The organism is Brevibacterium sp. AGC70 (genome assembly GCF_057334195.1).
In genome coordinates this window covers 46,485-93,782 of record NZ_JBHFIH010000003.1, presented here as the reverse complement: position 1 = coordinate 93,782, position 47,298 = coordinate 46,485, and the positions used below count along the sequence as shown (strand labels likewise).

Here is a 47,298-nt window from a genome sequence, read left to right as displayed (position 1 = left end):
GGTCTGCCCCGTCGAGGATTACTCAAGGCGCGTTCTGTCGTGTGTGGGCGAGTCGGTAGGAATGCGTGCCGGTCGAGATGATCGTCCCGTAGGGTTAACTGCTTTTCAAAGGCTGCGTTGTACTCGACTTTCGTGCGATCATTCGGCGAGGGACATTACAGAGGTTCGGGGAAGAATAACTGACTATGAAATCGATCATTGCGAAGATCCTGTTCTGGGCCCTGGTAGCTCTGTCTGTTCTGTCAGTAGGGTTTAGCATCGCCGCGACCGTGACTTACCTCAGTACGGAAGACAGGTGGATTTTGCAATCGATGGTGGTTTTTGTCTCGTGGGTCTTTTGTGCAGCTCTAGTCGGATCGACCTTTATCTGGTGTGCAGTCATCTACTCGAGGCGCAGGCGCAGCTAGTTTGTGGCCGAATTCGGCTACGCCTCACCGCTTGACGCCTGCCGTCCGACGCACTGAGCTCGGACACACAACGGCCCCGGCTTCACCTCACGGTGGGGTCGGGGCTCTTCGTTATTGCTACTTGATCCGGAACGGATCAGAGTCGCGTTGCCGGTAGTCGCGAACGAACCCCGCAACCGCCGTGTATGAGCGCCTGAGAAGCGCAGCCCGCTCTCCGATCGACAGGTCTGTGAGCGTGTACACGACCACAGCATCTTCCGCGTCCATGGCTTCCACCGGTTCGGCGCCAACGAGCGACCGTGCTTGCCGGCAGCCGGCCGCACGCCCCTTTCCCTAAACCACTTACCCAATGTGGACTCGTTGACGCCCACCGAGGCGGCAATGTCAGCGATCGACCCTTCCGCCTCGCGCCGTGCCGTGACTTTGTGGCGCACACGTTACTTGGTTTCTCGCGTCGTGTACTGCTGTGTCTCGTTCGGGCCAAGGCCGCGCTTGGACCTCGCATAGCAGCGGTTGCACAGGCCACGCGCCACTGGGGAACGGTCACACCACACGACAGCGCATGCGCTCACGATAGTCCATTGGTGAGGGCCTTGTGCGCCGATTCGAGTCCGTCGATCGCGTCGATCATGGCTGTCTTGAGTGACTGTGCATATTCGCTGGCGATGCCGAGGATCTGGTCAATTTCGTAGGTGCCGCGTAGGGCGTCGATGCCGAGCACCTCCACGATGTGCATGAATTCCTGCAGGCTGAGTTCCCGGTCGTATGCTTCGATGCGGGAGATCTTCCCCTGGTTCCAGTGGCCGGGGTGCAGAGAATTGAGACGGTCCGAGAGTTCGTGCTGGTTGAGCTTGAGGTCTGTGCGTGCTTGGCGTATGGCGTGGCCGATCGGAATGTAGCTATTGCTCACTGTCGTCGCCGGTCCTCTGTGGCACTCGTGAATCTAGTACGGCGCGAGCAAATTGTCGTCCGAAATCCGTCGGGTATATCAGGCCCGGCCTAACAGAGATCCATGCTCCGGCGTATTCTTCGTCCTCGGAATTGCTCAGCCAATCTTTCAATCTCAGATATTCTGGCCGACTGTAAACGTAATCGTAGACGCCTTCGTCTGGCGCCCAAGATTCGTAGGTGACCGCCACAAGGCCAAGCCGCACCCAGTTGTCAACCATGGCTGCATATCCAGCTTCTTCGATAATCTCGTTCGTGGTCTCGTCGCGAAGGCTCGGAACATGACGCTCAAGGAACTGCTGCTCACCCCCTTTTCTGGTCAGCATCAAGCTTGCGATCGATGCGAATTGTTCAAGCTCAAAAATGTCGGGAATCCGTGCTGCTTCTCGCGGCGATAGTTGACGGATAATCGAAGCGAAGCTTGGGTGCGCATCGCTCTGCTGTTCACTGTTCGATGCAGTAGCGAGTAGCTCGAGATACATGTCTTTCAACGCAGGAGAATCCAGGGAGTATGCGAGACCATCCATTGCTTGTATGCCCACATTTGGATCTGGCGAAATCAGGTCACCCTCGTCATCTGATGCCAGCTTTTTGGCCATGTCGCCGGCAAAATTCTCCTCGAAATATTTCCGCTGGCGGTGACTGAGCCAGAACAAGGGTCTCAAGAAGTAGTTATACAGACCTTGTTTCATTTCCTCTCTGGCGGCCAGGTGCTCGCCAGCGTTTTTGAGTGAGCTGCTCCCTTGCATTTCTTTGAGTAGAGCGGCCTGCAATCGGTCAGACTTCTGCTCTGACGCTCGAACAACTCTGTCGGTCGCGCCTTTGGCGGCGTACAGTCCTGCCGCGCCCGCGACAGTTCCTGGATCAATCATGTCCCAAGTGTAGTCACGCGTCGCGGATGATGGTCGTGTGGCGGCCTTCTGTGTTTCCGTACCGTGATGCACCATAACCTCATGACCGAGGACTATGGCACCGCTGCCTGGCGGTACTGGCAGGAGATCCGCAACGCTGCCAGCGCCCGCGGCTCGTAACAGGACCGCCCATCCTTGCCTGTACGTGCCCGCATCGACTGGGAGCGCGACGGAGTGGAGGGAGTCGAAGGCGTGGCGACACGGCAAGGGTTCGACGGCGCGATCTTCGTCGAGCTCAAGGACCGACGTTGCTCGACTCTCGGCGTTTGGTTGCATCCGGACGACGTGTGGTGGCCGAGGAAATGACTTTGACTGTCAGGGAACTTCCCAAATGATCTCGTCGTTTCCAGCCTCTTCTGACTGGCTGTTGAAATAACGAACCTTCGTAATGTTCGAGTCGTCGTCGGCGTCAGTCAATACCCATCCGCGAAGGCAGTCGCCCCAGGCAACGTCGTTCTCGTAATCCAGAGTCGGCGCGATTTCTTCGTGGCGCCACGTCGTGCTCGCCGGCCCGTAACGCCGGTTGTCATCAGAAACCACTGACCAGAAGTCTGTGGTGACGTAGACACCTTCTGGCGTGTTTTCGTTGCCGACACAGACCTCGATATCGATAGCGCCGACCCTGTGGTCGGCAACGTCAGTAACAACGCGGTACTCATGCGCAGTAACGCTGGCGCCTTGCGGGAGATCGATGGAGTCACCGAGTGTATGGGTCGCTTCCGTTGGGGTCTCCGTAGGTGTCGCGGTTTCCGTGCTTGCACTATCTGGGGAGTCAGCAGCTGGTTGCGCGTCGGCTTTAGTTGTATTTGCTGGGGAGGAGCATCCGGTGACGACGAGGATTGCGGCCGCAAGGGTGGCGAGGAGTCTTCTAGGCATGATCGGATCTTATGCTGGACAGCGGCAGTAGTGGCGCTCGAAGATAGTTAAGTTCTCAATTTGTTACCAAGTGTGGAAGTCGGAGGCGGAACGGAATGTGAGGAGGGGTGGCGATGATGCGTATACGATGCGTATTGGCCCGCATTCGGGTATCCGCGTTAGCACTTGCAGGTATGAGCATGCCGCAGTCCCGCCCCAGGTCAGAAGTGCTTCTAAAGTCATTCATTGGCACCCGGTGCCACCTCATGTTCGAATCAAATTAGAATCGTGAGGTCGGGGGATCGAGTCGCCCTCCCGCTACACTGACAGAAGAACCTCCACCTGCCGGGTGGGGGTTCTTCTGATTCACTGCTCACTCGTGCGGCTGCGCAGCGACGTCCTCTGGTGCGAATTCCGCCGCGAACTTCCGAAATGTGCTGCACAAGGCCCAGTAGATGGCCGCGGATACGGGGGCAACCAAGATAACCTGCCACCATGACAGATCTTGTGAGCCCCAGCCGAGAAGTTTGAAGCAGGAGTGGACGCACAGGACGAGGATCATCAGGGTGATCGCTTCTCGCCGGTTGCGCCGGCGTTCGGAGGTTGACTCCTTCATAAAAAACAAGGTTACCTGAATAATTGAATCTTCAGGATGCCAATTTTCGGTGGACCCGCGATCGGGAGCGAGGCTAGGATGACCGTTATTCAACTTGTTGACTAATGGAGCCTGTGATGAAAGACGTCTTTCCATATCTGCACGGACCGCAGGATCTCGGTTGTCGGCCCATGTGCGGTCGGGTCCAGGTGGCGGCGACACTGTGAGTGGTGATCCCGTGCTTCCGCTGCGATACGTTGCGATCGGGGACAGCCTCTCCGAGGGGGTCGGTGACGAACCCTGGCCCGATGGCAGCCCGCGAGGCTGGACCGATCGCCTGGCCGCACTTCTGACAGCGCATTACGGACAACATCGGCCCATTCACTATGCGAATCTGGCCGTGCGCGGTTATAAGACAGCCCAGGTCGTCGACACGCAGATCCAGACGGCTCTTGCGTTGCGGCCCAGCTTCGTGACTCTGACCGCCGGAATGAATGACATCATGCGGCCCCGTGTCGATTTCGGCGCCCTGAAGAGAGCCCTCGCAGGGATCGTCGAGCCACTGATCTCTGCCGGCGCCGAGGTCTTCGTAGTCCCCATCCCCAATCTCGCCGGAGTCTCGCCAGCCGGACGACTGATCAACACCCGTCGCCTGCGACTCAATGCGATCTACCAGCACCTCGTCGATACCCACGGAGTCCTGCCGCTGACCAATACCACCAATTCGGTCTTCGAAGATCCCCGGGCGTGGGACGAAGATCGCCTTCACCTGGCCACACTTGGTCACGAGCGGCTCGCGTGTGCCGCTGCTGCGAGCTTCGGACTCCGGATCGGGTTCGACTTCCTCGGTGCTCCAGAGGGGCCAGCGCCGGTGCGCACAGGCAGCACCGAGGCACAATGGTGGTGGAAGCACGTCAGACCCTGGGTCTATCGGCGGCTGACCGGCAAGTCGTCAGGCGACGGTCGAGTGGCCAAACGCCCTGAGCTGGGGCCGATCGTCACCGACGGGTACTAGGAGGCTGCTGTCCGATCGGCGAGTGTCGCCAGTACGAACTCACACCAGCGGATGTTCTCCCGTTCGAAGGTGATCCCCCGCGCCAAGGTGAGGTACGGGCCGAGGTGGTCGGCCTCGACCAGGTAAGCCTGCTCGCTCCGGCCCTCGAGCAGGTGTCTGCGAGTCTGCTCGTAGCTCTTCAGCTTCGTCTTCGAAGCCGCGAGCTTGTCGTGCACATTGGCCTTGATCGATGCGGCGTCACCGAGTTCCATCGACTCGACCTGTACAAGCAGTTCGTCGCGGATGGCGGTCGGTTTGGGGGTGCGGATCGTGAAGTCGTGCAAAGCGGTACGGCCCTGATCGGTGAGGGAGAACAGTCGTTTGTTCGGTCGTTTCTGCTGGTGAACCGCCCGGGCCTCGATGAGGCCGGCCGCCTCCATTTTGTCCAGCTCGCGGTAGAGCTGCTGTGGCGAGGCGGCCCAGAAGTTCGAGACGGTCACGTCGAACGCCTTAGCCATGTCGTATCCGGAGGCCTCGCCATTCGCGATCGCGGCCAAGATCGCATCCTGAAGTGCCATAGCCGACACCATAGCCCGGCTTCTCGACCGATCACAAAGTTGATTGTTCCGGACGTAGACTGGGGTCTCGCACTTGCCCACCGTAGGGAATCGACGATGATCGACACTCGGCTCAGCGACTGGCTTCTGGATTCCGACCCTGCTCTGCGCTGGCAGGTCGAGCGCGACCTGTTGGGCATCGATGCAGAAGTCTGGAGGGAAACGCGGGCGCAGGTGCCGACCGAAGGATTCGGCCGTGAGCTTCTCGGCCATCAGGACGCTGACGGGCAGTGGGCCGGGGGTGCGTACTTCCCGTCCGACTTCAGGGGCGACGGGCCTCAGCCTTGGACGGCCACGACTTGGGCGCTCAATCAGCTTCGAGACTGGGGAGCTCCCGCCTCGGCGTTGGAGGGAACGGTCGCGAAGCTGGCCTCCATACGGTGGGAGTACGAAGACATGCCCTATTGGGGCGGAGAAGTCGACGTCTGCATCAATGCGATGACGCTGTCGAACGGTCTGTGGCTCGGTGCCGATGTCGACGGGATCGTCGACTGGTTCCTCGACCATCAACTCGAAGATGGAGGCTGGAACTGCGAATGGGTGGAAGGGTCAAGGGTGGCCTCTTACCATTCCACGCTCAATGCCCTGATCGGACTCCTCGACTACCAGGTGCGAACCGGCGATGCTGAGCGGGTCGCGACCGCAAGGGCCCGAGGAGAGGAATACCTGCTGCGTCGTGAGCTCTTCCGCAGGCTCTCGACAGGGGAACCCTTCTACGATCGCGTATTCAGCCTCGCCCATCCTCGGCGAGCCTATTACAACGTCCTCGCTGCGGCCGACTACCTCCGGGCGGCGGACTGCTTCCGGGCGGCGGCAGAAGGTGCCGGTCCCGATCCGCGCATGGCGGAGGCGATCGAGGTCATCAGATCGCAGCGTCAAGACGACGGGACCTGGCTGCAGGGACACCGGCTCGACGGAGACGTCTGGTTCCACATCGACGTGCCCAGAGGCGAACCGTCGAAGTGGGTGACCCTCCAGGCGACCCGAGTTCTGGAATGGTGGGATTCGGCCTAGAAGTCGACTTCGCTCGGGTCGAGGCCGGGGAACTTGACCTCGTACTTGACCATATCGTTCTTGTGATCGACGAGTTTGACCGAGCCGAAGTAGGTCTTCTTCTTCGTTTGAACCTCGCAGCTCGTCAGGCCCCACCAGTCCATGACCTTCATGTCGTCTCTGCACTCGACCGCCTTGACCTTCATCTTGAACTTGTTCTTGAACAGGTCGTCGATGTCGGCTTCAAGTGATGCCTTCGGAACCGTTCCGTCGCCTTCTTTGTTGACCTTGATCCCGTCGTCGCTGGCCCAGGAGGTGGCTTTCGGGGAATCTTTGAAGGGATCCTCATACTTGGTCTTGCTGGGCTCCGGCTTCGCGGCCTCCGACTTTCCGGCCGCTGTGGGCGCTTCCGTCTCAGCAGCCTCGCCCTGCATGGCACCCGGGGCCTTGGTCTCTTCCCCCTGCGCGGTCTCGTCAGCCTTCTTCTCATCACCTCCGCCGCAGCCGCTCAGTGTCAGGGCCAATGCGACACCAGCCGCGGCGATGACTGCTGCTGGTCGCGAAGGTGACTTCTGCATCGGTTTCATCGTGTTGCTCCTCATCGGAATCCATCTGTGCCAGGGATGACTCATCTGACACCACGGGCGTTGTTCGTTCATTGACGATTCTGCCATCACTGCACCGACAGCGAAGGGTTTCGCTGTTCAGTTCCGGAGACACATGTGTCCATCCAGGCACATGACGCCTGACCCCCGCCACCGGCCCTGTCTCGGCTACGATGACCGGATGATCCCCACCACGACAACGGCCGACGGCGCGTCCCTTCCGCTCCTCGGGCAGGGCACCTGGCACATCGGCGACGATCCTGCTCAGCGAACCACCGAGATCGCGGCGCTGCGCGAAGGAATCGAGCTGGGCATGAGCCTCGTCGACACCGCGGAGGTGTACGGTTCCGGACGATCCGAGAATCTCGTCGGAGCGGCGATCGCACCTGTGCGTGATGAGGTGTTCCTCGTCGACAAGGTGCTGCCGACGAATGCCTCGGAAGCCGGTACGGTCGAGGCCTGTGAGCGGTCCCTGGCTGTCCTCGGAACCGACCACATCGACCTCTACCTGCTCCACTGGCCAGGCTCATACCCGGCGGGGGAGACGATTGCCGCCTTCGAGAGCCTCCGCGAACGGGGTCTCATCGGAGCCTGGGGCGTGAGCAACTTCGACCCGGCCGAGATCGCGGAACTGCCCGCGGTGCCGCTGGTCAACCAGGTCCTGCTCAACCCGTCCCGCCGGGGTCCGGAGTTCGACCTCCTGCCCGCCCACCGCGAAAGCCGACCGCGCATCACGACGATGGCATATTCGCCCGTGGAACAGGGGCACCTGCTCGAGGATCCCACCCTCGCCGAGGTGGCCCGCCGTCACGACGCGACCACGGCCCAGATCCTCTTGCCCTGGGTGATCCGGTCCGGTGATGTCATCGCGATACCCAAGGCCGCGAGGCCAGACCATGTGCGGGCCAACGCTGCGGCGGTCGACATCGTTCTGACGAGTGATGACTGCGCTGACATCGATCGTGCGTTCCCCGCCCCGGCATCGCCGATGCCACTGGAAGTGATCTGAATGACCCTGCCATCGATCGGTCTCATCTCTCACGGCACCTCGTCAGCAGAGGGGCGCAGAGTCATCGAGGCGCTCGCCTCTGCCGTCTCCGAGGACCTGCACTGCCGAGGGCTGGTCGCCGAGGTGATGCTCGGCCACGTCGATGTCCAGCACCCTGATGTCGCTGAGGTGCTCTCGGCCCTGCCGCCTGATGCCCCGGTGATCCTCGTGCCGTTGCTGCTCTCCCCGGGCTATCACGTGCATGTCGACCTGGCTGAAGCCGTCCGTGCTGCGGGAGGCGCCGATGGGCGAACGGAGCCGGGCGCTGACCGACCTGAAGCCAGCGGGCGAGCCGAAAGTCGTGACATCCGACTGACGCCGACGCTGGGACCGGACCTTCGGCTTGCCCGGATCCTGGCCGAGCATCTGCCGAACCTCGAAGACGAGGACCAGGTGGTGCTCGCGGCCGCAGGATCCAGTGACGACAGGGCCAACGATGCCTGCCTGGAAATGGCTGAATCTCTGGCTGATGAGCTCTCGAGGCCCGTCGTTGCAGGGTTTCATGCCGGCGGGGGAGACCGCTTGGGCGAGATTGTTGAGCAGAAACGTGGGTCTGGTGCACGCGTAGTGCTCTCGAGCTATCTTCTGGCGCCGGGGTTCTTCCAGGATCTCACTTCGACGCTCATCTCTGACTCCCGCGACATCCTTGCGCCACCGCTGCTCCATGACGGCGTGGAAACCCCGCCATTGCTGGTCGATGTCGTTCGAGACCGGATAATCTCAGCGCTCTGAATCGGGGTCAACTTCCACGACCAGGATCGTCACCGTTCGACTTATGTCGTCATGTGTCACTAAACGACGTGATTGGGGACCCTAATTTGTTGAGCAATCTATATCTCTTGTAGCGTGACTCTTCAAAGGTTCACAGCAGCGTTTGGAGACGATCGTGTCCGCACATGTAGAAGAAATCAAGCAGACTCCGAGATCTGGGGCTTCCGCACGGCCGGCCCGACCGAAGAAGTCAAACGGTCAGTGGAAGATCGACGGTCAGGAACCGTTGAACAAAAATGAAGTCGACAAGGCCGAGGACAATGGCCTCAACGTGCGCACCCGGATCGAAGAGGTGTATTCGAAGGGCGGCTTCGCCTCGATCGATCCGGATGACCTGCACGGGCGTTTCCGTTGGTGGGGGCTATATACACAGCGGAAGCCCGGCATCGATGGCGGGCGCACCGCCAAGCTCGAGCCGCACGAGCTCGAGGACGAGTACTTCATGCTTCGGGTGCGCATCGACGGTGGCAAGCTCACCACCGAGCAGCTGCGCACGATCGCTGGGATCTCGAATGACTTCGGTCGGGGCAGCGCCGACCTCACCGACCGTCAGAACATTCAGCTCCACTGGATCGAGATCGAGAACGTCCCCGAGATCTGGCACCGCCTCGAAGCAGTCGGTCTGCAGACGACCGAAGCCTGCGGCGACGTGCCGCGTGTCATCCTCGGGTCACCGGTGGCCGGAATCGCCGCAGATGAGCTCATCGACCCCACCCCGGCGATCGAGGAGATCTCTCGTCGCTACATCGGCGACCCGAGCCTGTCGAACCTGCCGCGCAAGTACAAGACCGCGATCACCGGTCACCCCAGCCAAGACGTCGTCCACGAGATCAACGACTGCTCATTCGTCGCCGTCGAGCACCCCGAGAAGGGCATCGGCTACGATCTGTGGGTCGGCGGTGCGCTGTCAACGGTACCGCGCTTCGCCGAAAGGTTGGGCACATGGGTCGCCCCAGGTCAGGTCGTTGAGACCTGGCTGGGCGTGACCGAGATCTTCCGCGACTACGGCTACCGCCGGCTGCGCAACAAGGCGCGCATGAAGTTTCTGCTCGCCGATTGGGGTCCGGAGAAATTCCGCGACATCCTCGAGACCGAATACCTCGGATACAAGCTCGCTGACGGTCCTGCCCCCGAGAAGCCCATGACTGCCGGTGATCACGTGGGCGTGCACAAGCAGGCCGACGGGAAGTACTACATCGGCGTCACCCTCATCGCCGGCCGGGCCTCGGGCACCCTGCTGACCCAGATCGCCGATCTGGCGGAGAAGTTCGGATCGACACGCCTGCGCACCACTCCGCACCAGAAGGTCCTGCTCCTCGATATCGAGGAGGCAGACATCGACGAGGTCGTCGCAGGCCTCGACGCCCTCGGCCTGTCCAGTCGGAAGGATCTGTTCCGCCGCTCCACGATGGCCTGCACCGGCATCGAATACTGCAAACTTGCGATCGTCGAGACTAAGCAGACTGCCGCAGACGCCGTTGCAAAGCTCGAAGAACGGCTCGCCGGGATCGACCTGCCGCACCCCATCAGCTTGCACCTCAACGGCTGCCCGAACTCCTGCGCACGCATCCAGACGGCCGACATCGGACTCAAAGGTCAGCTCGTGACCAGCGAGGACGGCGTCCAGTCGCCCGGATTCCAGGTCCACGTCGGTGGAGGTCTGGCATCGAAGGACCGCGACGAAGCAGGTCTGGGCCGCACTGTCCGCGGCCTCAAGGTCACAGTCGACAACCTCAGTGACTACGTCGAAAAGCTCGTTCGCCGTTTCCTCGCCGGTCGCGATGACAATGAGACATTTTCCCACTGGGCCCACCGCGTCGAAGACGAGGAGTTGGTATGAGCACCACGGAAACCCGAACCACAGCAGCGCTGCCCACGCCCACCCGCCACCGCCGCGGCATCGAAGAGCTCAAGTCCCTCGCCGAGGCGGGGGCCAAGGAGCTGGCAGGCGATCCAGACAACGGCGTGGCCGAGGCCAACCCGGCCGACGTCATCCGCTGGGTCTCACGCAATTTCGAGACCTCCACCTGCGCGGTGGCCTGCTCGATGGCCGATGCGGCCCTGCCGCACTATGTCGCCCAGTACCTGCCCGGCGTCGACGTGCTCTTCCTCGACACCGGCTACCACTTCGCCCAGACCTATTCGACCCGCGACGAGGTGGCCAGGAAGGTCGACGTCAACATCGTCGACGTCCTCCCGGAACAGACCGTGGCACAGCAGGACGCGGAATTCGGTGCTGAGCTGTTCAATCGTGACCCCGGCCTCTGCTGCGCCCGGCGCAAGGTTGCACCTCTGAAGAAGTCTTTGGCCGGCTACGAACTCTGGTTCACCGGAGTCCGCAGGGACGAAGCACCGACCCGCGCGAATACGCCGCTGGTGACCTTCGATGAGAAGAACGGGCTTGTCAAGATCAACCCTCTGGCTGCCTGGTCCTTCGACGATCTTCTCGACTACGCCGGTGCTTTCGACGTGCCGGTCAATCCACTGCTGTCGCAGGGATATCCATCCATCGGATGCAAGCCCTGCACCAACCCGGTGGCCGAGGGGGAGGACCCCCGTGCCGGTCGTTGGGCTGGAACCTCGAAAACAGAATGCGGGCTGCACGTATGAGCATCGATCACACACCACTGTCCACCCTCGACGTCCTCGAATCCGAAGCGATCCATATCATCCGCGAGGTCGCCGCCGAATTCGAGAAGCCCGTGCTGCTGTTCTCCGGCGGCAAGGACTCCGTCACCGTCCTCCACCTCGCGGCCAAGGCCTTCTGGCCCGCGAAGATCCCGTTCGGTCTTCTCCACGTCGACACCGGCCACAATTTTCCAGAGATTCTCAAGTTCCGCGATGAGACCGCCGCGCGCTACGGCATCGATTTGAGCGTAGCGAGGGTCCAGGACTACATCGACGACGGCCGCCTGCGCGAGCGCGCCGATGGAACCCGCAATACTCTGCAGACCCAGCCGCTCATCGACGCGATCGCCGAGGGCGGATTCGACGCCGTCTTCGGCGGTGCCCGCCGTGACGAGGACAAGGCCCGCGCCAAGGAGCGCATCTTCTCCTTGCGCGATGAATTCGGCCAGTGGGATCCGAGCAACCAGCGCCCCGAGCTGTGGAACCTCTACAACGGTCGCCACGTCAATGGCGAGCACGTGCGCGTGTTCCCCATCTCGAACTTCACCGAACTCGATGTGTGGAGCTACATCGCCCGGGAGAACATCGCCCTGCCCCACCTCTACTATGCCCACGAACGCGAGGTCTTCCAGCGTGACGGCATGTGGTGGTCAACGGGCGAGTTCTCGGCCCCGCGGCCTGATGAGTCCGTCATCCGCAAGTCGGTGCGCTACCGCACCGTCGGCGACATGAGCTGCACGGGCGCCGTGGAATCCGACGCCGATGACATCTCCTCGGTCCTCGCCGAGGTGGCTGTGACCACTGTGACAGAACGCGGAGCGACCCGCGCCGACGACCGGATCTCGGCCGCGGCGATGGAAGACCGCAAGAAGGACGGATACTTCTGATGACCACGACCCCAGACACCACCGCTGCCACGCAGACGAAGACGCTGCTGCGCTTCGCCACGGCCGGCTCCGTCGACGACGGCAAGTCGACGCTCGTGGGTCGACTCCTCCACGATGCGAAGGCAATCCTCGCCGACCAACTGGAGGCCGTCACGCGCACCAGTGAGGAGCGCGGCTTCGTCGGAGGCGAATTCGACTTCGCCCTGCTCACCGACGGCCTGCGGGCCGAACGAGAACAGGGAATCACGATCGACGTCGCCTACCGCTACTTCGCCACCGACAAACGGTCGTTCATCCTCGCCGACTGCCCCGGACACGTCCAGTACACCCGGAACATGGTCACAGGGGCGACGACCGCCGACGCCGTCGTCGTCCTCATCGACGCGCGCACCGGAGCCACGGAACAGACCCGACGCCACCTCACAGTCGTCCACCGTCTGGGCATCGGGCACGTCATACTTGCGATCAACAAGATCGACCTCCTCGACTACGATCAGGTGGCGTACGCGAAGGTGAAGGCCGAGATCGAAGCGCTGACGGCTGAGATCGGACTCGACTCGGCTCATCTGATCCCGGTCTCTGCACTGGCAGGTGACAATGTGGCCGAGGCTTCGGCGAACACGCCTTGGTACCAGGGTCCCGCGTTGCTGGAGCTGCTCGAGAACCTGCCGAGCAAGGAAGAGGACACGGCCGACCTCGAGCCCTTCCGCCTCGACGTGCAGTCCGTCCTGCGCCCGCAGGGCGGCCTGGCACCGGGACTCGACCCCGATGAGTTCCGCGACTACCGGGCGGTGACCGGCCAGGTCACATCAGGACGGATCCGCCTCGGCGATGAGATCGACGTTCATCCGGCCGGTCTGAGAACCACGGTGGTCGGCATCGATACGGCAGATGGCCCGCTGGAGTCCGCGGGCGCCCCGCTGTCCGTGGCGCTGCGTCTGGCAGATGACATCGACACCGCGCGCGGCAGCGTCCTCGCCGCTGCCGGAAGCCTGCCCGAACCTCGCAAGGCTCTGCGGGCCGACGTCTTCCCCTTCACCTCCGATGGACTGAGCTCGGGTGACCGGGTGCTCGTCAAGGCCGGGACCTCGACGGTCAAGGCGATCGTGACGATCGAATCGAAGCACAACCTGCTGACCTCAGGATCCGAACCTGCCGAGGTGCTCGCCGGCAACGACATCGGCACCGCCGAGGTGAAGCTGGCCACCGCTCTGCTGATCGCGGACTTCCGCGAGCACGGACGCGCGGGCGGCTTCCTCATCATCGATCCGCAGACCGGGTCCACCGTGGCCGCAGGAATCCACACTCCCGAGGACGATCAGCCATGAGTCTCTTCACTCGTCAGACACCGGGCAGCGTGCTGCTCATCGGTGCGGGCCCCGGTGATCTCGGCCTGCTGACCGTCAAAGGCCTGCGCGCGTTGGAAGCGGCCGAGGTCATCGTGGCGGACCGCCTCGGCGCGCGTTCGGTCATCGACCAGCTCGAGACCGAGCGTGGGGAGTCACTCGATGCCGAGATCATCGACGTCGGCAAGACCCCGGGGCACCATCCGGTTCCGCAGCAGCGGATCAACGAGATCCTCGTCGAACAGGCTCGCGCCGGGCGCCGCGTGGTCCGACTCAAAGGCGGAGACCCGTTCGTCTTCGGCCGCGGCGGCGAAGAGCTTGCCCACTGCCACGAAGCCGGCGTCGATGTGCAGGTGGTGCCGGGAGTCACGAGTGCGAACTCGGTTCCCGCCGTTGCCGGAATCCCGCTGACTCACAGGGGACTGGCCACCGCGTACACAGTCATCACCGGCCACGATCAGCTCTCCGAACTCGGCGGAGGACGCGACCACACGGTCGTCGTGCTCATGGGCATCGGCACATTGGCGCATTCGGCGATGATCCTGGCCCGCGGTGCCCGCGGGGGAGACTGCCCTGTCGCGATCATCGAAGACGGGTTCGGAGACAACCAGCGGGTCACCGTCGGCACTCTCGATACGATCGCCTTCCAAGCCGCACGCCGAGGTGTCCGCTCACCGGCCGTCGTCATCGCCGGCGATGTCGTGACCTTGAGCCCGTATGCCGTCGGAGCCTTCGCCGCAGCGCAGATATCCGAGCCAGAACTCATGAGGAACCCATGACCTACATCATCGCCCAGCCCTGCGTCGACCTGAAGGATCGGGCCTGCATCGACGAATGCCCCGTCGACTGCATCTACGAGGGCAGCCGCTCGCTCTACATCCATCCCGAGGAATGCGTCGACTGCGGCGCCTGCGAACCCGTCTGCCCCGTCGAGGCGATCTTCTACGAAGACGACGTCCCCGACGTTTGGGAAGCCTACTACTCTGCGAACGTCGACTTCTTCGACACCATCGGATCCCCGGGCGGAGCCGCCGCGCACGGAGTCATCGACGGCGACCACCCCTTCATCGCGGCCCTGCCGCCCCAGAACACTGACGACTGACTGTCCCGAGGAGAACCATGACGACGAATCCCTTCCGCGTGGCCATCGTGGGTGCCGGACCCGCAGGCATCTACGCTGCTGATCTGCTGACAAAGGCCGAGCGTGACTTCGAGGTCAGCATCGACCTCTTCGAGCGTCTGCCGACTCCGTTCGGTCTGGTCCGCTACGGAGTCGCTCCTGACCACCCACGGATCAAGGGCATCATCAATGCCCTCATCAAGGTCCTCGACCGCGGTGATATCCGTTTGTTCTCGAACGTCGAATACGGTGCCGACATCGCCTTGGGTGAGCTGACGGATCGCTATGATGCGGTGATCTTCTCCACCGGCTGCTTCATCGATGCCTCGTTGAACCTGCCCGGAGTCGATCTGCCCGGTTCCTATGGTGCCGCTGACTTCGTCAACTGGTACGACTCGCATCCGGACGTGGCCCAGACCTGGCCTTTGGATGCCGAAAAGGTCGCGGTCATCGGCAATGGCAATGTTGCTTTGGATGTTGCACGCGTGCTGGCGAAGCAGGCTGATGATATGCACACGACGGAGATTCCTGATCATGTCTACGAGGGTCTGAAGTCCTCGAAGGTCACCGATGTGCATGTGTTTGGTCGGCGTGGTCCTGCGCAGGCGAAGTTCACCCCGTTGGAGCTGCGTGAGCTGGGGCATGTCAAGGATGTCGACATCATCGTCTACCCCGAAGACTATGAGTTCGATGAGGGGTCGCTTGCTGCGATCGAGTCGAACAATCAGACCAAGCAGGTTGCGAAGACGCTCACGGACTTCACGATGCGTGAGCCGGTGGGAGCCAAGCGACGTCTGCACCTGCACTTCCTCCATTCCCCGGTGACCATCCTCGGCGAGGACAAGGTCACGGGGCTGCGCACGGAACGTCAGGAATTGGACGGCACCGGGGGAGTCACAGGCACGGGGGAGTTCGTGGACTGGGACGTCACAGCTGTCTATCGCGCCGTCGGCTATGCCGGCACAGCACTTCCGCAGCTGCCCTTCGACGAGGCCAAACGTGTGATCCCGAATCACGAGGGTCGGGTCGTCGACACCGACGACCAGGCTTCGGCAGCTGAAGGAGACGTCGTTCAGGGCGTCTACGCAACAGGGTGGATCAAGCGCGGTCCGGTCGGACTCATCGGTCACACGAAGGGCGATGCCCTGGAGACGATCGGGCACATCCTCGATGACCGCGCCGCCGGTGTGCTCACCGAGCCGCTGTTCCCCGACGAGGACTCGATCGTCGAACTCCTCGAGTCCAAAGGCGTCGACTTCGTGGACTGGGAAGGCTACCACCGACTGGAGGCCGCTGAGAAGGCGTTGGGCGAAGTCGAAGGCCGTGAGCGTGTGAAGATCGCGACTCGCGAGGCCATGCTGCGCGAGGCCCGTGAACAGGTGAAGAGCGAATCCCACTCCGGCACCTGAGCCGAATCAGCATCACGCCCCGTCAGCCTCTGTTCCTCCCGTTGCACGTGTAGGAATGGAGACTGGCGGGGCGCAGTGCGTTATTGCCGGGAGGGCTTTGAGAGGGCTTTGCGAGGGCGCGGGAGGGCGTAGGCTCGAGGTGATCAACAGCCGCCATGCAAGGTTTGCACTCGTCAGGGGAGACGTACCGCCGTGACCGACACATCAGCTCGAGTTGCCGTCATCGGCGGCGGAATCGCAGGCGTCTCGGTCGCGTTCGGCCTGGCCTCACGCGACGTCAGCGTCACCATCTTCGACGACGCCATGGCCGGTCAGGCGACCGCCGCCAGCGCCGGCATCATTGCTCCCTGGGTCTCAACGAGCTCCGGCGCCTACTACGAGACCTATGCCGCCGGAGGCAGCTTCTACCCGGACTTCCTCAATCGCCTCAGCGCTCTGGGGATCCCCGATCTGGGATACCGCAGATCCGGTGCGCTCGTCGTCAACTCAGATCCTGTCGTGCTCGCCGAGGCGGCCCGACTCATCCGTGATCGTGTCGCAGATGCTGCCTCTGTCGCCGGCCAGGTCCACGACATGGACTCTGCGAATCTGCGCGAGATCTTCCCGCCGATCGCCCCGGAGATGACAGGGCTGTTCATCACCGGGGGCGGTCGCGTCGATGGTCGTACCCTGCGCGATGCCATTCTGACCGGAGCGCAGGCCTACGGCGCGCGGCTTGTGCACGATTCGGCGAGAACCATCTCCACCGGACGCCGTGGAGGCACGTGGCAGATGGAGACCACCTCGGCGATGGAAGACTTCGACGCGCTCGTCGTCGCAGGTGGAGCCCGAAGCACGGAGATGCTGCAGAGGCTTGGTCATAGCGTGGCGATCACCGCGCAGCGAGGACAGCTGGTTCACCTGGGTCTGCACGGGATCAACACCTCGCCATGGCCGACTGTGCACCCGCTCGACCACCACTACATCACTCCCTTCGACGGAGGCAGAGTCGTCATCGGTGCTACCCGTGAGGACGGTGTCGGATTCGACGTCCGCGCAACAGCTGAGGGGCAGTATCAGGTCCTTTCCGATGCGCTCAGGATCGCTCCCGGACTCGCAGAGGCCACTGTGGTGGAGACGAGAGTCGGAGTCAGGCCCATGTCCACACGCACGAGCGGTCTGCCCTATGCCGGGGCTGTCCCCGGTGCGCAAGACCTGTGGCTGGCTTCCGGATTCGGTGCGGGCGGGCTGACGATGGGTCCGCTCATCGGCGACGCAATCGCCAGAGCGATCCTCGGCCAGCCAGCAGCAGAGATCGCGCACTTGGGCCTATGACCTCGAACGACAGTGCCTTGCTAACCTGAAGCCATGAGCGCGCAGCTGCCCCGAGCCTTTCGGTGGTTCTGGGCGGGCGAAACCGCATCGGGATTCGGCAGCTGGATCACCATCCTGACACTGCAGGTCATCGTCGTCGACTACCTGCACGCGGGGACTGTCGGCCTGGGCTGGATGAATGCAGCAAGGTGGCTTCCCTATCTCCTCTTGGGCCTCGTGCTGGGTGCGCTCGTCGATCGGGTTCGGCGCAGGCCAGTCATGATTGCCAGCGACCTCGTGCGTGCGCTGCTGCTGTGTGCGATTCCGGTGCTGTGGTACCTGGACCTGCTGAATCTGAGCTCGCTGCTTCTGCTTGCAGCGGTTCTGGGAACGGCGACTCTCATCAACGACAGTGCCTCGCAGGCCTTCGTACCCCGCCTGATTCCGACACGGAGTCTGCAGTCTGCCCATGCCAGGATCGACGGGACCAACGCCGTCGCTGAGACGGCCGGTCCGGCCATCGGCGGTGTGCTGCTCGCGGTCGTCGCGGCGCCGTTCGCTGTGCTCGTCAACGTAGGCACCTTCCTGTTCTCGGCCGTCGTCGTCTCTCTCATCCAAGTTGAGGAACCGAGCCGATTACGGGCCGATGAGTCGGCCCAGCCGAACCTGCGCCGGGAGATCGGGGCCGGGCTGAAATGGGTCTATTCGACTCCGAGCCTGAGAGATCTCGCCGTATGGACCCATGTGTGGTTCGCCGCGCAGGCCATCCTTGCGGCTGTCACCGCAGACTACTTCCTCAACGACATCGGCATCGACGCCTTCTGGTTCGGCATCGTCATGGCCGGCAGCGGCATAGGCGGAATGATCGGCGCCCTGAGCTCACGTGCGGCAGGGGAGCGGCTGGGCAATGGGCGAGCCGTGATCCTCGCGCATGTGTGCTCGGCGAGCGGAGTCCTCGTCCTCTTGGTGGCAACGGTCATGACCGGTTCGGTGCCAGTCCTCTTCGTCGGAGTCTTTCTGCACGGATTCGGCATCGGGTTGAGCAACTCCCACGAAATGGCCTACCGACAGTCGATCACTCCCGACGGCCTCCAGGCGCGGACGAACACGACGATGCGATCAACGAATCGCGCAGTCGTGGTCATCGTGTCGCCGCTGGCCGGGATCCTCGCTGCCGCCACGAGCTCTGAACTCGCGCTGATCATCGCCGCTGGAATCTTCACCCTGGCCGCTGTCGGCCTATGGTTCTCGCCGTTTCGCACGGTGCGAATCGACACCTGAGGCACGGGTCAGCCGCATGGTTCACAGGGCGACCGCATGATTCGCTGAGCCACCGCCAGCTGCACAGTGCTCAGTCGACGATTGGCGCGCTGATTGCTTTTGCCAGGGCGTCGAATGCCCGGATCGTGGGGAACAGTTTGGCAGCATCCTGCGGCAGGCCCCAGCTGGAGAGCTTGACGCCGACGACGTTGGCTCCCGGGTTCATGTAGATCATCTGCCCGTGGATGCCCAGGGCGAGGAACGCGTGCGAATCCGGGAAGGGGAACCAGAACTGGTTCCGATACATTCCGCCGGGCATCCGATTGTCATCGGGCCCCTCGGCGAAGGCCTTCCTGGTGTCCGCATCGCCGGTGAGCGTGTCCCCGACCCACGAGGTCGGCACCACCTGTTCACCGGTGAGGGAGACTCCCCGGTTCGCATACAGGTAGCCGAAGCGAGCGAGGTCGCGCAGTGTGGTGTTGATGCCACCGTCGAACATGCCCACGCCGTATTGGTCGGTGGCTATGAGCGCATCGCGTTCGGCTCCGATCCGCGACCACAGCACGCGCGACATGAGGGCCTGCATGCTCTCGCCGGCGACCTTCTCGCACACCCAGCCCAGCACATCGGTCTCACACGAGCGGTATTCGTAGACCCCGCCGTGCTCGGACTTCGCCTCCAGCGTGGTCAGGAACTCATACATGCCCTTGGCCTGGCCATCTGGGCTCGTCTCAGACCAGCCGATCGACTCCTCGATCTGCCTGACCTCGGACTTCGGATCGAGGTAATTCTCCGAGAATCTGATTCCCGAGCGCATGTCGAGGATGTGACGCACCGTGGCCCCGGCATAGCCGGAGGATGCGAGCTCAGGGACGTAGTCGGTGACCAGACTGTTCGGATCGAGATCCCCGGCGCCGACGAGCACACCAGCCACCGTGCCCACGAGTGATTTGCTCACCGACATCAGCAGGTGTTCGGTCTCCGGGCGCATCGTGGAGAAGTACTCCTCGGCGAGCACCGTGCCGTTGTGCATGACCATCCACGCATCCGTGTCGCTGGCCTCGATGACGCTGCGCACGCTGCGAGCCTCTGAGAACTCGGTCTTCGGAACCTCGATGCTGCCCAGGTCCTGCAGCTTTACAGGCAGCTCTGCCACAGGTCCGGCCCCGCGAGAGATCGGCGTCGTGGGCAGCACCTGATCGACGTGCTGGAAGGACCAGCGGACGTTATCGGCATCCTGCCAGTTGTCCTTGTCGATGACGGGGGCGACGGGCACAGTATTGTCCGGCGACGTCTCGGTCACTCTCCACCTCTTCGATATCGTCTCGTGCAGTCTGCGGTAGTTGCGTCAGTCCGTGATGAGATTACCACCACGGATGTCAATCGCCCTTTGCTCCTGGGCCGCCAAGAGCAGGTGAGGGATCCTCCACAGCAACAGGCACACCGGCGTACATCGCACGGATCGAATCGATGAAGTGCTTGGCCCGGATGCTCAGTGCGTTCGGACCCCCGGCCTTGGTCTGCAGCGGGTTCTTCGTCACGAGCACACCGAGGTCGGCGCCCTTCCACCGGTATTCGCCGGCCCCGAAGATGCGCAGGAAGAACACCTCATTGCCGTTCTGCAGGGGATGCCAGTCGAGCGCGGGGCGTTTGTAGGTCAGAGTCCCGTACTGATCGAGGAAGTACTGACCGGTCAGCGGTGAGTGTGTGATGTACTCGGTGATGTCAGCGGTCTCCTTGATGACCATCTGACTCCACTCATCAGCCCCGGAGAGCTCTTCCCACCGCTCATTGATCTCATCGACGTCGAGATCGAATTCGACGTCGAGGTATTCGAGCAGGTGGAACAGGAACAGCGGTACGTCGGCATAGGCGCCGGCGGTGACGTTGGTGATCGCCGAGGCTCCTGAGATGCGCGGATTGAGCTCGCCCAGATACACGTCATCGGAGTCCAGATCGACGAGCACATCGACCTCGAAGAAGCCGCGGTAGCCTCGCATGCGCAGTCCCTCGCCCATACGTCGCACCAGCTCTCTGGCACGTGTGCGCTGGTCTGCCGTGAGCACATCGGGGGTCATCTCATTGCCGCACCAGCCGCCCTTGTACGGAGTGAGCTCGGCGAAGCCGGCCAGTTCGGTGAGGAACGGGCCGACGACGACTCCGCTGCTGGTGATGACCGCTTCCACCGCCACGGGCGTGTTGTTGATGCGCTTCATGATCTTCAGCTGTTCGCCGATGATGTCGTGCTTGTGCCGGTTCCAGTCCTCTTCAGCAGCGATGAAGAACGTCGTCTTCCCCGAATCCCCGTAGGGGGTCTGGACGACGAGGTCGGTGCCCAGCTTCTCCTTCTCGGCTTCGGCGTTGAGTTGGGCATACGTGTCGGCCGTGGTGAGCACATTGGGAACGGAGTACGCCCCGGCCTCATTGCCGAGCTTCGTCGTCTCGATCTTCGAATCGAGCTGGTTGCGCAGCGTCGCCGAGGGCAGGATGAGGTCGTAGCCGAGTTCGCGGCAGATCCGCTCGGTCTCCTCGTCGAAGAAGACCATGGCCACCTTGGGCCGTTCACCGTGGGGCACATTCGCCGTCATATGGGCGCGCACCTCGGCGTTGAGGAGAAGCCAGTTGTTGATCGCCTCACCACTGTCGAATTCGACGAACGGTTTGTAGCGCGGGGAGAACACGCGGGGGTGCCCGCCGTCCCATCCGTCGTAGTACGTGATGTAGGAGAAGTTCCGGACCCAGCGGTCGAGGCCGAGCAGGTTGAATGGGGTCGCACCGATGAAATAGATCGGCGTGATGTTGGTGCGGAAGAAGTGTCGGACCTCGGAGATGTTGCGCAGCGGCCGTCTGATCTGGACCCGTTCGGCCTCCTTGCCCGCATAGGCGGCATCGGTGCCGACATGGACTTCGACGTCTGCCGGATCCGGCGCCGAGGTGGAAGCTGGGGTGGGGGCGGCTGCCGGCACTGCCCGGGGCGCAGCGGCAGCGACATCGGGAATGCGAGCCTCGGTCGAGCTGACTGGTCGACCGGTGCCGGGAACCGCGACAGCGTCCTTGACCACACGCCTGTTCGCGCCCACTCCAGTGCCCGGCGTGCTGGTCGGCGTGCCCGACCCGTCCGTGTTCCCAGTCGTCTTCGACGGGGGTGGGCCTGCAGGATTGTTCGTCATGGCACTGCTCCTTGTCAATACATCTGGGCTCACTGCTCGCGGTCACCTGAGCCGTCCGCCCGCCTCATCGCGGCGATGATTCGGATGCCGAACGTCAAACGTGATGTGGGCAACAACCTATACCAGTTTTCGGGGGCTGAGGACGATGGTGCATCAATTGGATGAACCCGATGCGAATTCGCGGTCAAATCCGAGGTCGCAGGTACCAGTCGGGTGAATTCCCCTCGCGTGGTGAGGGGCCGCTAGGCTGGGATCACCACGTATTTTCGAAAGAGAGCCACTATGCCGGTGAATACCGATAAGCAGGGAACCAGCTATTCTCTGCCACGCCCCTATGAGGTGTCGCGGGAGGCGGTCGCGGAATTCGCGCTGGCCACCAACGCGAAGGCCGACTACCACTTCGAGACCGAGGCGGCGACCGCCCTTGGCTATCACGACGTCGTGGCACCGACCACCTTCGCCGTGATCATCGCGCAGAAGTCCGAAGCGGCTTACATCAGTGACCCCGAGTCCGGCATCGACTTCTCCAAGGTTGTTCACGGTTCGGAGCAGTTCAGCATCACCCGGCCCATCGTCGCCGGTGACCGCCTGGCCGCTACGACCCACGTCGACGGCGTGCGCGCGTCGGGCGGCAACGCCATGATCACCACCCGCACAGAGATCACCGACGCCGCCGAACAGCCTGTCGTCACAGTGAACTCGACCATCGTTGTGAGAGGAGACGGAGAATGAGCGTCACCGACTTCTCCCAACTGACCATCGGAGACACCGTCGTCGAAGCCGAGATCCCCCTGTCGCGGGCATCGCTCGTCGACTACGCGGGCGCCTCGGGCGATCACAACCCGATCCATTGGTCAGAACGCTTCGCCACCGAGGTGGGTCTTGAGGGAGTCATCGCCCACGGCATGCTCTCGATGGCCGTCGTCATCGCCCCCATCGTCGAATGGATCGGCGATCCGGGCGCGATCGTCGACTACCGGACACGGTTCTCCGCGCCGGTGCTCGTCCCCGACGCCGAATCCGGCACACCGGCCACACCTACCGCCGCACTGTCGATGACCGCGGTGGTCGGGGCCGTCGACGGAGCTGTGGGCACCGCTCGCATCGACGTCACGGTGAAGTCCGGTGGCCAGGATGTGCTCAGCCGCACCCAGATCCGAGTCTCGCGGTGACGACGGATCTGGCAGAGTTCACGACGTTCCACCTCGGCGGCCCAGCAGCCAAGCTGCATATCGCCGAGACCAGGGACGATCTTGTGGACTTCTCTCGTGAACATCCCCTGAGTCTGTCGGCTCAACCCGCGGCCGATGTACTCTTCATCGGCGGCGGATCGAACCTCCTCGTCTCCGATGCCGGCTTCGACGCCGAGGTGTGCGTGGTCGCCACCAAGGGTGTGACGATGACCGATACCTCGGAGACCGAAACCCATGTCACCGCCGAGGCGGGGGAGAACTGGGACGAATTCGTCGCCTTCACCCTCGGCTCCGGTCTCTCGGGTCTCGAGGCCCTGTCCGGGATTCCCGGCTCTGTCGGAGCGACTCCGATTCAGAACGTGGGCGCCTACGGGACAGAGGTCGGAGAACTCATCACCTCGGTCGAGGTATTCGATCGCCTCGCCGGGCAGGTCCGTCACCTCAGTGCCGCCGAACTCGAGTTCGGCTACCGCACCTCGGCGCTCAAACGTGCGCAGCAGAGAACGGGCACTGCCCAGTACCTTGTGCTGTCGGTGACCTTCGATCTGCACCGCAGCCCGAACTCCCTGCCGGTGCGCTACGCACAGCTCGCCTCGGCATTGGATGTCGAGATCGGGGAGTCGGTGCCGGCCACGCTGGTGCGCAGCAGCGTCATCTCCCTGCGCAGGTCCAAAGGCATGGTTGTGGACCCAGAGGACCACGACACCTGGTCAGCTGGTTCCTTCTTCACGAACCCGATCGTCGACGACCCCGCCGAGCTGCCCGCCGAGGCACCCCGCTACCCGGTCACCGATCCACTGAGCGGATCGACGATCGAAGGACGGACGAAGACTTCGGCGGCCTGGCTGATCGAACACGCGGGATTCTCCAAGGGCTTCAGCGTCGGGAAGGGTCGGGCAAGCCTGTCGACCAAACACACCTTGGCACTGACGAATCGTGGCCAGGCGGCGACCGACGACGTCCTCGAACTCGCCCGTGCCGTGGTCGACGGGGTGAATGAGAAGTTCGACATCGTCCTCGAGCCTGAACCCACGTTCATCGCCTGCTCGCTCTGAGACCGTGCCCTGGAATGCAGCCTGTGTCGCCACGTCGGAGAACCTCAGCCCTGCTGATCCTCATTGCTGTGGTCGCAGCTGTGACCCTGCCCTGGGCGCTCCTGTCTGCACGTGCTGATCTCAGCTTCGGCCCGCATGAGGCCCGCTATCAGATCACGGCAGACTCCCGGCTGACCGTTGACTTCGGTCCCTTGGGCAAACTGCTCGTCCCCGCAGACGACTATCTGCCGCTGGGGCTGGGACTGTCTGTCGACATCGGACAGATCCCGGTCTCCGGAACAGACGAGGACGACTCCCACGCAGGTGCCTCCGAACGGCGTTCTGACAGAAGTTCCCCCGACGGATCGGACGGTGCCCCCGACGGATCGGAGCAGGGAGTCGGGGGAGGAGCGGTCGATGCCCTGGGCGGCGACATCGCCTCCTACGCTTCCCTGTTCTCAGCCCCACAAGCACAGGTCAATGAGGTCGTCGACGGCTTGACCACCGAGATCCTGGCCCGGTGGGCCCTGGCCGTCTGCCTCATCAGCGGTGTGGTCGTGGCCATGGCGTTCATCCTCGGGCCCGTTCGGCTCGCCGGGATCGGGAGGGCTTTCGTCGGAAAGGAGCTCATCGGCATCGGCCTGGTCACCATCCTCGTCCTGGCAAGTGTCGGCACAGCAGTTCTCACCCGCCCCAAGCCTCTCGACGCCGATCCCGCGTTCGACGGGACCCCACTGGCGGGTGCACAGGTCACGGGCCGCCTCGGCGGGGTCATCGATGCCGCGTTCACAGCGGTCAAGGACTTCTCCGACGACAACGACGCCTTCTACGACCAAGTGCTGGAGAACCTGGGCACTCAATGGACCACGCGCCCTCAGACCGGCAATTGGTCGGATCAGGGGATGGTGCCTCGCCCGGGTGGGGACGAGGACGGGCTGAACGCTGACGTATCGACATTCGTATTCGGCTCGGACCTGCACTGCAACATCGGCATGGCCCGCGTCGTCGGCGCGGTGACTCGGATGAGCGACGCCGATGCCTACATCGACGGGGGAGACGTAACGATGACGGGCACCTCGGCGGAGAACTACTGCCTTGATGTGCTCGACGACGAACTGCCTGACAAGCTGCCGCGGATGATGGTCAAGGGCAACCACGACTCCACTGAAACCACGAATCACGCAAGGAGTCAGGGCTGGAAGGTCCTCGACGACACGAGTGCGAAGATGAGCGGAGTGACGTTCTTCGGCGGACCGGATCCCCGTCGGACCGTGTTCGGATCCGGGCCGCAGCTTGAGACCGATCTCACCGCCGATCAGTTCGCGCAGAAGCTCAACGACGAGGCCTGTGCGAGCGACTTCGACATCATGGTCATCCACGATGCGCGGGTCGGGGCGCCGTCGCTGCGCTCCGGATGTGCGCAGCACAGCCTCAGCGGACACTGGCACAAACGAGTCGGCCCGGAGGCCCTGGGCAGCGGAGTCCGCTATGTGAGTTCGACAACAGGCGGCGCCCTGGCGAACGCACTGACCCCGGGGCCGCTGAAGATGGACGCGGAACTGAGCATCGTGCGCGTGGACAATCGGACCAAACGGCCCATAGACGTCCAGATCGTCACGGTCAGCCCCGACAAGACGGTCACGATCGACCCCTGGAAGACCTTCCCGGAGCCTGTGCCGCTGGTCGCTCAGCCGCCCCAGACACAGCCCGCGAGCGAGGAGGAATGAGGGGCGGGGAAGTCGAGTTCAGACAGGTATGGGAGCCCGGTTCGACTAACGGCGGTCACAGGCGGTATGCTCGTTTCTCGTGGTTGGACACAACTCGGGGAACACGAATCGAGGGTGTCGAATCGAAGGGGTGTGGCGCAATTGGTAGCGCAACGGTCTCCAAAACCGTAGGTTGCAGGTTCGAGTCCTGTCACCCCTGCGCAGTTGATATCTGCTTGAGTCATATCGGCGAAACGCCGTCCTCGACGGGCTTGAACAATTGTGCTGTCCCAATGGAAACCGACCGAGTGAGGATGTGTGGAAGACACACCGGCAAAGAAGACTGGAGATAAGCCCAAAGGCGCCAGTCGTAAGCAGCTCGGGTTCTTCGGACGAATCCTGCAGTTCTTCCGCGAAGTCATCGCGGAGCTGAAGAAGGTCGTCACCCCGACACGTAAGCAACTGGTCAATTACACCCTGGTTGTGCTGGGCTTCATCCTCTTCATGATGCTTCTCGTGGTAGTTCTCGACCTCGTGTTCGGCAAGCTCGTCGGATTCGTCTTCGGCGGAACACCGCTGTGGCCATTGTGGTGACTCACCCCCAGCGGTGATCACTTGGATTTCAAACACATTGCAGACCCTTCACTCCCATACGGGAATCACTACACGCGAAGCGAGGAATTGATCGGTGTCGGATACCAATTCACCTGAGCAGGAAACCCCTGAGACACAGAACGCCACTCCAGAGGAGTCGAGCGTTGCACCAGTGGTGGAAGACGTCGAGAACGAAACCTCCGCTGTGAGCGCCGACGACGCGCTGGTCGAAGACGCACCCGCTGACGAGGTTGTTTCTGAAGAGGCACCTGCCGACGATGCCGCTTCTGACGAAGCCGCCGTCTCTGCCGAGGATGCCGCCTCTGATGACGACAGTGCCGCAGCCGACTCCGATGAGGTTGCCCCCGGCGATGACGCAGCAGCCGAATCAGCCGAGACGGATGAGGCCCCTGCCGCCGAGGCCGACCCGGCCGAAGAGTTCAAGTCGGAACTGCGCATGCAGGAGGGTGACTGGTACGTCATCCACTCCTACGCAGGCTACGAGAACCGGGTCAAGCAGAACCTTGAGAACCGTTCCATCAGCCTCAACCTCGAAGAGTTCATCTTCGAGTCCCAGGTGCCGATGGAAGATGTCGTCGAGATCAAGAACGGCCAGCGCAAGCAGGTCCGTCGCGTGCGCATTCCGGGCTACGTGCTCGTGCGCATGGAACTCACCGATGAGTCATGGGGCGCGGTTCGCCACACCCCGGGCGTGACCGGATTCGTGGGCAACGCCTACGACCCGACTCCTCTGTCCATCGACGAGGTCTTCACGATGCTCGCTCCGATATTCGAAGAGCGCCAGGCCGAAGCCGCTGCCGCCGAAGGAGTGCAGGCCGAGCAGGCCGCGAAATCCGCCCCCATCACCGAGGTGGAGTACGAGGTCGGCGAGTCCGTGCTCGTCAAGGAGGGTTCCTTCGAGGGTCACCCCGCAACGATCCAGGAGATTCGTCCGGAATCACAGAAGCTCACAGTGCTGCTGTCGATCTTCGAACGCGACGTTCCCGTCGAGCTCAGCTTCGACCAGGTCTCCAAGCTCTGAGCAGATTTCCACGGTAGGAAAGGGCCCGGTGAACTCCGGGCCCTTTCGCCATTCACGCCCAGTGATGCCTGTCACCGACATTTGCTCCAGGGTCTGCAGGCATGGAATACTGGTGTGGTTTGATCTCGGTTCCCATCGGAAGCCGATTTCGGACGATGCGCCGTATTTCTCTGGCGCATCGAAACTTCAAGATTAAGGACCGAATATGCCTCCCAAGAAAAAGGTAGCCGGCCTCGTCAAGCTCCAGATTCAGGCAGGTGCCGCTAACCCGGCGCCTCCGATTGGTCCGGCGCTTGCCCAGCACGGCGTCAACATCATGGAATTCTGCAAGGCCTACAACGCCGCAACAGAGTCCCAGCGCGGGAACATCGTTCCCGTCGAGATCACAGTGTTCGAAGATCGTTCGTTCACCTTCATTCTCAAGACCCCACCGGCTGCAGAACTCATCAAGAAGGCTGCAGGCGTGAAGTCAGGTTCGGCTACTCCTCACACCGACAAGGTTGCTCACCTGAGCGCCGACCAGGTTCGCGAGATCGCCACCACGAAGATGCCTGACCTCAACGCCAATGACCTGGATCAGGCTGACCGCATCATCGCCGGCACCGCTCGCTCCATGGGCGTGACCACCGACATCGAGGTCTGAGACCAGACATTTCACTGTGGTAGGGCTCGCGCAGCCCGCACCACGACTGCAAGGAGAGAAGCAGATGGCAAAGCGTTCAAAGGCCTATCAGGCCGCGGCAGAGAAGATCGCCGCAGATGTGACATACGAACCGGCTCAGGCAATCGCCCTGGCCAAAGAGACCACAGTGGCGAAGTACGATGCCACCGTCGAGGTCGCCCTCCGCCTGGGTGTTGACCCACGTAAGGCGGACCAGATGGTGCGCGGCACCGTCAACCTTCCGCATGGTACCGGTAAGACCGCTCGGGTCCTGGTGTTCGCTGCCGGCGACCGTGCAGAAGCTGCCCGTGAAGCAGGTGCTGACTTCGTCGGCTCCGATGACCTGCTGGAGAAGGTGGCCAATGGCTTCACCGACTTCGACTCGGCTGTTGCCACCCCTGACATGATGGGCAAGGTCGGACGTCTGGGTAAGGTTCTGGGCCCACGCGGCCTGATGCCGAACCCCAAGACCGGCACCGTGACCATGGATGTCGCCAAGGCCGTGACCGAGATCAAGGGCGGAAAGATCGAATTCCGCGTCGACAAGCACTCGAATCTGCACTTCATCATCGGAAAGGTCTCCTTCTCCGAGGAAGCGCTGCAGCAGAACTTCGATGCAGCGATCGAAGAGGTCCTTCGTCTGAAGCCGAGCTCCTCGAAGGGCCGCTACATCTCGAAGGCAACCGTGACGACATCGAACGGTCCTGCCGTTCCGATCGACGGTTCATCGATGCGCGTGGTCTGATCCCTGTGAGGGATTGAATTGCGTTCAGCAGTTCTGGGCGGGAAGTGAGACATTCACTTCCCGCCCTTTCTGTTCCCTGAGAACCCTCATTCAGTCTTGCCCGGAAGAGGTATCGCGGATAGATTGTGAGCACCGACGACCACTGTGTGCCAACCGCCGATGGAGGTGGACAGCTCCGCCATGCATTCGACTCCGCTGCTTCGCGATGACTATCAGCGCATTGTCCGTCGTGCCCATGACAATCTGGCATCACTGACCGCACCGGAGACTTCGGACCCGGGAGTCCGCCCAGCCGTCCTCGAGTCCTGGAACCGATCCCTCGGCCGTCTTCGCGACCCAGGTGGAGTACGTGTGCACATGGCCTATGAGGCCGATCAGCTCGCCGAGGTGAGGCGCCGTCATCCGTTCCACTCCATCATGGGCCTGCTGCAGTCGCATCTGATCGAACCTGCCAAGGAGGCAGGGCTGCTCGTGGCGCTCGGTGATGAGCAGGGGCGTCTCCTCTGGGTCGAGGGTGAGCGCGCCGTCCGCAATCGTGCCGAGTCCATGGGCTTCGTGCCGGGCACCGACTGGTCGGAGGACGTGATGGGGACGTCCGCTCCCGGACTCGCTCTGCGCTCGCGCACTGCCGTGCAGATCAGTCAGGCCGAGCACTTCTCCGCCGAGGTGCACTCGTGGAGCTGCAGTGCAGTGCCCGTGACCCATCCGCTGACCGGTCAGGTCTTGGGCATCATCGACGTCACCGGCGGTGATGACGCGGTATCCTCCATCGTCTTGCCGTTGCTGAATTCCACGGCTCAGGCCGCCGGCGCCGGATTGGCGAAGCTCTACACCCCGGACTCCGGTGGACTGTCTCCTGTCGGTACCGGTGACGGTGCCTATCTCGAAGTCACCGGAGTCCGTCCCCAGCTCTCGAGCCCTGACGGCACTCGAATCACGCTGTCGGGACGACATGCGGAGATCCTGCTGCTCCTGGTGCGCAACCCCGGCGGCATCAGCAGCGCCGGGCTCGCCGACCGGCTGTGGGCGCATGGCGGAAGTGAAGTCACTGTCCGGGCGGAGATCGCGCGTCTGCGCAGAACGATTGACCACCTCGGCGACCTGCGCCTCGATGCCCGCCCCTACCGACTGCGGGGAGACATCGACAGCGACGTCGAGCGCACGCACCGGGGCCTGGCCCGAGGGGACGTGGAGACCGCCCTCAACTTCTATCGGGGGCAGGTGCTGCCCGAGTCCGATGCCCCCGGCATCCGGGAGATCGGTGCTGAACTGGAAGCGCTGATTCGGGAGAGTCTGCTGCAGAACGGAACCTGGCAGCAGCTGTGGCGCTATGCGGGATTGGCCGAAGCTCGCGAGGATTCGGAAGTGCTGATGTCGGTGCTGCGCCTGGCACCACCCGAAGCACCCGAACGCAACGCGGCTGTCGTGCGACTCGAAGCCCTCGGATACTGAGTCAGAGGACCTGGAGCTGACAGCTCTGCTGCTGTGATGCAACCCACATGCAACGTTGCCCTGCGTAGCGTGTGGAGCAATCGGAGACAGACATCCGATCGCCGCATACGCATCAAAGGAGTTGCAATGACTGTTTACGCTCAGCCTGGTCAAGACGGATCGCTCGTCACCTACAAATCACGGTACGAGAACTTCATCGGCGGACAGTGGGTCGCTCCCGTCAACGGGAACTATTTCGAGAACCCGACGCCCATCACGGGTAAGACGTTCTGCGAAGTGCCAGCCAGCACCTCGGAGGACATCGAGCTCGCACTCGACGCCGCACACAAGGCGGCTCCGGCCTGGGGCAAGACCTCGCCCGCAGAACGCGCCGTGATCTTGAATAAGATCGCGGATCGGATCGAGGAGAACCTCGAGATGATCGCGGTTGCCGAGACCTGGGACAACGGAAAAGCCGTCCGTGAGTGCCTCAACGCCGACATTCCGCTGGCCATCGATCACTTCCGCTACTTCGCCGGAGCGATCCGGGCACAGGAAGGCGGGCTCTCTCAGCTCGATGACGATACGGTGGCCTATCATTTCCATGAGCCGCTCGGCGTGGTCGGTCAGATCATTCCCTGGAACTTCCCGATCCTCATGGGCGTGTGGAAGATCGCTCCGGCGCTGGCCGCAGGCAATGCCATCGTCCTCAAGCCTGCCGAGCAGACTCCGGCCTCGATCCTCGTCCTGATGGAACTCATTGCGGACCTGCTTCCCGAGGGAGTCCTCAACATCGTCAACGGCTTCGGGCTCGAAGCAGGCAAGCCACTGGCTTCGAACAAGCGGATCTCGAAGATCGCATTCACCGGAGAGACGACTACGGGCCGCCTGATCATGCAGTACGCCTCGCAGAACATCATCCCGGTCACTCTCGAGCTCGGCGGCAAGTCCCCGAACATCTTCTTCGACGACGTCAATGCCTCAGATGACGCCTACTGGGACAAGGCCCAAGAGGGCTTTACCATGTTCGCCCTCAACCAGGGGGAGGTCTGCACCTGCCCGTCGCGTGCACTGGTCCAGGAATCGATCGCCGATCCCTTCCTCGAAGCGGTTGCAGAACGGACGAAGAGGATCGTGCAGGGCAACCCGCTGGACACCGACACCATGATGGGTGCGCAGGCCTCGAACGACCAGTTCGAGAAGATCATGTCCTATCTCGACATCGGCAGGCAGGAGGGCGCCGAGGTGCTCACCGGCGGAGCCCGGGCCGACCTCGGCGGGGACCTGTCCGGCGGCTACTACGTGCAGCCGACCATCTTCCGGGGCAACAACAAGATGCGGATCTTCCAGGAGGAGATCTTCGGCCCGGTCGTTTCGGTGGCCACCTTCAGCGACTACGACGATGCCATCGCCACGGCGAACGATACCCTCTATGGTCTGGGCGCCGGGGTCTGGTCGCGCAACGGCAACACCGCCTATCGTGCGGGCCGGGACATCCAGGCTGGCCGAGTGTGGGTCAACAACTACCACGCCTACCCGGCACACGCGGCCTTCGGCGGCTACAAGGCCTCCGGCATCGGACGTGAGAACCACCTGATGATGCTCGACCACTACCAGCAGACGAAGAACCTGCTGGTCAGCTACTCGGAGAACGCCCAGGGCTTCTTCTGAGGCGAGTCTTCCTCTGAGTTCACGCGACGGTGCCCGGTGGCAGCGACGCACAACAGCACATCCCACATCATCACAAAGGAGTCCTTGATGTCAGACATGAAAGCAGCAGTCGTCAACGAATTCGGCAAGGATCTTGCCGTCGGAGACAACGAGATTCCCGAGCCCGGACCCGGGCAGGCGCTGATCAAACTCATCGCCTCGGGGGTCTGCCACACCGATCTGCACGCGGCGCACGGCGATTGGCCGATCAAGCCGAAGATTCCCCTCATCCCCGGACATGAAGGTGTCGGGACCGTCGAGAAGCTCGGACCCGACGTCACCGATGTCAAGGTCGGACAGATGATCGGCAATGCTTGGCTGTGGAGTGCCTGCGGAACATGTGAGCACTGCCGCCAAGGGTGGGAGACGCTGTGCGAACAGCAGGTCAACGGCGGCTACGGTATCGACGGATCGTTCGGTGAGTACATGCTCGTCGACACGAAGTTCGCCGCCATCATCCCGGAGGGATCCGACCCGTACGAGATTGCGCCCGTACTGTGTGCCGGAGTCACCGTCTACAAGGGACTCAAGCGCACCGAGGTGAAGCCCGGGCAATGGGTCGTCATCTCAGGCATCGGCGGGCTCGGCCACATCGCCGTGCAGTATGCGGTGGCAATGGGGATGCGCGTCATCGCCGTCGACGTCGCCGATGACAAATTGGCATTGGCGAAGAAGCACGGAGCGGAGATCACGGTCAACGCCTTTGCCGAGGAGCCGGCCGACATCATCCAGGAGAAGGTCGGAGGCTCACACGGTGTGCTCGTCACGGCGGTGCACCCGAAAGCATTCGGGCAGGCGATCTCAATGACTCGCCGAGGCGGGACCATCGTCTTCAACGGGCTTCCCCCGGGCGAGTTCCCGGCCCCGATCTTCGACATCGTCCTCAAGGGGCTGACGATCCGCGGATCGATCGTCGGCACCCGCCAGGACATGGTGGAAGCCTTGGAGTTCTACGCAGCGGGCAAGATCCACCCGACGTTCACCAAGCGGCCGCTCGAGGACATCAATGCGATCTTCGACGAGATGATCCACGGCAAGATCGACGGCCGAGTCGTCATCGAGTACTGATCCACTCGGTCAGATCAAGTCTCCGGGCGCTGAGCAGCTTCTCTGCAGGTTGCGCAGCGCCCTGATGCTGGCCGGCGGTCACTGGTGGTTCCAGCCGGCCAGGTGCCAGCAGGAGTGTGGCCAGCATCTCCGCCATCGATTGGACTTGGCGCGAAGTCCTTCGATAGACTTCAACTACCCAAGACCGTCGGTCTTTTCGGAACCGGCAGAATCCGCAATCGGATCCTGTTGCCCGGAAACGAAGACTCCACTGGAGTGACCTGCGCAGGTGAGCACGAGATTCTTCCGATGAGTTCCTATGATCTCATCATTCGAAGCGTTTCACGCATGCCTGCGTGGAGCGCTTTTTTGGCGTTGGGACACGATCGGCGACTGTACGAAAGGAACTACCATGGCGAGGCCAGACAAGGCAGCCGCAGTAGAGGAGCTCAAACAGCAGTTTGAGAACTCCGACGCTGTGTTGCTGACCGAGTACCGCGGTCTCACCGTTGCGCAGATGAAAGATCTGCGCGTTTCACTCGGTGAGAACGTCAGCTACGCCGTGGTAAAGAATACGCTCACTGCTATTGCAGCCAAAGAAGCCGGAATCAACGATCTCGATGAGTTCCTCAACGGACCCACCGCGATCGCATTCGTCAACGGTGAACCACCAGAGGCTGCAAAGGCATTGCGTAACTTTGCCAAGGCGAATTCTCAGCTCGTATTGAAAGGCGGCTACTGGGATGGTGCCGTCCTCAGTGCTGAGAATGTCAACAAACTCGCCGACCTCGAACCACGCGAAGTGCTGCTTGCAAAGGCAGCTGGTGCCATGAAGGCAAGCCTCCACCAGGCGGCTTACCTGTTCACCGCTCCGATGGTCAAGGCCGTGCGCACTGTCGACGCTCTGCGCGAGAAGCAGGACGACGCTCCTGCTTCAGACGCCTGAGCAACACCCCATAAACCCGGTCGCTCAAAGTGACCACCAAAGGAAGGACTGGCCACCATGGCTAAGCTCACCCCCGAAGAGCTCATCGAAGGCTTCAAAGAGCTCACACTGATCGAACTCTCCGACTTCGTCAAGAAGTTCGAAGAGGTCTTCGAAGTTGAAGCTGCTGCACCTGCCGCTGCTGTTGCCGCTGCACCTGCTGCCGCTGCTGAGGCTGCCGAAGAGCAGACCGAATTCGACGTCATCCTCGAATCGGCCGGCGAGAAGAAGGTTCCCGTCATCAAGGAAGTTCGTGGGCTCACCTCCCTCGGACTGAAGGAAGCCAAGGACCTCGTCGACGGCGCTCCTAAGGCTGTCCTCGAAGGCGTGTCCAAGGACGCAGCCGATAAGGCCAAGGAAACCCTCGAGGGCGCAGGCGCAACCGTCACCCTCAAGTGATTTCTCTGGCAGCAGTCTGACTGCTGCCGCTTCGAAGAACCCCACAGCCGATGCTGTGGGGTTCTTCGCATTCACAGTGCGCGCCGGCTATGTTGCAGGACCGCAACGTGCTGCGACTTCGGCGACAGCCTGCCCTGACCTATTCTTAAGTGGTGACTGATAGTGCCACCGACACCAGACTGCTGAAGAGGCTGAGTTCCACACTCCGTGACTCCTGGCAGAGCGATCCTCTGTACATCGATCCGATCATTGCGCCGGGACTCACCGACAGTCAGAAGACGGCGGTCGAGCACGCATCGAAGCAGGCAGGGCAGTCGGGTGTTGTCCATTTCGTCGCGATTACGCCTGCGCAGCCGAGATCAGACGAGCCGAGATGGGCCCGCTTCACCTCTGATCTCGCATATGCGATGCACAAAGACAGCGGCGGAGAACAGACCATCGTCCTCTTCACCCAGGCAGACGATGCCGCGCGATCCTACGCTTATCTCGTCGATGCTAATGGGCCGGCTATACCGCCGGGCTCGGACTTTCTTGCCCGTTCGTCCAGCGACGACTTTTTGCCTGTCGAGCTGGCAGTGCCCTATCAGCTGCAGATTCTCGTCGCGGCTGCGAAGGGGACCGAACCTCCGGCACCCCCGGACTTCGACACTCGCGATGCGGGGGATCGCAATGAGGATTACATCGAAGCCACCGGACTGGATAATGGCAACCCGGACGCCCTCGTCTTCGGTGCGACGGCAATTGCCGCCATGGGGCTGAGTATCTGGGTGCTGCGGCGTCGGGAAAAGTACTCCTGGCGGAACTCGCTGACGACGAAACCGGACCCCGTCAGGACGCAGCAGCTGCCTGAGCGTGTTGAAAGTGCGCTCGAACCGCTTCCCGAGCCGCAGGAGTCCACCGAAGAGGCATGGTCGCTGTATGACCGCGGTCGGCGAGTGCAAGGGGCGATCAGGTCGCTCATCGCGGCTAATCCTGATTGGGCGCAGAGCGTCGACTTCTCGCACCGTTTCGGTGTTGAGAACCTGCTGAGCACGCACAAATGGGTACGTGCTCGGCTTCGCGGTTCGACCAAGGCCAGCTCCGAAGCGCCTCGGTTCTGCTTCCTCTTCCCTCACCACCGAAACAGAATCGAGACGTTCGCGCTCAAACAGGACGGGACCACGCTGACAGTCGACATGTGCGATCGCTGTCGCCGCGAAATCAACGACGGTCACGAGCCGCAGTGCCTCATGGTGCCCAAACGGCCCGGATCGAAGAAGCCTGTTCCCTACTATCAGCGCTCGGATGTCTACGCACTGTCCGGCTTCGGCAGCTTTCAGCCACTCGAGGACGCAGTCCTGGAGTCACTGGGAACACCGTCGACGTCCCCGACAGGAGGACGAGGATGAACACGGCAGCGAAATTGGGTGCGGCAATCATCATCTTCGGTGCTGTCGCAACCGGTTCGTCGATCTACAGCCACTCCGAATTCGACGAGGCCAGAGATGCTCGCATCGTCGCTGAAAAGGGCGACACGATCACGGTCGATTCGATCTATCTCGATCGCATCGAGGGCAGATACGACCCGAACTACGACCGGAGCCGGTACCAGGAGATCGCAGAGTCGCTGCAGTCCGACCCGATCTATATCGACGCCTATCAGGCATTCGAAGTCGACGACGAGAGCCTGGCGACGATCAGAGACGAAGTCAAAGACCTCGACATGCCGATCTACGTCGCGTTCCTGGCCACCTCGCAGGTCGATGATGCGGATGGGCAATCTCAACTGCTGGCTGGGCGGATCGCCGAGGAGCTGCCCGACAAGCGCGCCACAGTGGTCGTGGTCGGGGCAGTGACCGAAGGTATTGCCGACAAGGGAGCCGACCGGCGCGTGGCTTCCTACGATGTCGCCACAGACGTCGACGATAATCGTTCGGCCGTAGCGCGCAGATATGTGGAAGCGCTCAAGGCGGCCGAAACCGAGGCCTCGAAGTCCAGCAGCTCGCGAAGTCTCGACGATGAGCTGCAGCCGATCGTCGTCGATGAGGACACTTCCACCGATCCGAGCACGTTGGTCTATCCGGTCGGTGCAGCCGTCGGGGGTGCGGCGCTCGGCCTCATCGTCGGCGGTGGTCTGGGAATCGGGGGAGTCTTGGCGTGGAGAGCGATCAAGAAGAGGAAGCAGAACACGTGACAACTGATGCACAGCAGATTGCCGAGGCACTCAAAGACGACCCGTTCCACATCGACGGGGCGGTCGAGGGGTCTCTCAACGCGGAACTCATCGACCAGGCTCGGGAGACGGCGAAGGAATTGGACTACGACGTCTATGTCATCGCGGTCGATGAGCACTCTCTGAACCGAGATCTGTTGGAGCAGATCAAGGTGTTCAACGGGGGCGAAGGTTCGTTCATCATGATCAACGGCGAATCCCAGATCGCTGTCGATGTGAACTTCGCGGACAACCATGACCTCAATATGCAGGTGATGGACCAGTTGTCGGTCGCCCGCGAAGAGTGGAACATCAGCTCACCGTCGACGACGAAGCTCAATATCCTCCTCGACCTCTATGCGCAGCCGCAGGAATACAAGCAGGAAGAAGCCGTAACCGGGCAGGAAGCGCCCGGCAGCGAGGTCCAGACCGTTGACGGCTCGGGATCCTTTGCTCCGATGTTCCTCGGCGGGGCGGTACTCATCCTCGCTCTCGTCATCGCCGGTATCTGGTTCACCCGATCGCGACGGCAGCGTCGCGAGGTGACGCGGACGCAGCAGCGATTTCAGCTGCCCGATCGGCTGCTGAACCGCGTCGACAGCCTGCAGCGGCGATCATTGCGCGAGACCATCAATGCCGACACGACTCAACTGGCCGGGGAGATCGATCGGCTGCAGACGCAGAATCTCAACGCGGTGAGTGCTGCCAGCGTCGAGCGCGGACTCGACGCCTACCAGATGGCCCGCACGATCGTCGACGACGAAACATCCGAACGCATCGATCTGGCCGGAGCGATGGTCCTCCTCCGGCAGGCAGGACGCGAAATCGCCGAGGCGGATGCTGCCAGGAAGAGGAAGCGCAGTCCCGGTGCACGAAGCGGACTGCCGCAGAGTCTGTGCACCATCAATCCGCTGCACGGAGAGGCGCAGTCCACGACGCGCCTTGACGCCGATGCCTCAGGTGTACGCGTGCCCGTCTGCGGAAGCTGTCAGAACGACCGACAGCGCGGCAACCAGCTGCAGTGGATCTTCGACGGTGACCGGCCCTATGTCGAAGGCGACAGCGTGTGGGCGCAGACTCTGTTCGGCGCCATCGGCTCAGACCTCATCACTGCCCTGCACCGGCAGGGCAGATGACCTGCTCTCGGGGGAAGCTCCGGTCATGGTCACCTGGCATGGCACGAGCGGGCAGAGCCACCTCGGCGTCGGCTTGATTCGATCTCAGACCGTCGATGTCCTCAAGCTGACGTTCGACGAAGTCCCGGTCAACGGGCACTCCATGCCCAGGCACGAACACTGTGGTCTCGGGGAAGGACAGCAGCGTGTGCAGGCTGGTCACCCACTCGCTCAGTGAAGCATCGTCGCCTGCCTGTGGGGGAGCTCCCTCCTCCACCAGGTCACCGGTGAACACGATGCCCTGATCGGGCAGGCGCACGACGAGATCTGCTGTGGAATGCCCGCCCAGCACGTGGAATTCGACCCGACAGTCCCCGAGGTCAAGCACAACCTCCGACTCAGCGGCATCGACGGGGGAGACGTCGACGATGAGGTCGCTGGGATCCTCGGGCAGCTCGGATGCGAATTCGGCGGTCTCGGGGGCGTTGCGAACGGCGTCGAGGGCGATCCATGCGGTCGCCTCCTGGTCTCCGGCGAAGGACGCGGAGACGTGGAAGGTCTCGATTCCTGCTGCGGCAAGGGTGGCATTGCCGAAGAAATGATCCCAATGGTCATGAGTGATGACGGCAGCAATGGGATTGACGCCGCCAGTGACCTCGAGGCTCAGATGCTGTGCCGTGTCGGCCAGATACTTCGCCGTGCCGGGCCCCGGGCCCGAGTCGACGATGAGGCTGGCGCGAGAGCCGGTGATGATTCCGCAGTTGACCGCGGCCGGATTCAGAGAGATAACACTGACATTGACCATGAGTGCAGTCTAGAATGTCAGCCCATGGAGATCACTCACATCCCAGCCGGATCTCGCAGCGGCGAAGAGATCGAGAGCGTCCTCGCCGAGGTGCTCGACTTCGATACGCTCATCAACCGAGCATCGGGGCTCGGCAGCGATTTCGACCCCCGCGCAGACGAGGTGCGGCGGGAGTTGCTCTTTCCCACACAATACCTGAGCAACCAGACGTGGATCGGTCGGCGCGGCGGGGTCATCGTGGCCAAAGGAATCGCCTACCTGGCATTGCAGGACAACCTCGATGTCGCCGACGTGTGGTGCTCGGTCCACCCTGAGCTGCGCGGACAGGGACTGGGCTCAGAGCTGCTGGCTGAGATGGAGACCAACCTGGCAGCTCAGGGCCGAACACAGCTGACCAGCTACTGCGAGATCCCATCATCGGCTCGTGACGCCGATCTGCGGGGTGCGCATCTCGCGGCTGACTCCGGCGCGGGAAGTCTGCCCGTGAATCAGCCGGACGTCGCCTTCCTCATCCGACACGGCTTCGCCTTCAAACAGCTGGAGCGGTGCTCCGTGGCGAATTCCGCCACGGCGGCACGGCTGCCCGCCGTTGACCTCGACGCCGGCTATGCGATCGAGACGTGGGATGGGCCGACGCCTGAACACCGGCTTGACGCGGTCGCACTTCTGCACCAGAGGATGTCGACGGACACCCCCGGCGCCGAAGAATTCGGTGAAGAGGAGGCGTGGGACGCCGCACGAGTCCGTGCCCTCGATGCGAAGCGGACCACAGACCGGGAGCTGGTGAGCACGGCACTGGTGCTCAAAGGGGAGGCAGCCGCGGGCTTCACCGAGGTCGCACACTTCGACGAACGCCCTGAGGTCGGGTGGCAGGGATCGACTCTGGTGACGCGAGAACACCGCGGACACGGACTCGGGGCGGCACTGAAGATCGCCAATCACGTTGCGCTGGGGGAGCGTACCGGCGTGAAGCGAATCTACACGTGGAATGCGGTGGAGAACTCGTGGATGCTTCTCATCAATGACAGGGCGGGATTCGCAACCTGGGCCTGGGTCGGTCTGTGGAAGAAGCGTCTTGCATGACTTGACCGATTGCTATAAGCTTGATATTTGCGTTGATCTGCCTGTGGCGTGCCTTCATATAGCGGGGGGCACCTCATTTCCACTCAAGTGAACCACGTTGTCGCCCGGTGTCGAAATCTGACACACCTGGGGTCGTCGACGTGACTTCGGGTGGAGGGTCAACCTATCAATTGGTGAAGCACTCGGAAGGATCCCATTGGCCGCCGCCAACGATAACACCAGGACCGCTAACGCCCCCAAGAGAATCTCCTTCGCGAAGATTCGCGAACCGCTCGAGGTTCCCGATCTGCTCGGTCTGCAGACAGACAGCTTCGATTGGCTCATCGGCTCGGAAGCGTGGCAGGACCGCGTCGCCGAGGCCATTGAAATCGGAGACGATTCCGTAGCAACCACCTCGGGACTCGAAGATATATTCGAGGAGATCTCACCGATCGAGGACTTCGGTGGATCGATGTCGCTGTCGTTCCGGGAGCACCGGTTCGAAGCCGCCAAGTACTCCATCGATGAGTGCAAGGAACGCGACATGACCTATTCGGCGCCACTGTATGTGACCGCCGAATTCATGAACAACAACACCGGCGAGATCAAGAGCCAGACCGTCTTCATGGGTGACTTCCCCCTCATGACTGACAAGGGCACGTTCATCGTCAACGGCACCGAGCGTGTCGTCGTCTCGCAGCTCGTGCGTTCGCCCGGTGCCTATTTCGAGTCCAGCGTCGACAAGACCACTGACAAGGACATCTTCACCGCGAAGATCATCCCTTCCCGTGGTGCGTGGCTGGAGTTCGAGGTCGACAAGCGCGACCAGGTCGGCGTTCGCCTTGACCGCAAGCGCAAGCAGTCGGTCACTGTTCTGCTCAAGGCCCTCGGCTGGTCCGAAGCGAAGATCCTCGAGGAGTTCGGCGAGTTCGAGTCCATCCGCGAGACCATGGCCAAGGACACGGTCAACACGCAGGACGAAGCGCTGCTCGACATCTACAAGAAGCTGCGCCCGGCAGAGCCTGCGACCGCAGAAGCGGCACGCAACCTGCTCAACAACCTGTACTTCAACCCCAAGCGCTACGACCTGGCCAAGGTCGGCCGCTACAAGGTCAACCGCAAGCTGGGCGTCGATGCACCGCTGAGCGACTCGGTCCTGTCGACCGATGACGTGGTTGCGACCATCCGCTACCTCGTGTCCCTGCACGCAGGCGTTGACACCTCCAAGGGTGTCCGTGACGGCGAGAACATCGAGCTCAACGTCAAGCTCGACGACATCGACCACTTCGGCAACCGTCGCATCCGTGCAGTCGGCGAGCTCATCGAGAACCAGGTCCGCACCGGACTCTCTCGCATGGAGCGCGTCGTCCGTGAGCGCATGACGACCCAGGACGTCGAAGCGATCACGCCTCAGACCCTGATCAACATCCGTCCCGTGGTGGCTGCGATCAAGGAGTTCTTCGGCACCTCGCAGCTCTCGCAGTTCATGGATCAGAACAACCCGCTCGCGGGTCTGACTCACAAGCGCCGCCTCTCCGCTCTGGGACCTGGTGGTCTCTCGCGTGACCGTGCCGCCATGGAAGTCCGTGACGTTCACCCATCGCACTACGGACGTATGTGCCCGATTGAGACTCCCGAAGGCCCGAACATCGGTCTGATCGGCTCGCTGGCCTCCTACGCCCGCATCAACCCGTTCGGTTTCATCGAGACGCCTTACCGCAAGGTAGTCGATGGTGTCGTCACCGATGACACCGAGTACCTGACTGCCGACGATGAGCTCGAGTTCAACATCGCTCAGGCCAATGCGCCGCTGACCGAAGAGCAGCGCTTCGCCGAAGTCGAAGTTCTCGCACGTCCTAAGGGCGGCGGCGGCGAAGCCGAGCTGGTCCAGTACGACACGATTGACTTCATGGACGTCTCCGCGCGTCAGATGGTGTCTGTTGCGTCCGCACTGATTCCGTTCCTCGAGCACGATGACGCGAACCGTGCCCTCATGGGTGCGAACATGCAGCGTCAGGCCGTGCCGCTGGTGATGTCGGAGTCTCCAGTCGTGGGCACCGGCATGGAATACCGTGCAGCTGTCGACGCCGGCGACGTCATCACTGCCGATCGCCCAGGCGTCGTCACAGAGGTATCCGCCGACTTCGTCACCGTTCTGGCTGACGATGGCACGATGCAGACCTACCGCGCTTCGAAGTTCAAGCGTTCCAACCATGGAACCTCTTACAACCAGCGCATCATCGTCGACGAGGGCGATCGCGTCGAGCCGGGCACGGTTCTGGCAGACGGACCGTCGACTCAGAACGGTGAGATGGCGCTGGGCAAGAATCTCCTCGTGGCATTCATGTCATGGGAAGGCTACAACTTCGAGGATGCGATCATCCTCTCCCAGCGTCTCGTCCAGGACGACGTTCTGTCCTCGATCCACATCGAGGAGCACGAGGTCGATGCTCGCGACACCAAGCTTGGTGCCGAGGAGATCACTCGCGACATTCCGAACATCTCGCCGGACGCACTGGCAGACCTCGACGATCGCGGAATCATCCGCATCGGCGCCGAGGTCACCGACGGCGACATCCTCGTCGGCAAGGTCACCCCGAAGGGTGAGACCGAGCTGACGCCGGAAGAGCGCCTGCTGCGAGCGATCTTCGGTGAGAAGTCCCGTGAGGTCCGCGACACCTCGCTGCGTGTGCCTCACGGCGAGATCGGCACCGTCATCGGTGTCCGCGTCTTCGACCGGGAGGAAGACGACGAGCTCTCGCCGGGTGTCAACCAGATGGTCCGCGTCTACGTCGCTCAGCGCCGTAAGATCACCATCGGTGACAAGATGGCCGGTCGTCACGGCAACAAGGGTGTCATCTCGACCATCCTGCCTGTTGAGGACATGCCGTTCCTGGCCGACGGAACCCCCGTCGACATCATCCTCAACCCGCACGGTGTTCCGCGTCGTATGAACATCGGCCAGGTCTTCGAAGTCCACCTCGGATGGATCTCGAAGCAGGGTTGGAAGATCGAGGGCAACCCCGAGTGGGCTGCCGAACTGCCGGATGCCGCTCGTGAAGCCGAGGCCGGCACGAACCTGGCGACCCCGGTCTTCGACGGTGCACACGAGCAGGAGCTGCGTGGACTGCTGGACTCGACGACTCCGAACCGCGATGGGGATCGACTCATCGATTCCTCGGGCAAGGCCCAGCTGTTCGACGGTCGCTCCGGAGAGCCGTTCCCGTACCCGATCGCTGTCGGCTACATGTACATGCTCAAGCTCCACCACCTCGTCGACGACAAGATCCACGCGCGTTCGACCGGTCCGTACTCGATGATCACCCAGCAGCCGCTCGGTGGTAAGGCGCAGTTCGGCGGTCAGCGCTTCGGTGAGATGGAAGTGTGGGCCCTCGAGGCCTACGGTGCGGCGTACACGCTGCAGGAACTGCTGACGATCAAGTCCGATGACATCCCGGGCCGTGTGAAGGTCTACGAAGCCATCGTCAAGGGCGAGAACCTGCCCGACCCGGGAATCCCGGAGTCGTTCAAGGTCCTCATCAAGGAGATGCAGTCCCTGTGCCTCAACGTCGAAGTTCTGTCTTCTGACGGAGCCGAGGTTGAGATGCGTGACGGCGAGGACGAGGTCTACCGGGCAGCTGAAGAGCTCGGCATCGACCTGTCACGCCGTGAAGCCCAGACCGTAGAAGAAGTCTGAGGACTTCCACTTCAACCGACACAACTTCGCGATGAACTCGACGTTCATCGCCAGGAAAGAGGATTTACGTGCCTGACGTCAATTTCTTTGATGAGCTACGTATCGGTCTTGCCACTGCGGAATCCATCCGCGGCTGGTCACACGGTGAGGTGAAAAAGCCTGAGACCATCAACTACCGCACACTCAAGCCCGAGAAGGACGGACTCTTCTGCGAGAAGATCTTCGGACCGACCCGCGACTGGGAGTGCGCCTGCGGCAAATACAAGCGTGTCCGCTTCAAGGGCATCATCTGTGAGCGCTGCGGCGTCGAGGTGACCCGCGCCAAGGTTCGCCGTGAGCGCATGGGACACATCGAGCTGGCCGCACCGGTCACTCACATCTGGTACTTCAAGGGCGTTCCTTCGCGCTTGGGCTACCTGCTGGACCTGGCACCGAAGGACCTGGAGAAGGTCATCTACTTCGCTGCTTACATGATCACCTCGGTGGACGAGGACTCTCGCCACCGTGATCTGCCCAGCCTGCAGAACAAGATCGACATCGAGAAGCAGCAGATCGGCACTCGCCGTGACGCCGACATCGATCGTCGTGCCAAGAAGCTCGAAGAGGACCTGGCAGCTCTCGAGGCCGACGGCGGCTCCGCCCCGGCCAAGAAGAAGCTGCGCGATGTCGCCGAGAAGGAAATGGAGAAGCTGCGCAAGAACGCCGACCGTGAGGTCGACCGCCTTGAGCAGGTATGGGACCGGTTCAAGAGCCTCAAGGTCAACGACCTCGAAGGCGATGAGAGCCTGTACCGCGAGATGTTCCACCGTTTCGGTCTCTACTTCACCGGTGCCATGGGCGCCGAGGCGATCCAGAAGCGACTGCTCGAATTCGACCTCGAGGCCGAGTCCGAGAAGCTGCGCGAACTCATCGCCACGGGTAAGGGCCAGCGCAAGACCCGCGCCCTGAAGCGTCTCAAGGTCGTCAATGCGTTCCTGACCACCGACAACAACCCTGAGGGCATGGTCCTCGACGTTGTTCCCGTGGTGCCGCCGGAACTGCGCCCGATGGTGCAGCTCGACGGTGGACGTTTCGCCACGTCTGACCTCAACGACCTCTACCGTCGTGTGATCAACCGCAACAACCGTCTCAAGCGTCTCTTGGACCTCGGTGCCCCCGAGATCATCGTCAACAACGAGAAGCGGATGCTGCAGGAAGCCGTCGACTCGCTGTTCGACAACGGTCGTCGCGGTCGTCCGGTGACCGGACCGGGCAACCGTCCGCTGAAGTCACTGTCGGACATGCTCAAGGGCAAGCAGGGACGTTTCCGTCAGAACCTTCTGGGCAAGCGTGTGGACTACTCGGGCCGTTCGGTCATCGTGGTCGGTCCGCAGCTGCACCTGCACCAGTGTGGTCTGCCTAAGACCATGGCTCTGGAACTGTTCAAGCCCTTCGTGATGAAGCGTCTGGTCGATCTCAACCATGCGCAGAACATCAAGTCGGCAAAGCGGATGGTCGAGCGTCAGCACCCTCAGGTGTGGGACGTCCTCGAAGAGGTCATCACCGAACATCCGGTGCTGCTCAACCGTGCACCTACTCTGCACCGTCTGGGCATCCAGGCGTTCGAACCCCAGCTCATCGAGGGCAAGGCCATCCAGCTGCACCCCCTCGTCTGCTCGGCGTTCAATGCTGACTTCGACGGTGACCAGATGGCAGTGCACCTGCCGCTGAGCCCTGAGGCTCAGGCAGAGGCACGTGTGCTCATGCTCTCGGCGAACAACATCCTCAAGCCTTCGGACGGCAAGCCCGTGACCATGCCCTCGCAGGACATGATCATCGGTCTGTACCACCTGACCTCCGAGCGCAAGGGTCTGGCCGGCGAAGGACGCTCCTTCACCGGTCTCGGCGAAGCCATCATGGCCTTCGATCGTGGAGAGCTGGACCTCGGTTCGGTCATCACGATCCGTCTTGAGAACGTTGTCCCCGGCGACGATCTTGAGGTTCCCGAAGGCTGGGAGGCCGGCGATCCGCTGGACGTGCAGACCACTCTGGGTCGTGCACAGTTCAACGACTACCTGCCTGCCGACTACACGTACGTGAATTCCACGATCGACAAGAAGGCGCTCAGCCGCATCGTGAACTACCTGGCCGAGGAATACCCCAAGGTCGAGGTCGCGCACACCTTGGACAACTTCAAGGCCGGCGGCTTCTACTGGGCAACTCGTTCGGGAATCACGATCTCGATGTCCGACGTGGTCTCACCCGAGGCCAAGACCGAGATCATCGACGACGCGGAGGCCCTCGACACGAAGGTTCAGCAGCAGTACGAACTCGGTGCGCTCACCGACGACGAACGCCGCAACGAACTGGTCAAGCTGTGGACCGAGACGACGGAGAAGGTCGACCAGGTCATGCGGACTAACTTCCCGGAGGAGAACTCGGTTCTGCGTCTGGTGGAGTCTGGCGCATCGGGTAACTGGATGCAGGTCCGCCAGCTGGCCGGTATGCGTGGACTGGTGACGAACCCGAAGGGTGAGATCATCCCTCGCCCGATCGTCTCGAACTACCGTGAGGGACTCTCGGTGCTCGAGTACTTCATCGCCTCGCACGGTGCTCGTAAGGGTCTGGCCGATACGGCTCTGCGTACCGCTGACTCCGGTTACCTGACTCGTCGCCTCGTCGACGTGTCGCAGGACGTCATCATCCGCACCGCCGAAGCCGATACGAACAAGGGCATCACCCTGCCTGCAGCCGAGCGCGACCACGAGGGCAACCTCGTTCCGCACGAGTATGCAGAGACGAGCCTCTACGGCCGCCTCACGGTCTCAGACGTCTCCGACGCTGATGGCAATGTCATCGTGCCGGCGAAGACCGACGTGACCGCGGAGACGATCGATAAGCTGGTCGCTGCCGGGATCGAAGAGCTCAAGGTTCACTCCGTGCTCACTGCTGATTCCGATACGCAGATCTCGGCCATGCACTACGGCCGTTCGATGGCGACCGGAAAGCTCGTCGACATCGGCGAAGCAATCGGCACCGTCGCTGCCCAGTCGATCGGTGAGCCGGGAACCCAGCTCACCATGCGTACCTTCCACACAGGTGGTGCGGCGGCGTCCACGGGTGACATCACCCAGGGTCTGCCGCGTGTGACCGAGCTCTTCGAAGCTCGCACACCGAAGGGCTTCGCTCCCATCGCCGAGGCGACCGGACGTGCCAAGATCGACGACAGCCGCAAGACCCGCTTCGTCGTCATCACACCCGATGACGGTGGCGAAGAGATCGAGCACGCAGTGTCCAAGCGTGCCCGCCTCCTCGTCGAGGACGGACAGAACGTCAAGGCCGGCGAACAGCTGGTCATCGGCGCTGTCGATCCGAAGCAGGTGCTGCGCATCCGCGGTCGTCGTGAGGCCGAACGCTTCCTCGTCGAGCAGGTGCAGAAGGTGTACCGCTCGCAGGGCGTGGGCATCCACGACAAGCACATCGAGGTCATCGTGCGCCAGATGCTGCGTCGCGTGACCGTGATCGAGTCGGGCGACACGAACCTGCTGCCCGGCGAGCTGGTCGACCGTGGCCGCTACCAGGGCGAGAACCGTCGTGTGGTCGCCGAAGGCGGCCAGCCGGCATCGGCTCGTGACGAGCTCATGGGTATCACGAAGGCCTCTCTGGCCACCGATTCGTGGCTGTCTGCCGCATCCTTCCAGGAGACGACACGCGTCCTCACTGAGGCCGCGATGGAAGGCAAGTCGGACACCCTGCTCGGACTCAAGGAGAACGTCATCCTCGGTAAGCTCATCCCTGCAGGCACCGGCCTGCAGACACACCGCGACATCGTGGTGGAGCCGACCGAAGAGGCGAAGGCCGAGATGTTCACGAACAGCTACGGTGACTTCTATGCAGGCATCGGTTCCGATTCCGGATCCGCCATCCCGCTGGAGGACTACGACTACGGCGCCTTCAGCTGAAGCTGATCGTCTGAGTCGCGTCCCTGTCGCTGAGTCATCAGTCTGAGTCGACAGGCACAGCAAGAGGGGCACCCACCATCAGG

At 62.4% G+C, this 47,298-nt stretch carries 42 protein-coding genes and 1 tRNA gene; 34 read left to right on the top strand and 9 right to left on the bottom strand.

Annotated elements, in window-relative coordinates:
- Window positions 1-975: 975 nt before the first annotated feature.
- Both ACE03M_RS03495 and ACE03M_RS03490 read right to left on the bottom strand, forming a co-directional pair.
- Window positions 976-1,317, bottom strand: a complete 342-nt coding sequence (locus ACE03M_RS03495; protein ID WP_485932765.1) for a helix-turn-helix domain-containing protein — start codon at window positions 1,315-1,317, stop codon at window positions 976-978.
- Window positions 1,307-2,227: a DUF4393 domain-containing protein gene (locus ACE03M_RS03490; RefSeq protein WP_485932764.1), complete on the bottom strand. Its 921-nt coding sequence runs from the start codon at window positions 2,225-2,227 to the stop codon at window positions 1,307-1,309. Before ACE03M_RS03490 ends, ACE03M_RS03495 begins: the two co-directional genes overlap by 11 nt.
- A 174-nt stretch (window positions 2,228-2,401) precedes the next feature.
- On the opposite strand from ACE03M_RS03490, the gene ACE03M_RS03485 reads away from it, so the two are divergent.
- The gene (locus ACE03M_RS03485; RefSeq protein WP_485932763.1) at window positions 2,402-2,572 is read left to right on the top strand and encodes a hypothetical protein; all 171 of its coding nucleotides are present in this window, start codon (window positions 2,402-2,404) and stop codon (window positions 2,570-2,572) included.
- A 9-nt stretch (window positions 2,573-2,581) separates the two neighbouring features.
- Here ACE03M_RS03485 and ACE03M_RS03480 read toward each other — a convergent pair whose 3' ends face one another.
- A complete protein-coding gene (locus ACE03M_RS03480; RefSeq protein ID WP_485932762.1) occupies window positions 2,582-3,142 on the bottom strand; it encodes a hypothetical protein in 561 nt (186 codons plus the stop codon).
- A gap of 352 nt (window positions 3,143-3,494) precedes the next feature.
- Entirely contained in the window at window positions 3,495-3,737 is a 243-nt protein-coding gene (locus tag ACE03M_RS03475; protein ID WP_143924660.1) for a hypothetical protein, read from the bottom strand.
- 202 nt (window positions 3,738-3,939) lie between these two features.
- On the opposite strand from ACE03M_RS03475, the gene ACE03M_RS03470 reads away from it, so the two are divergent.
- Window positions 3,940-4,731: an SGNH/GDSL hydrolase family protein gene (locus ACE03M_RS03470; RefSeq protein WP_485932761.1), complete on the top strand. Its 792-nt coding sequence runs from the start codon at window positions 3,940-3,942 to the stop codon at window positions 4,729-4,731.
- Here the strand turns inward: ACE03M_RS03470 and ACE03M_RS03465 are convergent.
- Window positions 4,728-5,288, bottom strand: coding sequence for a PadR family transcriptional regulator (locus tag ACE03M_RS03465; protein ID WP_485932760.1), 561 nt, complete (start codon window positions 5,286-5,288; stop codon window positions 4,728-4,730). The two genes, ACE03M_RS03470 and ACE03M_RS03465, sit on opposite strands and share 4 nt — an antisense overlap.
- Before the next feature lie 96 nt (window positions 5,289-5,384).
- Here ACE03M_RS03465 and ACE03M_RS03460 point away from each other — a divergent pair, with 96 nt between their 5' ends.
- Window positions 5,385-6,341, top strand: a complete 957-nt coding sequence (locus tag ACE03M_RS03460; RefSeq protein ID WP_485932759.1) for a squalene cyclase — start codon at window positions 5,385-5,387, stop codon at window positions 6,339-6,341.
- Here the strand turns inward: ACE03M_RS03460 and ACE03M_RS03455 are convergent.
- On the bottom strand, window positions 6,338-6,907 hold the full coding sequence (locus ACE03M_RS03455) for a hypothetical protein (RefSeq protein WP_485932758.1): 570 nt from the start codon (window positions 6,905-6,907) through the stop codon (window positions 6,338-6,340). The two genes, ACE03M_RS03460 and ACE03M_RS03455, sit on opposite strands and share 4 nt — an antisense overlap.
- 199 nt (window positions 6,908-7,106) lie before the next feature.
- Here ACE03M_RS03455 and ACE03M_RS03450 point away from each other — a divergent pair, with 199 nt between their 5' ends.
- From ACE03M_RS03450 to ACE03M_RS03400, 11 genes are all read left to right on the top strand, one after another.
- The gene (locus tag ACE03M_RS03450) at window positions 7,107-7,934 is read left to right on the top strand and encodes an aldo/keto reductase (RefSeq protein ID WP_485932757.1); all 828 of its coding nucleotides are present in this window, start codon (window positions 7,107-7,109) and stop codon (window positions 7,932-7,934) included.
- Window positions 7,935-8,705: a sirohydrochlorin chelatase gene (locus ACE03M_RS03445; protein ID WP_485932756.1), complete on the top strand. Its 771-nt coding sequence runs from the start codon at window positions 7,935-7,937 to the stop codon at window positions 8,703-8,705.
- Window positions 8,706-8,859: 154 nt separating this feature from the next.
- Window positions 8,860-10,584 (top strand): nitrite/sulfite reductase, encoded by a 1,725-nt coding sequence (locus ACE03M_RS03440; RefSeq protein ID WP_485932755.1) that lies wholly within the window; start codon window positions 8,860-8,862, stop codon window positions 10,582-10,584.
- On the top strand, window positions 10,581-11,354 hold the full coding sequence (locus ACE03M_RS03435; protein ID WP_485932754.1) for a phosphoadenylyl-sulfate reductase: 774 nt from the start codon (window positions 10,581-10,583) through the stop codon (window positions 11,352-11,354). The genes ACE03M_RS03440 and ACE03M_RS03435 overlap by 4 nt, the downstream gene beginning before the upstream one ends.
- Window positions 11,351-12,259, top strand: a complete 909-nt coding sequence (gene cysD, locus ACE03M_RS03430; RefSeq protein WP_485932753.1) for a sulfate adenylyltransferase subunit CysD — start codon at window positions 11,351-11,353, stop codon at window positions 12,257-12,259. The genes ACE03M_RS03435 and cysD overlap by 4 nt, the downstream gene beginning before the upstream one ends.
- Window positions 12,259-13,587: a sulfate adenylyltransferase subunit 1 gene (locus ACE03M_RS03425; RefSeq protein WP_485932752.1), complete on the top strand. Its 1,329-nt coding sequence runs from the start codon at window positions 12,259-12,261 to the stop codon at window positions 13,585-13,587. The genes cysD and ACE03M_RS03425 overlap by 1 nt, the downstream gene beginning before the upstream one ends.
- Window positions 13,584-14,384: a uroporphyrinogen-III C-methyltransferase gene (gene cobA / locus ACE03M_RS03420; RefSeq protein WP_143924650.1), complete on the top strand. Its 801-nt coding sequence runs from the start codon at window positions 13,584-13,586 to the stop codon at window positions 14,382-14,384. Before ACE03M_RS03425 ends, cobA begins: the two co-directional genes overlap by 4 nt.
- Window positions 14,381-14,707 carry a ferredoxin gene (gene fdxA / locus ACE03M_RS03415; protein ID WP_485932751.1) on the top strand — a complete coding sequence of 109 codons (327 nt, stop codon included), beginning with the start codon at window positions 14,381-14,383 and terminating at the stop codon, window positions 14,705-14,707. Before cobA ends, fdxA begins: the two co-directional genes overlap by 4 nt.
- Window positions 14,708-14,724: 17 nt before the next feature.
- Window positions 14,725-16,134, top strand: a complete 1,410-nt coding sequence (locus ACE03M_RS03410; RefSeq protein ID WP_485932750.1) for an FAD-dependent oxidoreductase — start codon at window positions 14,725-14,727, stop codon at window positions 16,132-16,134.
- A gap of 192 nt (window positions 16,135-16,326) precedes the next feature.
- On the top strand, window positions 16,327-17,448 hold the full coding sequence (locus ACE03M_RS03405) for an NAD(P)/FAD-dependent oxidoreductase (protein ID WP_485932749.1): 1,122 nt from the start codon (window positions 16,327-16,329) through the stop codon (window positions 17,446-17,448).
- Between the two features lie 33 nt (window positions 17,449-17,481).
- A complete protein-coding gene (locus ACE03M_RS03400; RefSeq protein ID WP_143921981.1) occupies window positions 17,482-18,708 on the top strand; it encodes an MFS transporter in 1,227 nt (408 codons plus the stop codon).
- Between the two features lie 70 nt (window positions 18,709-18,778).
- Here the strand turns inward: ACE03M_RS03400 and ACE03M_RS03395 are convergent, their stop codons facing one another.
- Entirely contained in the window at window positions 18,779-19,990 is a 1,212-nt protein-coding gene (locus ACE03M_RS03395; protein ID WP_143921980.1) for a serine hydrolase domain-containing protein, read from the bottom strand.
- Between the two features lie 76 nt (window positions 19,991-20,066).
- Window positions 20,067-21,857 carry a biotin carboxylase gene (locus tag ACE03M_RS03390; protein ID WP_485932748.1) on the bottom strand — a complete coding sequence of 597 codons (1,791 nt, stop codon included), beginning with the start codon at window positions 21,855-21,857 and terminating at the stop codon, window positions 20,067-20,069.
- A gap of 282 nt (window positions 21,858-22,139) precedes the next feature.
- Here ACE03M_RS03390 and ACE03M_RS03385 point away from each other — a divergent pair, with 282 nt between their 5' ends.
- The 17 genes from ACE03M_RS03385 to ACE03M_RS03305 all read left to right on the top strand — a co-directional run bounded on the left by ACE03M_RS03385 (window position 22,140) and on the right by ACE03M_RS03305 (window position 37,731).
- The gene (locus ACE03M_RS03385; RefSeq protein WP_485932747.1) at window positions 22,140-22,589 is read left to right on the top strand and encodes an FAS1-like dehydratase domain-containing protein; all 450 of its coding nucleotides are present in this window, start codon (window positions 22,140-22,142) and stop codon (window positions 22,587-22,589) included.
- Complete coding sequence (locus ACE03M_RS03380) at window positions 22,586-23,029, top strand: MaoC/PaaZ C-terminal domain-containing protein (protein WP_485932746.1); 444 nt, start codon at window positions 22,586-22,588, stop codon at window positions 23,027-23,029. The genes ACE03M_RS03385 and ACE03M_RS03380 overlap by 4 nt, the downstream gene beginning before the upstream one ends.
- A complete protein-coding gene (locus tag ACE03M_RS03375) occupies window positions 23,026-24,105 on the top strand; it encodes a UDP-N-acetylmuramate dehydrogenase (RefSeq protein WP_485932745.1) in 1,080 nt (359 codons plus the stop codon). The genes ACE03M_RS03380 and ACE03M_RS03375 overlap by 4 nt, the downstream gene beginning before the upstream one ends.
- Window positions 24,106-24,128: 23 nt before the next feature.
- Entirely contained in the window at window positions 24,129-25,811 is a 1,683-nt protein-coding gene (locus ACE03M_RS03370; protein WP_485932744.1) for a metallophosphoesterase family protein, read from the top strand.
- A 126-nt stretch (window positions 25,812-25,937) separates the two neighbouring features.
- Window positions 25,938-26,010, top strand: a tRNA-Trp gene (locus ACE03M_RS03365).
- A 98-nt stretch (window positions 26,011-26,108) separates the two neighbouring features.
- Window positions 26,109-26,384, top strand: a complete 276-nt coding sequence (secE, locus tag ACE03M_RS03360; RefSeq protein WP_143921975.1) for a preprotein translocase subunit SecE — start codon at window positions 26,109-26,111, stop codon at window positions 26,382-26,384.
- A gap of 94 nt (window positions 26,385-26,478) precedes the next feature.
- Entirely contained in the window at window positions 26,479-27,426 is a 948-nt protein-coding gene (gene nusG, locus ACE03M_RS03355; RefSeq protein WP_485932743.1) for a transcription termination/antitermination protein NusG, read from the top strand.
- Window positions 27,427-27,631: 205 nt separating this feature from the next.
- On the top strand, window positions 27,632-28,069 hold the full coding sequence (gene rplK / locus ACE03M_RS03350) for a 50S ribosomal protein L11 (protein WP_069599770.1): 438 nt from the start codon (window positions 27,632-27,634) through the stop codon (window positions 28,067-28,069).
- Between the two features lie 64 nt (window positions 28,070-28,133).
- Window positions 28,134-28,832 (top strand): 50S ribosomal protein L1, encoded by a 699-nt coding sequence (gene rplA / locus ACE03M_RS03345; protein WP_143921973.1) that lies wholly within the window; start codon window positions 28,134-28,136, stop codon window positions 28,830-28,832.
- 180 nt (window positions 28,833-29,012) lie between these two features.
- Window positions 29,013-30,284: a GAF domain-containing protein gene (locus tag ACE03M_RS03340; RefSeq protein ID WP_485932742.1), complete on the top strand. Its 1,272-nt coding sequence runs from the start codon at window positions 29,013-29,015 to the stop codon at window positions 30,282-30,284.
- A 126-nt stretch (window positions 30,285-30,410) separates the two neighbouring features.
- Window positions 30,411-31,934 carry an acetaldehyde dehydrogenase ExaC gene (gene exaC / locus ACE03M_RS03335; protein WP_143921971.1) on the top strand — a complete coding sequence of 508 codons (1,524 nt, stop codon included), beginning with the start codon at window positions 30,411-30,413 and terminating at the stop codon, window positions 31,932-31,934.
- An 87-nt stretch (window positions 31,935-32,021) separates the two neighbouring features.
- Window positions 32,022-33,041 carry an alcohol dehydrogenase AdhP gene (gene adhP / locus ACE03M_RS03330; protein WP_143921970.1) on the top strand — a complete coding sequence of 340 codons (1,020 nt, stop codon included), beginning with the start codon at window positions 32,022-32,024 and terminating at the stop codon, window positions 33,039-33,041.
- 391 nt (window positions 33,042-33,432) lie between these two features.
- Window positions 33,433-33,966 carry a 50S ribosomal protein L10 gene (gene rplJ / locus ACE03M_RS03325; protein ID WP_143921969.1) on the top strand — a complete coding sequence of 178 codons (534 nt, stop codon included), beginning with the start codon at window positions 33,433-33,435 and terminating at the stop codon, window positions 33,964-33,966.
- A 57-nt stretch (window positions 33,967-34,023) separates the two neighbouring features.
- Window positions 34,024-34,404: a 50S ribosomal protein L7/L12 gene (gene rplL / locus ACE03M_RS03320; RefSeq protein ID WP_143921968.1), complete on the top strand. Its 381-nt coding sequence runs from the start codon at window positions 34,024-34,026 to the stop codon at window positions 34,402-34,404.
- A 152-nt stretch (window positions 34,405-34,556) separates the two neighbouring features.
- Complete coding sequence (locus tag ACE03M_RS03315) at window positions 34,557-35,792, top strand: hypothetical protein (RefSeq protein ID WP_260848044.1); 1,236 nt, start codon at window positions 34,557-34,559, stop codon at window positions 35,790-35,792.
- Window positions 35,789-36,577: a hypothetical protein gene (locus ACE03M_RS03310; protein ID WP_485932741.1), complete on the top strand. Its 789-nt coding sequence runs from the start codon at window positions 35,789-35,791 to the stop codon at window positions 36,575-36,577. The genes ACE03M_RS03315 and ACE03M_RS03310 overlap by 4 nt, the downstream gene beginning before the upstream one ends.
- The gene (locus ACE03M_RS03305; protein WP_143921966.1) at window positions 36,574-37,731 is read left to right on the top strand and encodes a hypothetical protein; all 1,158 of its coding nucleotides are present in this window, start codon (window positions 36,574-36,576) and stop codon (window positions 37,729-37,731) included. The genes ACE03M_RS03310 and ACE03M_RS03305 overlap by 4 nt, the downstream gene beginning before the upstream one ends.
- On the opposite strand, the gene ACE03M_RS03300 is transcribed toward ACE03M_RS03305, so the two are convergent.
- Window positions 37,703-38,515: an MBL fold metallo-hydrolase gene (locus ACE03M_RS03300; protein WP_485932740.1), complete on the bottom strand. Its 813-nt coding sequence runs from the start codon at window positions 38,513-38,515 to the stop codon at window positions 37,703-37,705. The two genes, ACE03M_RS03305 and ACE03M_RS03300, sit on opposite strands and share 29 nt — an antisense overlap.
- A 24-nt stretch (window positions 38,516-38,539) precedes the next feature.
- Here ACE03M_RS03300 and ACE03M_RS03295 point away from each other — a divergent pair, with 24 nt between their 5' ends.
- The 3 genes from ACE03M_RS03295 (at window position 38,540) to ACE03M_RS03285 (ending at window position 47,215) form a co-directional block, all read left to right on the top strand.
- Entirely contained in the window at window positions 38,540-39,598 is a 1,059-nt protein-coding gene (locus tag ACE03M_RS03295; RefSeq protein WP_143921964.1) for a GNAT family N-acetyltransferase, read from the top strand.
- Between the two features lie 196 nt (window positions 39,599-39,794).
- The gene (rpoB, locus tag ACE03M_RS03290; RefSeq protein WP_143921963.1) at window positions 39,795-43,274 is read left to right on the top strand and encodes a DNA-directed RNA polymerase subunit beta; all 3,480 of its coding nucleotides are present in this window, start codon (window positions 39,795-39,797) and stop codon (window positions 43,272-43,274) included.
- A gap of 68 nt (window positions 43,275-43,342) precedes the next feature.
- Window positions 43,343-47,215 (top strand): DNA-directed RNA polymerase subunit beta', encoded by a 3,873-nt coding sequence (locus tag ACE03M_RS03285; RefSeq protein WP_143921962.1) that lies wholly within the window; start codon window positions 43,343-43,345, stop codon window positions 47,213-47,215.
- Window positions 47,216-47,298 lie beyond the last annotated feature (83 nt).

Excerpts from the sequence above, each read along its gene's own strand:
- ACE03M_RS03490 (WP_485932764.1), bottom strand. The coding sequence starts at position 2,227 with ATGATTGATCCAGGAACTGTCGCGGGCGCGGCAGGACTGTACGCCGCC.
- ACE03M_RS03480 (WP_485932762.1), bottom strand. The coding sequence starts at position 3,142 with ATGCCTAGAAGACTCCTCGCCACCCTTGCGGCCGCAATCCTCGTCGTC.
- ACE03M_RS03475 (WP_143924660.1), bottom strand. The coding sequence starts at position 3,737 with ATGAAGGAGTCAACCTCCGAACGCCGGCGCAACCGGCGAGAAGCGATC.
- ACE03M_RS03465 (WP_485932760.1), bottom strand. The coding sequence starts at position 5,288 with ATGGCACTTCAGGATGCGATCTTGGCCGCGATCGCGAATGGCGAGGCC.
- ACE03M_RS03460 (WP_485932759.1), top strand. The coding sequence starts at position 5,385 with ATGATCGACACTCGGCTCAGCGACTGGCTTCTGGATTCCGACCCTGCT.
- ACE03M_RS03455 (WP_485932758.1), bottom strand. The coding sequence starts at position 6,907 with ATGAAACCGATGCAGAAGTCACCTTCGCGACCAGCAGCAGTCATCGCC.
- ACE03M_RS03450 (WP_485932757.1), top strand. The coding sequence starts at position 7,107 with ATGATCCCCACCACGACAACGGCCGACGGCGCGTCCCTTCCGCTCCTC.
- ACE03M_RS03445 (WP_485932756.1), top strand. The coding sequence starts at position 7,935 with ATGACCCTGCCATCGATCGGTCTCATCTCTCACGGCACCTCGTCAGCA.
- ACE03M_RS03435 (WP_485932754.1), top strand. The coding sequence starts at position 10,581 with ATGAGCACCACGGAAACCCGAACCACAGCAGCGCTGCCCACGCCCACC.
- cysD (WP_485932753.1), top strand. The coding sequence starts at position 11,351 with ATGAGCATCGATCACACACCACTGTCCACCCTCGACGTCCTCGAATCC.
- ACE03M_RS03425 (WP_485932752.1), top strand. The coding sequence starts at position 12,259 with ATGACCACGACCCCAGACACCACCGCTGCCACGCAGACGAAGACGCTG.
- cobA (WP_143924650.1), top strand. The coding sequence starts at position 13,584 with ATGAGTCTCTTCACTCGTCAGACACCGGGCAGCGTGCTGCTCATCGGT.
- fdxA (WP_485932751.1), top strand. The coding sequence starts at position 14,381 with ATGACCTACATCATCGCCCAGCCCTGCGTCGACCTGAAGGATCGGGCC.
- ACE03M_RS03410 (WP_485932750.1), top strand. The coding sequence starts at position 14,725 with ATGACGACGAATCCCTTCCGCGTGGCCATCGTGGGTGCCGGACCCGCA.
- ACE03M_RS03400 (WP_143921981.1), top strand. The coding sequence starts at position 17,482 with ATGAGCGCGCAGCTGCCCCGAGCCTTTCGGTGGTTCTGGGCGGGCGAA.
- ACE03M_RS03390 (WP_485932748.1), bottom strand. The coding sequence starts at position 21,857 with ATGACGAACAATCCTGCAGGCCCACCCCCGTCGAAGACGACTGGGAAC.
- ACE03M_RS03385 (WP_485932747.1), top strand. The coding sequence starts at position 22,140 with ATGCCGGTGAATACCGATAAGCAGGGAACCAGCTATTCTCTGCCACGC.
- ACE03M_RS03380 (WP_485932746.1), top strand. The coding sequence starts at position 22,586 with ATGAGCGTCACCGACTTCTCCCAACTGACCATCGGAGACACCGTCGTC.
- rplK (WP_069599770.1), top strand. The coding sequence starts at position 27,632 with ATGCCTCCCAAGAAAAAGGTAGCCGGCCTCGTCAAGCTCCAGATTCAG.
- rplA (WP_143921973.1), top strand. The coding sequence starts at position 28,134 with ATGGCAAAGCGTTCAAAGGCCTATCAGGCCGCGGCAGAGAAGATCGCC.
- ACE03M_RS03340 (WP_485932742.1), top strand. The coding sequence starts at position 29,013 with ATGCATTCGACTCCGCTGCTTCGCGATGACTATCAGCGCATTGTCCGT.
- exaC (WP_143921971.1), top strand. The coding sequence starts at position 30,411 with ATGACTGTTTACGCTCAGCCTGGTCAAGACGGATCGCTCGTCACCTAC.
- adhP (WP_143921970.1), top strand. The coding sequence starts at position 32,022 with ATGTCAGACATGAAAGCAGCAGTCGTCAACGAATTCGGCAAGGATCTT.
- rplJ (WP_143921969.1), top strand. The coding sequence starts at position 33,433 with ATGGCGAGGCCAGACAAGGCAGCCGCAGTAGAGGAGCTCAAACAGCAG.
- rplL (WP_143921968.1), top strand. The coding sequence starts at position 34,024 with ATGGCTAAGCTCACCCCCGAAGAGCTCATCGAAGGCTTCAAAGAGCTC.
- ACE03M_RS03310 (WP_485932741.1), top strand. The coding sequence starts at position 35,789 with ATGAACACGGCAGCGAAATTGGGTGCGGCAATCATCATCTTCGGTGCT.
- ACE03M_RS03300 (WP_485932740.1), bottom strand. The coding sequence starts at position 38,515 with ATGGTCAATGTCAGTGTTATCTCTCTGAATCCGGCCGCGGTCAACTGC.
- ACE03M_RS03295 (WP_143921964.1), top strand. The coding sequence starts at position 38,540 with ATGGAGATCACTCACATCCCAGCCGGATCTCGCAGCGGCGAAGAGATC.